This is a genomic window from Serratia sp. MMO-28, from assembly GCF_037199905.1.
In the GTDB taxonomy this organism is placed as follows: Bacteria; Pseudomonadota; Gammaproteobacteria; order Enterobacterales; family Enterobacteriaceae; genus Chania; species Chania oryzae.
In genome coordinates this window covers 1-57,671 of record NZ_JBBCVB010000015.1, presented here as the reverse complement: position 1 = coordinate 57,671, position 57,671 = coordinate 1, and the positions used below count along the sequence as shown (strand labels likewise).

Below are 57,671 nucleotides of genomic sequence, written 5' to 3'. Positions count from 1 at the left end.
TTACGTAAAACGAGCCGCACGCGGTTGTTGTCTTCTTTGGCGGGGACTTCCAGTACGTTGAGCCAAAACAGGGATTCCCTGTCCATCGGTAGGTTGTTACCGGTATAGATGAGGCGCAGCCGCTGGCCTTTACCGGGATCGACACGGCTGATTAGCGGGCTTAACAGAAACGGGACTTTGAGGGTTTCTGGTTTGGCGTCGGCATTGCCGTCATCAATCCAGTTTTGCAGCACCACCGATGTTGTCCCCACATTATCGACCTGAAGGCTGACATCTTGGGCATTCGACAGATAAATCACGCGGGTGCCGTTCAGCGCGACACTGGCCGGGGCAGCGCTGCTGAACAGGGCGAGCATGGCAAAAATACAAGCCTGACGTATAGTGGGCGAAAAAAGTTTCATAGAACACTCCTGACGCAGAGGCTGGGGTGGTTACTGAATAGAATAGACCACGTTGGGTTTTGTAAAGCGGAGGTGAAGGGGTATTTCCCCCCGTAAAGGAGGTGATTGGCTATACCCGTCATACTTTAGGTGGCGACGTATTTAGGGTACAGCCTGAATCTGTGGGAGGAGAATTACCGGTTTAACCTCTGCTGCGCCCAGGCCAAGCCACTTTGATACTCGGCTGGCAGCAAAGGAGCCAAGGCTTGCAATGCCTGCTGCAACGACGCGCTGTTGGGATCGTTAAGGTTCAGGTGCCCAACTTTACGGCCAGCGCGTACCTCTTTCTCATACCAGTGCAGATGCACCAAGGGCAGAGCCAGCCATTGCAGATTCACCGCCGTGCCAATCAGGTTGACCATCACCGACGGCGTATTGACCACCGGCGTCGGCAACGGCAAGCCGAGAATAGCACGCAAATGCAGCTCAAACTGGCTGATCGACGCGCCGTTCTGCGTCCAGTGCCCGCTGTTGTGCACCCGCGGTGCCAGTTCGTTAATCAACAGGCGATCGCCGACGATAAAACACTCCATCGCCATCACGCCAACGTAGTTCAGCTCATTGAGAATTGCCGACAGCATCTGCTCGGCCTGCTGCTGCAGCGCCGGGTTGGGCTGTGGCAGAACCACGCTGGTGCGCAGGATGCCGTCTTCATGCAGATTGTGGGTCAATGGATAGAAGACTGAGCGGCCATCATGGCCGCGCGCGCCTACCAGAGACACTTCGCCAGAGAAATTGATCCCTTGCTCAACAATACATTCGCCGTAGGCATCGGCCGGTAATTGGCTTTCCTGGCCCGGGCGCAAACGCCACTGCCCACGGCCGTCGTAGCCACCGACGCGGCGTTTGACGATCGCCAATTCCCCTAAATTCGCAAACGCCTGTGGCCATTGATCCTGGCTTGCCAGCAGTTGCCACGGGGCGGTAGCCAGATTAAGTTGATCGAGCAGCTGTTTTTGCGTCAGGCGATCGGCCAAGCGCGGGAAGATATCGCGGTTGACGAAGCTGCTGTGGGTGGCGAGTTCGCGCGTCAGCGCGGTTTCCGGCCAACGTTCGATCTCTGCGGTGATCACGCTGTTCTGATAGGGCACCGCTTCCGGCTCGGCATCAAGGCCCACCGGATACACCGCTATGCCCAGAGGTTCGCCAGCCTGGCGCAGCATGCGCCCCAGTTGGCCGTTACCCAGTACGCAAACCGGCTTCATGCTTCCTCCCGCGGGTCTGGGTGGTTCAACACCTCATTGGTCTGCGCCTGGCGCCAGGCGGCCAGACGCTGGGCCAGCGCGGCATCGTGCAGCGCCAGGATCTGTGCCGCCAGCAGCGCGGCATTGGCCGCACCGGCTTTGCCAATCGCCAGCGTGCCGACAGGGATCCCGCGTGGCATCTGTACGATCGAATACAGGCTATCGACACCGCTCAAGGCGGCGCTTTGTACCGGAACACCCAGCACCGGCACCAGCGTTTTTGCTGCCAACATGCCCGGCAGGTGCGCAGCCCCTCCGGCACCGGCGATGATCACGTCAAAACCGATAGCGCTGGCGTGCTCGGCAAAGCTGAACAGTTTGTCTGGCGTGCGATGGGCGGAGACGACTTCGACATGGTACGGGACATCAAGCATGGTCAGGACTTCGGCCGCGAACTGCATGGTGGCCCAGTCACTTTTTGATCCCATTACAATTGCGATTTTAACCTCAGCGTTACTGGCTGAAGCAGCGTTGGCTCCCATGGGGTATGGCTCCTGTCGTTGTACAGAGGTCGGCCCGGCAGGCCGGATGAGGGCGTAGAGCATATCATGGGGGCACAGCGAGGAAAACGGTTGCGTCGCGGGTTTTTGCTGCCAACGCACCGGCAAGATGTCAGAAAGGGAATTGAATCAGTTCAACGGCATCGGGCGTGACTTTGATCATTGAGCCCTCCTCGTGCCAGGCCCCTAGCACCGCACGTTGGGCGTTGCCGGTGCTTAGCGCCAGCGAGTGGATTGCCGGGCGATGGGTGTGCCCGTGGATCAGCCAGTGCACATTATTGCGCAGCAGCGCTTGCTCAACGGCCTGCGGGTTGACGTCCATGATCGCGGCAGACTTGTGCTGATTGCTCTGCTGGCTGCGCGCGCGCATTTGGGCGGCGATCTTCAAACGCCAGCGCAGTGGCAACGCCAGGAACAGTTTCTGGATCCAGGTGTTATGCACCTTACGGCGGAATTCCTGATAGGCGTGATCGTCGGTACACAGGGTATCGCCGTGCATGATCAGGACTCTGCGGCCATACAGCTCAACCACCTGTTGTTCCGGCAGCAGGATCATACCGCTGGCCTGGGCGAAACGATCGCCGAGCAGGAAATCGCGGTTGCCGTGGATAAAGTAGCAGGGAGTGCCCGCCGATTGCAGCGCGTTTAACGCGGCGGCGATCTCTGCGTGCAACGGCTCAGGATCGTCGTCACCAATCCAGGCTTCGAACAGATCGCCCAGAATGTATAACGCGTCGGCGTGAACGGCTTCACGCTGCAAAAAACGCAGAAAACCGGCAGTGATTGCCGGTTCCTGTGCGCATAAATGCAAGTCTGCGATAAACAGCGTGCTCATGCGGTGCGATTACTCGCTGAAGGTGACGCTGGTGATCACTACATCTTCCACCGGCACGTCCTGGTGCATGCCGCTGCGGCCGGTTTTCACGCCTTTGATTTTGTCAACGACGTCCATCCCTTCGGCCACTTCGGCGAATACGCAGTAACCCCAGCCCTGCGCGTTTTCGCCACGGAAGTTCAGGAAGTCGTTATCCACCACGTTGATGAAGAACTGTGCGGTCGCAGAGTGCGGATCGTTGGTACGCGCCATCGCCAGGGTGCCACGGGTGTTTTTCAGGCCGTTGTTGGCTTCGTTTTTGATGGTGGCTTTGGTGTCTTTCTGACGCATACCGGGTTCAAAACCACCGCCCTGCACCATAAAACCGTTAATCACACGGTGGAAGATGGTGTTGTCGTAAAAACCTTCACGGCAGTAGCTCAGGAAGTTTTCAACGGTAACCGGCGCTTGGTCTGCGAAGGTTTTGATAACGATGTCGCCGTGATTGGTGTGGAAAGTAACCATAGTTTTTAGTCCTAACAATGAAGTGATATGCCATATGACGTGAGCGATCAGACCGGCTTTATAACATATCTCAATGAGTGAGTCAGTAAGCGAACCCTTGGGCTGAACTCTGATTTTATGCCGCTTTCTGCCGCTGAAATCAGCAATCCTTGGCCATAACCTTGCATTGCCGCCGCCTTCGGGTTTCAATACGTAGGTTAACCCGATCAACATTGCACACCACGGAATGCCCTGATGCTAAAGATCTTCAATACCCTGAGTCGTCAAAAAGAGGAATTCAAACCTATTCATGCCGGTAAAGTGGGCATGTACGTGTGCGGGGTAACCATTTATGACCTGTGTCATATCGGCCATGGGCGTACTTTTGTGGCGTTTGACGTGGTGGCGCGTTATCTGCGTTATCTCGGCTATTCGCTCAACTACGTGCGCAACGTCACCGATGTAGACGACAAAATTATCCGCCGCGCGGCAGAGAACGGCGAAACCTGCGATCAACTGACCACGCGGATGCTGGCAGAGATGCATGCGGATTTTGACGCGTTGCTGATCGAGCGCCCGGATCTGGAACCGCGCGCTACGCACCATATCAATGAAATTATCGACATCACCGAGCGTTTGATCGCACGTGGGCATGCCTATGTCGCCAGCAACGGCGATGTGATGTTCTCTATCGACAGCGATCCGGACTATGGCCTGCTGTCACGCCAGGATCTGGAGCAGTTGCAGGCCGGGGCGCGCGTTGAAGTAGACGACGTGAAACGTAACCCGATGGACTTTGTGCTGTGGAAGATGTCCAAGCCCGGCGAACCGAGCTGGGAATCCCCGTGGGGCCCAGGCCGCCCAGGCTGGCACATTGAGTGTTCGGCGATGAACAGCAAACAGCTCGGCACCCATTTCGACATCCATGGCGGCGGTTCCGATCTGATGTTCCCGCACCATGAGAACGAAATCGCCCAGTCCAGCTGTGCGCATGACGGCCCGTACGTCAACTACTGGATGCACTCCGGTATGGTGATGATCGATAAAGAGAAGATGTCCAAGTCATTGAACAACTTCTTCACCATCCGCGACGTGCTGGCGTATTACGATGCAGAAACCGTGCGTTATTTCCTGATGTCTGGCCACTATCGCAGCCAACTGAACTACAGCGAAGAGAACCTGAAGCAGGCGCGTGCCTCGCTGGAGCGCTTGTACACCGCGCTGCGCGGCACCGATGTTAACGCGCAGCCTGCGGGTGGCGAAGCCTTTGAAGCCCGCTTCCGCGAAGCGATGGACGACGACTTCAATACGCCGGAAGCTTACTCCGCGCTGTTTGATCTGGCGCGTGAAGTAAACCGCCTGAAGAGCGAAGATCTGGCGGCGGCTAACGGGCTGGCGGCTGAGTTGCGCAAGCTGGCGAAGGTGTTGGGCCTGCTGCAGCAGGATCCCGAGCAGTTTCTGCAAAGCGGTGCGCAAACCGACGATGGCGAAGTAGCCGAAATTGAAGCACTCATCAAGCAGCGTAACGATGCGCGTAAAGCTAAAGATTGGGCCATGGCCGATGCGGCGCGCGACCGTTTGAATGAGATGAATATCGTGCTGGAAGATGGCCCGCAGGGGACGACCTGGCGCCGTAAGTAAGCCATAAAGCCTGTTAAAAACCGGGTTGCGTTAGCAGCCCGTTTTTTTTGATCGCTCGAATTATTTAGGGGCTGGCTGATCGCGTTACGCGTTCTGATTGGAAATAACCTGCACCACGTCTTCCACGCTGCCGATCTTCACCTCGCTGGTGCGATTCATTTTACTTTTGTCTATCAGCAACAGGGATTGCAAAGCACGCTTGAGCAGCAGGGATTTGAATTCGGCGTTATAGCTATTGGAATCCCATAGAACCCCCTGTTTATCAATGCCTTCACACGAGAAGATAAACAGGTCGATCTCCAGCTCTTTGAGCTGAGACAGAATTGCAGGGTTAACGTAGCAGGCATATTTGCGCAGCAGCAACCCCCCTGAACTGATGAGCTGAATATGTTCGCGTTTGGCAAGCTCCTGGCAGATGCGCACGCTGTTGGAGAATACGGTGATATCGATGTCGGGCAGTTGCTTGGCCAAATACCAACAGGTTGAGCTCGCATCAAGCGCAATCAGCATTCCGGGAGAGATCCAGGGCAGCGTTTGGCGGGCAATATCCGCTTTACTGGTGAAGTGGCTTTTCAGGCGGGCGCTGAAGGGATCGCCGCTGTCTTGCGTATCACGCTTAATGCTCTTGGCCCGGCCATGCTGGCGAATGATTTTACCCTGAGTTTGCAGCACGTTCAGATCGCGCCGAATCGTTTCCTTACTGACATGCAACAGCGCGGCGAGATCTTCGGTCGTCAGGGTTTCATGCTGCCGGATCAGTTGGACGATGGTCTGGTGACGCGCCGTTTTCATGCAATTTATCCTTTAACGAAAAACCCTGCGCGTCTGGCGCAGGGGGAATGCAAGGCCTAGCCTAAGGCGTCACCCCCTTTTTTAACAGGATATTGCCGTATTTTGCCGTTTCTCCTGTGATGACGATCGCAAATGCTTGTTGCGCTCTGGCATAGAAGGCAAAGCGGTCGATGCGCTCTATGCCGTGCGGCGCTGACGTTGCCCCGCCAAACAGCGCCTTTAGGTAACGTTGCTCTACGGCAGGATCCAGCGCATCGCCCGCCACCGGGGCCATCATCACCAACGGCGGAGCGTAACTGTCGAGCTCAAACAGCGGAATAATGGCCGCCAGCAGATCGCTGGCTGGCAAGCCATCAGCGCGGATCACCTGTGGCCCGCAACTGTGCGCAGGAAAATGTGCATCGGCAAAAATGATTTCGTCGCCGTGTCCCATTTCGGCCAGCGTTTTTAGTAACTGAGGGGAAATCAGCGGGGAGATATTTTTCAGCACGTTAAACTCCTTCTAAAGTTATCTGCTGCTCATCGGCAAGGGCGCGGTAGGCCGCGCTTTGTTCGCCGGGATAATAAGACTGATAGCGATAGCTGACCCGTTGGCGCGCCTGTTCCGGCGAGTCATAGAATTTCACGCCGCTCCAGGCAAACATGGCCGCACCGAGTACGGTGGTTTCGGCATCCTGTAGCACCTTGACCGGCATATTCAGCACGTCGGCTTTAATTTGGTTCCACAGTGGATTACGGCTGCCCCCGCCCACCAGCAGTAGCTCTTTGGCGTTAAAGCCACCAATGTTCTCCAGCACGGCCAGGTTCTGCCGCAATTGCCAGGCCAGCCCTTCCAATGCGGAGCGATAAAAATGCCCACGCCCGGTATGCAACCGGACACCGCACCAGCCCGCCTGCGCGTGGCTATCCAGCAACTGGCAGTTCATACGTAACCCTTCCGAACCGGGGCGAACCTGATGCGCCTCGGCTATCATCTGCGCATAAACCCCAGGCAAAGCCTCATCACGCCAGTAAAGCTGGCGCACCCATTCCAGCACACCAGAAGCCAGCCATTGCAGGCCGGGGTTAAACAATCCGCGGCAGCTGTCCAACTCGCAGGTTGAGCCTGAAAACTGCGGCAGGAGTGCGGTATTGACCTGCGGTGTGCGCACCATCAGGATTTCCCAGGTGCCGGATGACAGCACCGGTTGATCCAAACCGGCACCCGAACCGAACAGGGCAAATTGCGTGTCGTGCCCTGCCGAGATCACCGGGATACCGGCCGGCAGGCCTAAGCGCTCGGCGACGGACGGCAGGAGCTGGCCAATCTGTTCACCGGCGCTGACCAGGCGGGGAAACAGCGCCGCAGCCAGGCCTGTGCGCTGTAAAATGGTGCTGCTGAAGGCTTCTTTACGCACATCAAGCAGTTGGCTGGTGCCCGCCATGGTGCGATCCGTGGTGAATTCGCCCGTGAGGCGCTGGTTAAGCAGCGAAGAGATAAACAGCCAGGCGTGCGCCGATGTTAAGCATTCAGGGTGGTTTTCTTGCAGCCAGATAAGTTTGTATAGCGTATTGAAACTGAATTGGCCTATACCCGAAAGGGTTTGTAGCTCTGCCGCGGTGATATAGCGGCCGATGGTTTCCATGATCGCCAGCGTTCGCGGGCATTTCCAGCTAATGATCGGATAGAGCAGTGCACCAGCGGCATCCACCAGTGCGCCATCGACGCCGAAGGTGGTGACGGTCAGCGCATGGATATGATATCCGTTCAGCCGTGGGACGATTTGCTGACAACAGTCGGCGAAGCGACGCAAAATGTCATCCAGTGACCAGATCTGCCACTGGTCGTTTTCCGTAGCGGGTTGGCTGGTGTTCGGCGTGGCCGCTTTGGCGACCAGGTTGCCCTGGCTATCCACGGCAATGGCGCGAATATTGGTGGCACCGCAATCCAGAACGATCACCACATCACGATTCATGTTGGCTCCTTTTATGGTTACCCTCCCCAGGTAAGGGGAGGGAACGAAAACCGGCTTATCTTTTATACAGCGGGCCATAGTTATGGCAGGCCCGGTAGTCCTGGCCTTCGGTATCCATGCCGTGGGCGGCCCATGAGGAGGGGCGGTAGATTTCACTGTCTTCCACGTTGTGCATACACACCGGAATACGCAGCATGGATGCCAGCGTGATCAGATCGGCACCGACGTGCCCGATGGTCAGCACGCCGTGGTTAGCACCCCAGTTAGCCATTACGGAATAAACATCGGCGAACGGCCCTTTGCCGGTCAGGCGCGGGGCAAACCAGGTGGTGGGCCAGGTTTCGTTGGTGCGTTTGTCCAGAGCATCGTGCATCGCTTTTGGCAGCTCCACGCTCCAGCCCTCGGCGATTTGCAGTACCGGCCCGAGACCTTTGATGATATTGACGCGTGACAGAGTGAACGGCACGCCACCGCGCGTGAGGAAACGGGAGGAGAAACCACCACCACGAAAATACTCGTGGATCGCCGGGCACCATTCGGTGGCTTGCAGGCAGCGATCGGCCTCTTTCTGGCTGATTTGCCAGTGTGGCTTCATGGTAGGGTTGCCCTGATCGTCCAGTTGGCAGCAGGTGCCGTCGAGCGCCGCCGAACCTGAGTTGATCAGATGGATAATGCCGTGCTTGGCCTGGCCGGTGAGTTCAGCACCGGTGACGCGTTTGACCGCTTCCGGTGACCAATAGGTGCGCACATCGGCGAACACCTGCGCCGTTCCCGTCAGCAGGTGCCCGAACAGCATGGCAACGCCATTCAGGCTGTCGTTTTCGGTCGCGACCACCAAGGGTTTACGCACCCCGTTCCAATCGAATGAGCTGTTCAGCAAGGCTTCTGCGGTATCGCCGTTAGGGTATTGATCGGTCCAGTGGCGCTGGCCCTGGAAGCCCGCCGCAATGGCGTGGTATCCCAAGGATTCCTCAGTAAAACCTTTTGCTGCCAGCGCGGGGTTGCCCTGCATCATGTCGCGGATACACATCGCCATCAGCAAGCTTTCACGCAGCACGGCGCGGCTGCTGGCAGGTGAGCGGCGGTATTGCTCTGCGTTCAGATCCGGGCCGTAACGGAAGTTTTTATCCGCCCAGGACAGCGCTAGTTCGAGTTCCTGTTCGTCGTAAATGTGCTGATCGATGCGGCGGCGCAGTTCGGTCATATCAACGGCTTGCACTTTCATGCCCAGCCAGGACTCAAAGAAGCTATGGTCCACGATGGAACCGGCGATCCCCATGGAGACGCCGCCGAGCGACAGGTAGCTTTTCCCTTTCATCTGAGCCACCGCCAAACCCGCGCGGGCAAAGCGCAACAGCTTTTCTTGCACGTCGGCAGGGATGTGGTTGTCGCCACCGTCCTGGACGTCGTGGCCGTAAATGGAAAACGCCGGAATGCCTTTCTGGCTGTGGGCGGCCAGCGCGGCGGCCAGATATACCGCTCCTGGGCGTTCCGTGCCGTTAAAACCCCAGATGGCTTTAGGGCGGAGCGGATCCATATCGATGGTTTCGCTGCCGTAGCACCAGCACGGCGTGACGGTGATGGTCAGCCCAACGTTCAGGCCGCTGAACTTGTCTTCGCAGGCGGCGGACTCTGCCATTCCGGCGATGCAGCCGTCGGCAATCACGCATTCAACCGCCGTGCCGCAGGCGTGGCGCAGTTGCTCACTCAGCAACTGCGCCGTGGCTTTGGCCATATTCATGGTCTGCTCTTCGAGTGACTCACGTACGCCCATTCGGCGCCCATCAATGACCGGGCGGATACCGATTTTAGGCAGGTTTTTGGCGGGCTGGTGTTGGCTTTTCATGGCGGATCCTCATCATGTTCGGTTAAAAAAAATCTTCACATTCATTAAGTTATTGAGCTTTTGCTGCTGGAATAACCTGTGATCTGAACTTGGCAAAGATGAAAATAATGGCAAAGCACAGTGCGGGAATGAGCTCAGCGGTGGGGATGTTGCCTGCCGCATCGCTGACGTAGCCCATCAGTGGGGTGACGATGCCGCCGCCAACGATGGTCATGACGATAATCGACGAGCCATATTTGGTGTCCTGGTTCAGCCCTTTGATCCCCAAAGAGAAAATGGTGGGGTACTGAATCGACATAAACAGGCTGGACAGCGTCAGGGCCAGCAGGCCGATGTGGCCCCCTGCCGCCGCGGAGAGCAGGCACAGCAGCATGGAGATCAAGGCATAAACCGCCAGTACCTTATGTGGGGCATAGCGGCGGATAAGCCAGGTTCCGCTGAAACGGCCAATAAAGAAGCACACCATGGTGGCGGTCAGGTAGTTCGCCGCAAAGCCGGGCGTGGTGCCGGGCAGCTCTTCAATGGCGTAGCGGATGAGGTAGCTCCAGCAGGCCGTTTGCGCGCCGACGTAGCAGAACTGGGCCAGCACGGCCCAACGCCAGTGGCGGATATGCAACAGGCGCGAAACGGAGATCAGCAGGGAACCGCTTTGGTTGCTGTCGTGATGCGCATCGCTTTGAATCGCCGGGAACTTGGTCAAGGTAATCAACAGCGTGACGAGTAATACCACTGCGACGATCATCATATAGGGGGATTGCACCGCGAGTACCAGGCTGTGGTTATAAGCGGCAAGCTGTTCCGGTGCCATTTGGTTGAGCACTTCTGGCGGTTGATGGGGAACGTGCGACAAAATAAGCCCTTGGCCAAATACCACGGCAATAATGGCTCCGAACGAGTTAAAGGTTTGCGCCAGGTTAATTCTGAAGTGGCCCGACTCCTCAGGGCCTAATACGGTAACAAACGGGTTAGCGGCGGTTTCTAAACACCCCAGCCCGGCGGCGATAATAAATAAGCCGATCAGGAATAACGTGTAGTTCATTCCTTCCGCAGCAGGCCAGAATAGCGCGGCGCCGATGGCATAAAATAGTAAGCCGGTAATAATCCCTGCCTTGTAGCTCAGTTTCTTCATTAATATCCCGGCAGGGATAGGAATGAGGAAATAGCCAAAATAAAAAGAGGACTGGATCAAGCCAGCCTGAAAGTTGGTTAAGGTGAACGCCTGTTGAAACTGCGGCAGTAAAATATCGTTAAGGTTATTGGCCACTGCCCATAAGAAAAACAGCGAGCAGAGTAATGCAAAGGGAATAATGTGGTTCCCTTTACGCTCATGGCTGGCAACGCGGTAGTTTTCTGACTGGATTGAAACGTTTCCCATAGCGCCCTCGTTAGGTCATACGGTTTTTCCGCGACGTTGACTCATGCTTGCGATCTTGTTCTGGCAAGAGCTCATACGCCGTTGCTGCGTTAAGTGAAGCCATTCTTAAAACAAAAAATCGTGAAAAGTATGAGTTCGGTCACACTCAATGTTATTAGCCGGGGAAATGTGAGCACTATCACTTTAATAAAACGTGAAACATGCCCGTTTTAATCGGTATTGAATTAAAAAACACAACCTGAATGACCGATTTTTTATTTTTAATTTTAAACGGTCAGTTGTTAATAAACCTATAACAACTGACCGTTTGCCAGTAATTACGATTAAACGGACATTTTATTTCTTGCCGTTGACGGTGACTTTTACATGAATCACTGAATTATATTGACGATGGTCACATATTTTTATCTAAGGTTTTATTGCTGATTGATAGCGGATGAAGATAACAGCCACGTATTTAGCCCCACTTTTATTATGACTCCATTACTTGGGCAAAGAGGCAAAAAATGGCAAGAGATTCACTCGCTCATGAAATTATTCATACCTGTTTAGAGATGACCCGTCTGGGGCTTAATCAAGGCACCGCTGGTAATGTCAGCGTGCGCTATCAGGGCGGTATGTTAATCACTCCCACCGGCATTCCGTATGAAAACCTGACGGCGTCTCACATTGTTTATATTGACGGCCACGGGAAGCATGAAGAAGGGAAGGTGCCGTCCAGCGAATGGCGTTTTCATCAGGCGGCCTATCAAACGCGGCCAGACGCCAACGCGGTGGTACATAACCACGCGGTAAATTGCACCGCCGTATCCATTCTGAATCGCCCGATCCCTGCCATTCATTATATGATCGCGGCCGCAGGGGGCAGCACGATCCCGTGCGCGCCTTACGCCACCTTTGGTACGAAGAAACTCTCTGAATATGTGGCGCTGGCGCTGAAACATCGCAAAGCTACGTTATTACAGCATCACGGCATGATCGCTTGCGAAACCAATCTGCAAAAAGCACTGTGGCTGGCTCATGAAGTCGAGGTACTGGCTGAACTTTATCTATCAACCTTATCTATTGTTGATCCCGTACCGGTGCTGTCTGATGAGGAAATTGCCATTGTATTGGAGAAATTTAAAACCTACGGCCTGCGTGTTGAAGAGTAAGCTGCGCGTGCTCTAGCCAATGGCGGAGCGCGAAACTCTCAAATAACAAAATGCCGGGCAGCGTGGCTAACCCGGCATTTTTGTTGCTGCTTGAACGATCAGGCTTTGACCGTGACGTTCATGCCTTTATAGCTGACCTTCTGGCCGTCGACGATCTTGCAGCGCTTGCGCGTTTCTACCTGGCCGTTAACTTTAACGAGCCCTTCGGCGATCGCCTCTTTGGCGGCACCGCCGCTTTCACACCAGCCCTGAAACTTCAGCAGATCGCACAGCTCGACGTGAGGGTGATTTTCCAGATTAAAAATTTCCATACTGCCTTAACTTATTTAGGTTGAACGTCGTGATATTCCTCGCAGGCTTGCAAGGTATTTTGGATCAGCGTAGCCACGGTCATCGGGCCAACGCCACCGGGAACCGGGGTAATGTAGGACGCGCGCTGGCTCGCGGCTGCGAAATCCACGTCGCCGACCACTTTACCACTTTCCAGGCGGTTGATGCCGACATCGATCACGATCGCACCCGGTTTGATCCACTCACCCGGAATAAAGCCCGGCTTACCAACCGCGACGATCAGCAGATCGGCATGTTCGATATGGTGGCGCAGGTTTTTGGTGAAGCGATGAGTGACGGTGGTAGTGCAACCGGCCAGTAACAGTTCCATGCTCATCGGGCGGCCGACGATGTTGGAAGCCCCGACCACCACGGCGTTCAGGCCGTAAGCATCGATGTTGTAGCGCTCGAGCAGGGTGACAATGCCGCGCGGGGTGCAAGGACGCAGCTTCGGCGCGCGCTGGCACAGGCGGCCAACGTTGTAAGGGTGAAAGCCGTCCACGTCTTTATCCGGGTGGATACGCTCCAGCACTTTGACATTGTCGATCCCGGCGGGGAGGGGAAGTTGCACCAGGATGCCGTCAATTTCACGATCGGCATTCAGCTTATCGATCAACGCCAGCAGCTCAGGCTCGGTGGTGGTGGCGGGCAGATCGTAGGAGCGGGAGATAAAGCCCACTTCTTCACAGGCTTTGCGCTTACTGGCGACATAAATCTGCGAGGCCGGATTCTCACCAACCAGCACCACCGCCAGGCCCGGAGCACGCTTGCCTGCCGCCAGACGTTGTTTAACTTGCTCAGCCACTTCGTTTCTAACCTGCTGCGCAATCGTTTTACCATCAATAATCTTTGCTGCCATCAGTGAGGAAATCCATCATTTAAGAAAAGCGGGGGATGTGGCTATTTTGTCAGAAGAGAGGCGCGCTGTCAGGCGTTGAATCAGGGTTATGCCGAGAATGGGTAGATGATTGTGTGGCGATTTATACTTTTTTTATCTCGACAGAGCGATCCTCTACGCTTTTTTTATCTTCCCTGCCTTATCTTTTTCACTCACTACCCACCATCTCGCAGAGTTACGGGGCCTGAATCATGATGACGATTACGCGGCTTTATCCACTGCATCGGCCGATGGATCGCTTGCCGGAACCGCAGCGGCATATTGGTGAAACGGTATTTGATTCGTCGCTGCATCCGGCACAGGTGGCGCTGCTGCAAATGCTGCATCAGTTAGGCAAAGCGAAGCCGGAGCGCCCTTCCTGGCGCCAGCGTATGGCGCAATGGTACAGCAACAGGCACTGATGAGCGGCGTTGCCACCGGGGGATTAGTGCAGGGGGATCATTGTGTTAGGGCGGTTTTTCGGCTGTTTTATGCGCGAAAATTCACCATAAAACAGGCCAGCCGCCGCTACACTATGAAAAGACGTTGACTCGCTAACCTCTGACCGTATAATCCAACTCCGCAACCTTGGTTGCCGCATCTCAATGCGCCCTTAGCTCAGTTGGATAGAGCAACGGCCTTCTAAGCCGTAGGTCACAGGTTCGAGCCCTGTAGGGCGTACCATTTTTACTTCTCCCAACGTCTCTAAAATCTACTAAACCCCCTTATACTGCCTGTTACAGCTGATATCACCGTATCTCAAGGTCTACCTAGTTCTACTGAAATCTACATGCATGTGGGGGTATGTTTGGTGGTATGTCCAGGTTCAATAAAGTGGGGTACCCCCAATGAAGCTAAACGCCAGACAAGTAGACACTGCCAAACCCAAGGACAAGCCTTATAAACTTTCTGATGGTGGCGGCTTATATTTGCTCGTTAACCTGTCGGTAATACAAGATCTTTTGGTGTCGTTTACGATCTGCCTGCTTGCCCGGTATTTATCGAGAGAATAAGCACGCTCAATACACTGTCTCTGGCAGCGACTCAACCAGTCCTTATGCGACATCGCGGCCATCAGGTCGGTTAGCATGTTATTGATAGCGGTTATCACAGCACGGGCGACCTGACCCCCTGCTCATTCAGGCACTCACCGCTAAAATGCCTGTTAAAACTCTCAATAAACCCATTCTGTTTCGGTTTACCCGGCAGGGTTAGCCAACTATACAGAGAGTAGTTTGGTATTAGCCGAATTCCGTCCCCTTCGCAGTAGGTGGGTTGCCCTTGATGATTTTTAGCGGTGTTTCCGCCTGCGCCATGGGTATATTACGTTATTTATGTAATCATGACTCATCATGCTATTTTTAAAACCCCCAAAATTATTGATTAAATTTTGCACTTTTATTCGGTTTTACTATAATAAAAATCAACTCAACATAAAAATCTCCCGGCAGTAGGCTAAAATCAGTAATGAGTTTTTTATTTAGTAAACAACTTAACATTTATCAATTGAGTGCTAGGGTTGTAAAATATTAAATTCAATCACTATAGAGTGAACAGAAATAATGAACAAACTACAGTTTAAAATGAGAGATTTAAAAATTATTTCTGTCATCGCAGAAACTCGCAGCATTGGCGGTGCGGCAACATTACTGGGGATCGCGCAGGCAAATGTCAGCAAACACCTTTCAGATTTCGAAACCCGCATAGGTTTAAAAATTTTCGAGCGCACTACGCGATATCTGGCTCTTACTCAGTTTGGCGAAGCTCTTGTGCCTTACATTAATGCCACCTTGGAAAAGAATGAAGAGCTTGCTAATTTCATTTCTGATTATAAGCATGAAAAACGTGGGCGGGTGACTATCTACGGGCCAACGGGGGTGGTTTCCTACCTGGCCAGAAGCGTTATTCATAAAATAAAGGATATTGGTGATATTCACATTCACTTGAAAACATATAATTTAAATCGCCATGAGTTTTTTGAAGGAGCCGAGTTTCCAGATGATTGCGACATTTTGATCACCAATACGCTACCAAAAGACGAGGGGCTGGTCGCCAGTTATTTAACAAAATATGCCGTCACCGCATTCGCAACTCAAGAGTATTTAAACAAGAATCCAATTAATAGCCCAGACGAGTTGGTGAATCACTCCTGTATTCTTATCGACTCAATGATGATTGATGATGCCAATATCTGGAAGTTTTATCCTCATGACTCTGATGAGGTTCGGGAGTTCAGAGTTACGGGGAATTATATCTGTGATAACTCACAAAATGCGCTTGAACTTGCAAGAAATAATCTGGGAATTATTTTAGCCCCAAAAGGAAATATTCAAAAATATATTCAGCAAGGGGTTTTGATACCATGTTTTAACCACATGCATGAATGGAAGTTGGATCTGATAGCCATCTTTCGTAAACGTGAATACCAGCCACGGCGCGTTCAGTATGTGCTTGACGGTGTGCTCGAAAATCTCCGCATGCAAATCGAGCAGGATGTAAACCGTGAATAGTGAGTATGCTGCTGAAATTAATGCGAATTGTAGATTGCTGTCCTTAACCTCTCAACATGTGAAGGTGAGCAGTGAAAATCTCTTTTGGAATGCCGATACAGGCTCGATTTCGCGCAGTTTTCAAATAATAACCGATGATGCGCTACTGGGCATACTCGCTGTTGTTGCCAAACATGCCCGATTTCTTGTCGATACCTGTCGTATCTAGCTGTTGCAACCCCCAATTCTGATAAACCCGCGCATTAATACTCTTCCCCGGCTACTCTGTGGCAGCATGAGCAATATTGCATCACCGCATTGTGCCCCAGGCGTTAAACCTCAGGTATTAACAGGGCTTGAATATTACGAGCGCCCAGTTTGCTTAACCCGGCGCGTTTGTAATGACTGATAGTCTTGACGTTCAGTGACAAGGTCTTGGCTATATCTTCCGCCTTGAGCTCTTTTATCAACCCTTGCAGCACACTGCGTTCACGCAAACTCAGCAGTTTTCTAGAGATAATCTCTCTGGTTGAGAGCACTTTCTCGCTGCGTACTACCTGTCCAATAAAATGCTCTAGCGCCAATACGGACTGGGTAAAATGAATCAGCCCGACATGGGTATTCAAACAGTTAAGGTAAAAATGAAGCAGTGGGGTACTGGCCGATCCCGGATCCATCAGCACCTGGCAAGACGGGTGATAGCAGCGAATCAAGTTGGCCAGGTGCACCAGGGCATCAATCTTATCGTTGCTGAGTGACAAAATAATCAGGTCAACCTCACCGTCCCGGGAATGCGCAAGATGTAACCGGCAGCGCTCAATATCCGCTGTGCTGAAAACTCGGGCATCCGGTTTCAGCAGTGTTTCCAGCGCTGTGCGGGTAAAACTACATTCACACAGCAGAACAGCATTTTTCATTTTTCGCTCGCTTGTTAAGGGGGTTACATCACTCGCCGCCTTTATCAAAGGCGGATGATCCTGTCGGTGCGCGCCTTGAGGGCATGCAACGGATTCAGACTGCGTCACTTTCAACCAGGGGCCCAATACGGGCAGCATTCCGTACAGCATGTTGATTTATGCTGCCCATCAGTTGGCTGTCAGGGTTACCGTTAGATTTGTGCTCTGCACACCCGTCACGTCAGTCTTGGGATCCAGGCTCAACGAATGTTCGCCACGTGTTCCCTGGATGGTGATGGGTGACCCCAAAGGGATGATGTTTCCTGATTCATCCTGGATAGTGATCGTGACGTCTCCCAGTAACAGGGTATCGCCAGTTTTGGTTGGGCTATCGTAGGTTAAGGTCCAGATATCAGCCTGCCCGTTTCCCGATGCCCTCCAGGTGAGCGGGCGGACCACGGGATCTTGCCGAAGAAATACGGTGCCAAAGTCGATGACAGGGTTGCCGTCATTGAGTGTGATGGTGAGTGGCGTCGCCTCCCTGGTGCAGGTAATTCTGAAGGGGAATACCTGGGAGGGGGCAGGGTAATAGCTGCCCGCGCCAAGATTGATTCCGAAGGCGTTGGAGATACCGTATCCAATCGTCAGCAGCGTCTCTGTAAAAGTAATGGTATGCGGTAGGTATTCGTTTTTCGGGCCTGCAGGCAGATTAAGCGAGCGGGAAAACTGCGGCGTTGAAAATGTTGAATTGAAGGCCAGTTGATTATTTATCTGAAAACTCAGCGTGCCGTTCACCGGAGTCAGAAGGATGATGCATTGGGGGTTTCCGCTACAGTTCAGAATATAATTAATCAAATTAGGATTGGTTGATTCAGGTGGCTGAATCCCGTCCCCAGTGAAAGTATGTTTATCTTCATAAAGCGCAGCCCCATAGACAGTTGCTGTTGCGCTGGGGCTGCGAAATTGCACTTGAGTCAGGTCATAAAGGCTGCTCTTCAGTGCGTTAATATTGTTGAGCAGAGCTGTGTTATCAAGCCCCTGATCGTCCGTTGCGGTCATTTCCCGAGTGTTGCCCAATAGCTGGAACTCAAAGTGTGTTGGGTCCACCGTGTTATATATTGTGGAGGTATAGGTTGATGTATTGCTCTCAATTGAACATTGATACGTCCAGGGCGTTGACGCAATGCCTGCCGGGGTGGTGCCCAGTAATAAGAGAGCGGCGCTAGAGCGCCAGTATTTATGGGGAGCGGTTCTTTTTGGGTGCTCGGTGTTCTGCCTGTTATTCGGGAAGGCCCCTTGCAGGTTACGCGAAATACAGAACATAAAACTGTTTATGGCAGTGCCTGCCATTATTATAAATCTGAGCATATTATTTGCCTTTAACCTTCTTTTTCTATTTCTTGTCAATAAAATAGGAATAATTAAATCTCTTATCACTTTTGTTCGGGGACGGAGGTCTTCAGTCACCAGATATCTTTCCACCTGGTTGACCGTTGGCCCTGACGCTTATGGGTTGACCATGGTGAAGCGTATGGCGGCCGCAACGTTACCGGGCTTAGTGCCAATATTGACGGTGGTAGTCGGGGTCACCGTGCAGATACGCGAGTCCTCTCCTGAGCAAAACTGCCGCGCACTGTCGGTGGCACCGTCGATGCCGTAAAGTATCCCGGCAGGTTTGTCCACCGTGGATAGGGTCAGAAGCACCGGGCTTCCCGTATTACCTGGGTCGTTGTCGTTAACCATGTTCACTGCGGTGGGCGTGGCCGCGTTCACCACCCCGGTCACGACCTCCGCAAAGACAGATGATGTGCGGCTGTAGCTGCAGGTAATGTTCAGGTTAAATGGAGCAATGGCCTGAGTTCCCAGATGCAGTACGCCGAGCGAGACCGTTTTGCTGTCTGTGCCATCGATATCCACCGTGCACGGCGGCGCCGTGAAGGTTGCCGTCACGGCGACGGTAGCGGTGTCGCTTACCGCATCAGCCGTCGGTATCATGGCCGCATACAGCATCGGCGCCGCCAGCAGCACGGTAGGTAACCTTCTGCTTTTCATTGGGTTTTTCTCTGTGCGGCGTTACTGGATGTCATAGTCTTGTGCTCCACCCCAGTCGTTGATTGCCTGCACTGTCAGGTGTCCGTCGCCGCGTAGCCCTGTGTCTGCTTCACTGAACGGCGGTAACTGGGCCAGCGCCTGGCGCTTCGCTTTCGGTATCGTTACCTCTTTACCGTTCAGCTTCAGGCCCGTGACCGCAAACCAGTAGGGTGTCGGGTTCTTCAGCCACAGCCCACTATCCCGGCGCTGCTTGATCAGCTTCTTCTCGGCATCTTTACGCCCATCTGTCAGGGCCTTAGGCCGATAAATCAATTTCACTCGGGTGTTCATCGCTATCGCAATGACACTGCCATCCACCTGTTGCGGCTTGGGGGGCAGTTCCTGGACGTTCAGCCAGAACAGTGATTCCCGGTCTGCGGGAAGGGCAGGGTTGACATTCATTAAGCGGACTACCTGCTTTCTCCCTGAATCCACCTTAAACACCGGCGGAGAGGGCACCATGAAAACGTCTGCTTGGCTCTGATTGGCGTTATCGACCCACACCTGGCCACCCCAGGTGCCCTTGGCGTTGTTGGTCACCTCCAGCGAGATGTTTTTCTTGCCTTCTTCATAAATGAAACGGGTACCGTTAAGGACAAAGGCTGCCATTGCCGGGGGCACCGCAGCGGTGGCCAGTAGCGCTAGCAGGGTGGTACTCAGTAATACTTTTCTTCTATTCACAACGAATCTCCTGAACTGTAATTGCCCCGCCTTTCAGATGGGAGGCGTCAAAACTGCATGTTTTTCCATCAGTTCGATTTACGGCGATAGTTTTCGGCGCGGACAGGAGATTCATCAGCAACACACCATTGTTTGTGATGAAACCGGCATCCAGCCCCTGCTCGGTGGTGGCGCTACCACCGGTCATAATGTTTCCCTGTGCATCACGCACGCGCAGGATGTAGCGCTGTACTTTCTGGTAATCAAACTCGCGATAGATAATGGCGCGCTCGGTCGGCACCACGTCGTACGACGTGTTTAGCAACTCAGCGCTGTCCGGTACGTTCTCCGGGTTAATACTGATCGTGGTCGGGTTATAGGCTGGCAGATACATCACCGTGCTGCCGCTGCTATTGGTTGGCAGGGATGTGCCGCCGAAGGTTACCCCTGGAATATCCTTAATTTTCAGTATGGCTACGGTCTCCGTTGATTCTTTCGTCAGCAGCAAACCGCTCTTGGCGGTAGCGATAGCCGAGCCTGACAGGTTGCCGGACAGCGTCGTGATGCTACGGTTTTGCGACACGGCCAGGTTGGTCTGTATACGTTCAAAGGCGTAGCTCGCAGAGGCACTTGCCGTGTTGTAGTGCTTCCCAGCCGTCCCGGCGCTCACGCTGTAGTTAAGACGATTATTCACCGTCGCCGAGGCGCTGGTGTTGAACGCGGTACCGTTGTAGCGGTTGTAACTCACGGTATTACTGGCGTAATAGCGGGTTCCCCTGAAGGAGAAGGGAATGCTTACTCCCAGCGAAGCCGTATAATCGTCCTGTGTGGACCAGGCATTACGTGACCAGTTGGTGTTCAGGAAAAGCGAGATATCCCCCAGCACGCTGGTACTTGCCGACAGGCTTACACCAAATGCATGCCGATCGCGGTTCCAGTAGGTTTGCTGCCAAAAGCTGCCGCTTAACCAGACGCTGTCGAACCGTTGGTTCACACGTGCTTCGTAGCGCGCTTTCTCTCGCCCGTCGAAATAAACATAACGGTATGCGGCATCCTGATTGTCCGTCAGATAGATTTTGCGGCGGTACTGCGCCTTCGGCTCCCAGTTCGCAAACTCGGTGTATCCCGGGCTCTGATAGCGATAGGTGAGCAGTTGAATATCCGTATTGTTGCTGAAACTTTTCGCGTACTTCAGGGTGGTGCTCACCCCTTGCCGCTGGGAGCCGTCATCGTACTTCGCCCGCGCGGTGTTCAGGTTGGCAGACAGGGCACCCCACTGGCCCAGCGGTTTGGTGAAGCCAAGACCCGTTGCCTGGTAATGGCTGTGCAGAAGCGTCGCCATGTTGAGCGTGCCTGATGGCAGGCCCCAGTCGAGACTGGCCAGTGCAAAGGTGCCGTTACCGGAGGAAAACGCATCCTCGATCCGGTTGCTGTCATTACGCTGCCCCACCGCAACGCTGTAGTTGTAATCCCCTGATCGCAGCAGGGAAGGCAGTGTCGCTACCGGGTATTCGGTGATGGTTTTGCGCCCGCTATCATTCTCAACGGTGACCACCAGGTTGCCGTTACTGACGGAGGTGATGTCATCCAACTTCCATGGCCCCGGTGGTACAACGCGGGAATAAATGGTGTATCCACCTTGCTTCACCGTAATACGCTCGGTGCCCGCTGCCACACCGGTAATAAGCGGAGCATATCCGCGGGTTTGCCAGGCACGCATGTTACTGTTGGAACGAACGGCCGCGCCGTAAAAGCTAAAGTCAGAGAACAGCTCTGTGCGGGTCTGTGAACGCCCCAACAGCAGATCCCCCTTGATCTTACCGATGGCCGTTGACAGGGTCAGATCGCTGGAGTTGACCTGGGTGCCCCAGGCATTTCGCGTGGCGTTAATATCGCCGGATAAGATCCAGCGCCCCACGTTCAGGCTGGTTTTCAGGCTGCCGAAGGCATTAAGGCTTCGATTACCACCGTAATCCGCACCGTCGTTTTGGATGTTCTTGTTAAAGTTGCCGTTGTAGGTGAAGCGCAGGCCGTTGATACCATAGTCCCAGCGGGTGGCATCGTTCTTCTCCAGCAACCAAGCCTGGGGAATGCCAAACTCCAACGTTTGGGCACCCAGATCAAAATTAATGCGGGTGTTTTCCTTACGGCCCAGCGCGTAGCAGCCGCGCACCTTATCAAAAGTTTTTGCATAGGCCTCGGGCCGGAAAAAGATGCTGGCGCTCTGCAGCCACTCGGGAGTAAGGCACAGATGATCGGCATTTTCATCATCAGTGCTCACTGTCAGCGCCATGCGGGCCGTGCGGGAGCCATTCAACATCACGTCAACGTAATACTGCCCTGCAGGGTATCTGACGCCGTCCTTCAGGATGGAAGGGACTTCTGTCATGCCTTGCATGAATGCGGTGTTGATTTCGGAGGCATATCCCAAGGAAGAGAAGATGCTCAGCGCAAGCAATGACAGTGCAGGATGTTGTATTTTGATGTTCACACTGACCAGCCTTCAGAGAAAAGAGAATGCGGTTGTCATGCAGAAACCTGAATCACCGTAATGGCCAGCCATCAATACCGGCTGGCCAACAGGCTTTTTAGTTGTAAGCCACAACGAAAGCGGCAACAGATCTGTAGTCACCCGCGATGGCACCGCCGTGCAAGGTGGCCTTGAACATCGCGCCCGTCGTCGTCAGCACGTCACCAGTAAAATCAGCGGAAAGGTTGGTGCTGTTGATCCCTTGATCTGGTGTGACACTGGCGTTGACCGTATCAATGGCCGCCCAGGCATCCGCAGCAACACCGGACTGGGCCTTAAGCCCATTGATATCAAACGCGCCATTCCAGCCGATGGTCGCCGTGCTGGCGGCCGTCAGGTTCTGGCAGCCGGTCTGGGTCATATCTGCCTTCAGCGCAAACGGCACGGCGATACCCGTGGCGTTGGTGCCCACTGTCCCCAGTTGCACCAAATTGTTCACGGTGCCGCCACCCACAATCGGCAAAATGTCACAGGTGGTGTCGGTGACTACGCCCAGAAACTGAACTTCGCCATTAGCTGCTACAGCGGAATAAGACGTAACAGCCAGAGCAAGAGCAGAAACGAACAGTAATTTTTTCATCTTGTTTCCTTATTAGTTAATAAATGACGATTAAAAGTATTGCGGTATTACATTTACTGACAGGTTCCTGATGCATAACCCGCATACCTTTTTTAACGAGGTTAGCTTTAATGAGTTAATTTCCTCTGGAATATAAAAAGCAGATTAAACACTAAAGCAACCCATACCTGTCACACGATGGCATCAGGTATAACTTCACTGATTTGGATAAAATGCAGCATGTACGGTATTCAGGAAATATTACAAGGCACCAGTAACCTGACCACTACCATTCTTTATTCTCTGCTTTTCGTTACAGCTTCTTTTCACTTTCATTGACGCTGTGTTTTTCAGAACGCACGGCAATGAAAAACCACCTATTCATAATGAGATTCTCTTTTTTGATACCCCCTATGAGATTCAGCCATTTTTATTTTTCAGGCCGTTTCACTTTCTGTCTGCGATGCAGTGTCATTCAGCGGCTCAGATGAATACATCAGCGCTATGGTTTTACTCACTGTTTGCATATGATGGTATTTCACTGAGAAATAACTCTGCGATACACCGTGTTTCTCACAGGCTTCCTGACGCGACAGACCATTAACCAGCACATCCTCAAGGGCGTTCCGCATATTTTTACCCCGGAGGGTGCAAACGGTGGCCAGAAGCAGGAAGTATCTTTGTGCCACTTTCCCCGGAATCAGCTCCGGAGGTAATTGGCTGTTATTGCGTAATGCGCACATATATCTGCCCTTAATAATCACGAAACATGTCTATTTTGATTCACTACCGGCCGTGCAACTTCTGATGCAATCTCTTTCAGGGACTGTCGCAGTGACGTCACAGACGTCACTGAAAGTTAGCGAAGGTATCAGCTCCATTGCAAAGTTGTTCAGCCCCAGACATTTTTTTATCGCCTGGCGATGGTAATAGATGACCTTGTGGCTTCGCCCGATTAACCTTCCGGCCTCTGTTGGCGTGTAGCCTTGGGCCAACAGGTCTATTGCAACAGCTCTCGCCTTAGAGGAAGTTATCACGCCGGCAAGCCGCTGGCGCAGCCACTGATTAAGCTCTATCAGAACCACCTCTGGTGATATTTCTGCCAGCGAGGCTCGCTGGCACCCAGCCCATTCCGAACCGGCAAATGCAATACCAACGTGTTCTGCGGCCGATATATTAGGGAAGCCCGCCAGCAAGGCACCGTACTCCTTCAGAATCAGATGCCCGAAATACTCCTGCATCATTCTATCTGAAAATAAAAAATAGCTTTGCGTTGCCATTAGTGGTAATGCGGGCCATTTTGCACGCAGATTAAAAACAAGGCTGAAATGACACCTCGGCGCACCATCAATAATGATTAAGTCCACGCTTTTGACAGAGAGGGTTTCGAATAAAGTTGCGATGTCACATATTCGTGTGACATAAACATCACAGCCTGTTTGTGGTTGACACAAATACTCCAGCGCGGTGCCGATAACTGTGTTTTTCGAGTATATGATAATGTTTTTAAATTTATCCTCTCTATCCATAATGCAGATCTTCCATTTGTGCTGACACAGGATGGATTCCCCTGCTTTGATTGCGGGCAATAGTAGTACCCTGTAAATAATCGCAAAAACAATATTTTTTAATCTTATCGATTCACTTTTCTTATGTGCGGAAAAAATACAAGTGAAAAAGTTGGTTTGATTTCAGATAATTGGCCTGGATGCCCCTCATTTACAATATAATTGTAAAACTGTAGAAACTCATATATTTAAATGTGTCACTTACAATTAAATCGTATTACAGTTTAATTGTAAAACACAATAAATACATGTGGTTATTGCACAGAGGTAATAACACAAGAAAAAACAGACAGAAGATAAACAATATCAATCAAACTGGGCTCGCTGGTAACAGTAAAAAACTAAAATCGTGCAGAGCCTTTACAAAATTCAGACTTTTTCTTAATAATCCTGTGCCCGTAGAAGCCTTTGGCCAGAATGATTGGGCCATGGGCTGTTCCAAGGATTAACGCACGCATGCTTTTGCGTCTATACCCAAAATAATTCGAGTTGCTTGCAGCGGCCCCGAAGGGGCGAGGCCCAATATGGGCCGAGTAACACAGCCAACACCCAAGCGAATTGCAGGCATCAGCAGTTCCTGAATATGACGGGCACCTAATTTGCGCAACCCAGCACGCTTGTAGTGGCTGACGGTCTTCACATTCAGCGACAGGCTCTTGGCAATCTCATGTACCTTGAGTTCTTTTATTAACTTCTGCAGGACGGTGCGTTCACGCCCGCTCAATAATTCCCCGCAGAAACACTCTCTGGCTGATAACATCGTTTTACCCTGCATCACCTGCCCAATGACCCGCTGCAGCGTCAGTACGGGTTGGGTGAAATCAATCAGCCCGACATAATTGTTCAAGCCGTTGAGGTATAAACGCAGCAGCGGGAGGCTGGTTGACCCGGGATTGATCAGCACCGGGCAGGAAGGGTGAGCGTGCCCTATCAATGTGGCCAAGCGTATCAGGCTATCGACCTTGTAGCTGTCTGTGGATATAACCACCAGGTCAACTTTGGCGTCCAGTGAACGCGACAGATGCCGTTGGCACTGCTCAATGTCTGCGGTGCTGAAAACTTGGGTATCCGGCTTCAGCAGTGTTTCTAGCCCTGCGCGGGTAAAATTACACTCACACAGAAGAACAACATTTTTCATTTCTTGCTCGCTCGTCAAGGGATGACATCACCGGTTGCCAAAGGGTTCTGTCTATTGTTTATTTACAGAGTACAAAGCACCGCCAACAACCTAAAAAGCATTACGCCTGGTCTGTTGATAACAAAGCGGAAGCGATAATAACGGCTCTATTTTTTATTATTAATGATGCCCACTGTTATGGTAATTAAACGCTTAAGAAAAGAGCCGGCAATAAAAAATTTCTCCTTGCCAAGGAAAAGCGTGCACCAATAATCAGCCACTAGTAACCATTCTGGTGCACATCATTATCTGATGCCGCAGGGTAACTTGGCCCACACATTTTAGCGTGTTTTTGAATTTTTAATGTCCTAAAACAGACCGGCATTAGAGACCTCTTTTCAACTTCAATGAACAGAATGATATAAAAGTAGGCTGGCAGCTACGTTGTGCATTGAAAGTATTACATCCGAACAGGCATTTCAATATGCTTTATTGAAATAAATGGTGAGAAAATAAAAAATCAATTTAATACAGATGGTTAAAATAAATATTGTTTTTATATAAATAAATATAAAATTTATTTTCAATAAAGGCATTGAAAATAATCAGGCCGTGTCGCTGTAAACCTGGCAGAGTATTTGTTGTCTTCATTCGCCATTGAATCGTAGAGTTATGTCATTACGTAATCAATTAAGCAAGCTGGCATGCTATGGGGTAAAACAAGAGGTTTATACCCGTCATACTTCAAGTTGCTTGGGTGTTGGCTGCCTTCGTTCACCCTGGTCACATAGTTTATCTATGCTCTCAGGGCTTCACTCAGTTGCCGCCTACAAGCAACTCGAATTATTTTGGGTATAGTGATAAATGTCCCCTTCCTTATCTGATCAAGTTAACCATTCTGGCCGTCTGTCAGGCACCGATAAGGTATTTTTGAACCGTGATAAACGGCATCTGCTTAACCCGTCGGTTTTCCAAAGAGCAGGCTAGCGTACCAACGCTTCAGATAACTCGCACCCAAGGCCACTGTATCTGAGCAAAACAGTAGCAGGGTTATTGTTTTCTGAGGCAATATAAGGCAATTGCGTAAAATAAATCAGGGAATGATGATGACACTCTATAAGATCAAGCCCGCCTTTCAGGCGCTGTTACGGCCATTGATGCATTGGCTGAACAAACGCCATGTGACGGCCAACCATATTACCCTGGCGGCCATGCTGCTGTCGTTTCTGACGGGGGGCTTGCTGGTGCTGTTCCCGCTGCCGGGCCTGTTTTATCTGCTGCCGATCGTCCTGTTCATTCGCATGGCGCTGAATGCGCTGGATGGCATGCTGGCCCGTGAGTGCAACCAGCAAAGCCGCCTCGGTGCCGTGCTCAACGAAATCGGTGATGTGCTCTCCGACGTTGCTCTGTATCTCCCCTTTATCTTTCTGCCGGGCAGTTACGCACCGCTGGTGCTGGCCATGCTGTTTTGCGCGGTGCTGACCGAGTTTTGCGGCATTCTGGCACAAACCATCAACGGTGTGCGCAATTACGCCGGGCCGCTGGGCAAAAGCGACCGGGCGCTGCTGTTTGGCACCTGGGGGTTAGTGCTGGCCATCTGGCCGCAGGCGGTGCAGTGGAACAACCTGCTGTGGGGAATAGCAACGCTATTGCTGATCTGGACGGTAGTGAACCGCTGCCGCAGTGCCTTGGTTGAGGAGCGCCAATAATGCTGTTGGAAAAATCGTTGGCCGTTATTTTCGCTCTGTTGCTGTTTGCTACGGTGGTAAACGGCCTGCTGGTCTGGCTGCGCCCGCAGAAAGACTGGCATGAACTGACGCTGCGTATCCGCACCTGGTGGGTGATCATCGTGCTGTTTTCGCTGGCGCTGATCAGCCCGCACTGGTTGGCGCTGACCTTTTTCGCGCTGGTCAGTTTTATAGCGCTGAAGGAGTTCCTGACGCTGGTTCCCTCCCGGCATTCCGATCGGATGCCGATGCTGTGGATGTTTATCGCCATCCCCATTAACTACTGGCTGATCGGTATTGGCTGGTACGGCATGTTTATCGTGTTTATTCCGGTGTACGTCTTTTTGTTCTTACCCGCGCGCATGGTGATTGCCGGCGATACGCAGGGCTTTCTGAGCACGGCGGCGCAACTGCACTGGAGCCTGATGACCACCGTTTTTGCCTTCAGCCACGTGGCGTGCCTGCTGGTGCTGCCCGCCGACGGCCTGCAAACCGGGGCGCTGCTGGTGCTGTTTCTGGTTGGCCTGACCGAGTTTAACGATATTGCCCAGTATCTGTGGGGCAAATCGCTGGGGCGGGTTAAGGTGACGCCGAAGGTCAGCCCGAATAAAACCCTGGCGGGCCTGCTGGGCGGCATCGGCAGCACCGCGCTGGCGGCGCTGCTGTTTGGCCCGCTGCTCACGCCGTTAAGCGGGTATATGGCGCTGTTGGCCGGGCTGATCATTGGCGTGACTGGGTTCTGCGGCGATATTGTGATGTCGGCGATCAAGCGCGATATCGGCATAAAAGACAGCGGCACGCTGCTGCCGGGCCATGGCGGGATTCTCGATCGCCTGGACTCGTTGATCTTCACCGCCCCGGTTTTCTTCCACTTTATCCGCTACTTCTATTACTGACGCCATGATGAAAAAATTCCTCAGAACGCTGTTTTCGCTGTGTATCGTCTGGCCGGTGATCTGGCTGTGGCTTGGGCTGCGGGTAAAGCACCGGGAACGGCTGCCGCAACAGGGCCCGGCGATCGTGGTGGCGAATCATAACAGCCATATGGATGTATTCGTGCTGCTGTCGCTGTTCTCGGTTGGCCAGCAGCACAGGGTGCATCCGGTTGCGGCTGCCGACTATTTTCTGCGCAATAAATGGATGGCGTGGTTTTCGCTCAATATTCTCAACATTATTCCGGTTGCGCGTCAGGGGGGCGAGGCTAATCCGCTGGCGCTGTGCGAACAGGCGCTGCGTGATAACAAGATCCTGATCCTGTTCCCGGAAGGTACGCGCGGCGAGCCGGGGAAACTGGCACCGCTGAAGTCGGGGCTGTGGTATCTCAGCCAGAACCTGCCGGAGGTGCCGATTATCCCCGTTTGGCTGAAAGGCACCGAGCAGGTGATGGCGAAGGGTAACCGTATCCCACTGCCGCTGTTTATTGATGCCAACGTCGGGGAAGCGCTGTATTTCCACCCCGATAAAAATCAGTTTAAGGACGCGCTGTTGCAGCGTTTACTCGAGCTCCGCCCAGAGACAAAAGGAAATGAATCCCATGGCCAATAGCCGCACGCCAGACGAAAAAAGCTTTCTGACCAGCGACAACACGGAACTGTTTTACCGCCACTGGCCAGCGCTCGAGAGCGGCGCAAGCCGTAAGGTTATTGTCTTATTCCATCGTGGCCATGAGCACTCCGGGCGCTTGCAACATATCGTTGATGAGCTGGCGATGCCGGATACCGCGTTTTACGCCTGGGATGCGCGCGGCCACGGGCGCTCACCGGGCCAGCGTGGCCATAGCCCCTCGCTGGCGCGTTCAGTGCAGGATGTGGATGAGTTTGTCCGCTTTGCCGCCGCCGACAGTCAGGCGGCATTGGAAGAGGTGATCGTAGTCGCGCAGAGCGTGGGCGCGGTGCTGGCGGCCACCTGGGCGCATGACTATGCGCCGGCGATCCGCGGCCTGGTGCTGGCGTCGCCCGCCTTTAAGGTCAAACTGTATGTGCCGTTTGCTCGCTCTGGCTTGGCGCTGCTGCACCGTTTGCGCGGGCTGTTTTTCGTCAACTCTTACGTCAAGGGCAAATACCTGACGCACGATCCTGAGCGGGTAGCGAGTTTTAATCATGATCCGCTGATTACCCGGCCGATAGCCGTCAATATTCTGCTCGATCTTTACCGCACTGCGAAACGGATCGTCAGCGACGCGGCGGCGATCACGCTGCCGACGCAGTTGCTGGTTTCTGGTGAAGACTACGTGGTTCATCGCAAACCGCAGTTGGATTTCTATCAGCGCCTGCGCAGCCCGTTAAAAGAGCTGCATGTGCTGCCCGGCTTTTATCACGACACCCTTGGCGAGCGCGATCGTCAGCTCGCGTTTGACAAAATGCGTGCGTTTATCGACACGCTGTACGCGATGCCACCGCAGCGCTTCGATTACCAAAATGAAGATCGCTGGAGCCCCGGTGCAGACCACTGGCGCATGCTGAGCGGCGGCCCGGCCCCTTATTCCCTTGATGATGTGGCCTATCGCGCCCTGCGTTACGGCATGAAAATACTCGGCACCCAGTCAACCGGTGTGAAGCTGGGGGTTGAGACCGGTTTTGATTCTGGCAGCACGCTGGATTACGTTTATCGCAACCAGCCGCACGGCAGCAATTGGCTGGGGCGGCAGATTGATAAAAACTACCTCAATAGCGTGGGATGGCAGGGTATTCGCCAGCGCAAAGTTCACCTGCAGCAGTTGATCCAGCAGGCGGTGGCGCAACTGGCGGCGCAGGGCAGGCCGGTGCGGGTGGTGGACGTTGCCGCCGGGCATGGCCGCTATGTGCTGGACGCGCTAGCGGGTGAAACGGCGGTCAGCGAGATTTTACTGCGTGATTACAGCGAACTGAACGTGGCCAAAGGGCAGGCAATGATCGCTGAGCGCGGCATGGCGGAGCAAGCGCGCTTTGAGCGTGGCGATGCCTTTAACCGCGCTGAACTGGCGGCACTCGCACCGCGCCCGACGCTGGGCATCGTTTCCGGCCTGTATGAACTGTTCCCAGAAAATGCAGTGGTGCGTAACTCGTTGGCCGGGCTGGCCGATGCCATCGAACCGGGCGGGATCCTGATCTATACCGGGCAACCCTGGCATCCACAGTTGAAAACCATCGCCTGGTCGCTCACCAGCCATAAAGACGGCAAAGCCTGGGTGATGCGCGTGCGCACCCAGGGCGAAATGGATGCGCTGGTGCGGGAAGCCGGTTTCGATAAATGCACCCAGCTTATTGATGAGTGGGGGATTTTTACCGTTTCGCTGGCGGTACGTCGCCCTTCATGAGCATTTCAGTAACGCGCCGTAAGCTGCTGATACAAGGCGTTGGCTGGCTGCTTCTGCTGGCCCCGTTTTTCTTCCTCACCTATGGCCAGGTGAACCAGTTCACTGCGGGCAGAGAGGGCGTAGGCAGCGTGGTGTTTGCCTGGGAGCGACATATTCCTTTTATGCCGCTGACCATTATTCCCTACTGGAGCCTGGATTTGCTGTATGGCCTGTCGCTGTTCGTCTGTCTCTCGCTCAGCGAACAGCGCCGCCTGGTGTGCTGGCTGGCGTTGGCTTCCGTGGTGGCCTGCGTCGGTTTTTTGCTGTTTCCGTTGCGCTTCAGCTTTGTCCGGCCAGCCGTTTCCGGCTTTTCCGGCTGGCTGTTCGGGCAACTGGAGCAGTTTGATTTACCCTATAATCAGGCACCTTCGCTGCATATTATGCTTTGCTGGCTGCTGTGGCGGCATTTCAGCCGCCACTTGACCGGCCACTGGCGGCGATTATGTGCCGCGTGGTTTCTGCTGATCGCCGTTTCGGTGCTGACCACTTGGCAGCACCATTTCGTTGATATGATCGCCGGGCTGGTGGCCGGAATGCTGATTGACTGGTTGGTGCCGGAGCAGGGGGGCTGGCGCTGGCAGCGCCCGGACGCTGCCCGTAGAAGGCTGGCCGGGCGCTATCTATCTGGTGCGCTGATCTGCTCGGTAGTCGGCTGGTTTTTCCACTGGCTATGGTGGCCCGCGCTGGCGTTGTTGATTGTTACCTTAGCTTATGCCGGGCTGGGCGTTGCTGCGCTGCAGAAAGATCGGCAAGGGAAACTGTCGCCCGCCGCCTATTGGCTGCTGCTGCCCTGGCGGCTGGGAATGTTGATTTCCCGGTTACGCTACACGCGCCGTTTACCCGCGATCAGCCCACTGACCGAGGGCGTTTTCCTTGGTTTTTATCCCGGTAGCCTGCCCGCACAGCAGGCGGTGCTGGATGTGACCAGCGAGTTTCCCAGGGCGCGCCACTTAGCGGGCGTGGCTTACCACTGCGTGCCGATGCTGGATCTGGTGTGCCCAGATGACACGCAACTGCGGCAGGCGGTAACGGCGCTGGAGCAACTGCGGCAATCGCAGGGGACGGTGCTGGTTCATTGTGCGCTGGGGCTGTCGCGCAGCGCGATGGTTGCCGCAGCCTGGTTGTTAGAGCAACAGCCAGCGCTGACGGTGGCTCAGGCGGTGGCATCTATTCGCGAGAAACGGCCGCAGGTCGTTTTCACCTCTCAACATCTGGAGCGGCTGGAACAATGGCGAACCAACAGGATGGTATAAACAAACAGAGTACCTTGCAGGCGGCGTTGCTTGAGCGAAGCTTGGCCAGCTGGCATTTTTTACTGCTGATGACCGCGCCACCGCTGCTGTGGGTGATTTTTGCCGCATCGCCAGGCGCGCCGCGAGCGGTGATTGCGCTGCTGAGCGGCACGATTGCTTACGGTTGCTGGCGGCTGTGGCTGGATGCGGGTTATTTTGCGCGCTTCAGCGAGGCAGACAATCAGCGGGCGGGAGACGCATTGGCGTTGATCTGGCAGCGGGAAAAGCTGGCGCGCTTATCATTTACCGAACGGCAACAGGGCGCAGTACGTCAACTCAAGCGTACGATCCTGATAACCGCCTTGCTGTGGATGCTTTGGCCGTTGGCCTTAATGCTGTAGCAGGGCACACCGCTTAACTGGATAAATATTTTAAATAAATTTCCATATATATTAATATGTTAATTGCTCTGGCGCTGGCTTTTTCCCCAGGCCCGGTAGCAATATGGCGATTTACTCAAAGAAAGCTAGAGCAGCAGTGTTCAGCGATATTGTGCTTTGCCATCACGTAACATTTATTTTTTCACCTTATTGTCAACAGAATTTATTTCATCTTTTGATTTTTCGCTGCACACATCGATATTCTTAATCAAATTTAATTTTTTATTGATAATGTCATCAAGAATTGCCATCTTGTTTTTCGAAACAATTTGACATATATCGCTAAAAATAAATAAAAAACGATCTATATGGGCTTTTATTTTACTTAAATCGACTTATGTGTTGGTTTTTTTGTTTCTTTATAGATTTTAGATCTGAAATTTTGATGTTTGACAGATTATAAAATTGAAATATATCCTTGAAACGGTTCTGGCCTGATGATTTTCGATAGCCTGATGTTGTTGCACAGAGAGTTTATCCTCTACAGGTTTAATAAAGGAGTCTAATATGCGCTTTTTAAAAGCTTTATTTCTCATAGCCGGATTGCTGCCAGTGTTATCATCGGGAGCTGCGATAGGAGAAAATTTTGAAATTTTTAATGACTGTAGCCCCTCTTGTATAATTTCACCCAAGCCCGGTGTGAAAGTGAATACGTCATTACCCTTGCGGATATCTCCGTCACCACAAGATGAAGGGCTACTCTATTATTCAATGTTTATTCAGGATCGTTTTAATACCAGCAGTGTGAACGATATAGCAACCATAGAGGTGGGGAACTTTGCCAAGATAAAGGCAAATGCAGCTTACAGCGAAAAGACCCCTCTGGGTACAATAGATATTGAGCTGGTCACCGCCAGTGGAGTAAAAAAGTTCACCCACAAACGGCGTAGTGAGTGGTTCACTTTAAATTGGACAGTTCCTGTCGGCGAAGAGTCGCCGACGAGTATTAAATTATTTATTAACCAAATTGACGATCTGAGAAGGATTATTGAGCCTCCGATTATATACAGTATTGAACTCGATAATGAGAGCTTAGCAAACTGGCCACGGACCGGGAAAATGGCGTTCAGTGTTGCTAATCCGTCTCAGGATATTGTTATATCTTGGCCTAGTGTGAGATATGGCGATGCTCCTATGCAGCATCATCGACAGAAACGTTGGAGCGAATGGCATACGGGGTTATTGCTATGCTGGGCTCAACCATTTAATGCCATTTATAATTACGTTACCCAGAATAGATGTGAACTCAGCAATACTTGGGAAGGTGCACTGTATAAACTTGTCGCAGGTACTCCTCAGACGACAACCATGGGAACGATGAACAGTACTCCTATCGAGCATCGTATACATTTCAGTAAGGATAATGCGCTGGGAGCCCTTGCTGCACATAGAGTATGCGGGATCTCTCTGGAGTCTCTTGCTCGCAGCCGTCAACCCAGAGGCTGGGAAGAGCTTTCGGCATGTGGCTTTCGGGTTGAAAACATAGTCAGTCTATATATAGCGACCAGGCTGTCTTTTGCTAACTTCAGGTCGGTTGTGGATGATCTGTTAAATGGTCGCGTAGTCGAGTCCCAGGAGCCAGAGGCGGTAGAACTTCTGAGAAGTGAGGTGCGTGAATCTCCAGGATTAGTTTTAGAGGGGCTGGCAGATGCGGAGGCGCGTTTAAATAATTATCGTGCTAATAACCCAGGCAGTAGTGCCGAGGATGCTCAGACTGCCGATGTATTATCGCTCACGTGCCCTGCGGATAGGGAACCCTGTGATGCGCCTAGTACCAGCGGCGTGCTTGTTAACCAAGAGTATCCACCAGGTGAAATGTTCTTGGCCGAGGGTGAGCCTGTTGAGTTCACTCCAAACGGCACTCTTCACTGGAATGAGAACCGTCTGCTAGCCACTCATCAACGGCTACTGGATCAGGGCTTTGTTTTTGCGGGTTTCCATGGCACATCGCCTGAAGCCGCCAATGGTATCGTACGCGGTGGTATTCAGCATCGCGAGCAAGAAAGCCTGCTTCCTTTTTGGCCTGGATTTTATGTTTCCGGCGATCCTAGCGTTGCGCATGGCTATGCTCTCACTGCGAACGGCAGAGGCCGAGGCACCATGTTGCGCGTATATGTCCCTAGAGCCTCACTCTCCAGACTATTCCGTATAGCCCTACCATTGGATGATCCGCAAGCCGTCAGTCGAATTGGCAATTTAATAGGCCGCCCGTTGCCATTGGATTATGACTCGATTACGGGGCCGCAAACTGAAGGTGAACCTGATGAAACCATCTTGGGGTGGCGCCTTGCACTGCATGCGATAGCTATTCCTTCGATGATCTTGGGAAATGATGGCATGGGCGGGGATCCTAGCATGCCTGATTATGAAGCTAATATCAGTGAGTTACCAAACTATGTAACCGAATCCAAACAGGAGTTGTGATACCGAATGTGGTGCTAAAGATATGAGTGCCATATTCCCTGTCTTCCCTTTCTCTGAGCCGGATGCGCACCTTTCAGCGCACCCGGCCTTCTGTTTAAACGCTGAGGAATGCTTAGCTACTTCGCGCCTGCCATCCAGAACCTTCACTGACAATAGTGCGCCAGGCTGAAGCAAGCCGTTTATTCTGTGAGCTAAATTATACTTTTGCTAAAAGCCTCTTTATTTAGTGAGATAGAGAGAAAAACTTGAACTCTGTCGCGAAAAAAACATACCAATATGATTTAATGAAATGATGTTTTATTATTTTTGGTATATTGTTTTTTCTTTTGATTTTCTAAGGGTGGGTGCATAAGGAAATGGGGTGTCAATGAGGTTTCTCTGATGAGCTCATCCTCTGTAACTTGAGGTTGAGCATGTAAGCCGCTTTATTTTCATGATGCGATAATATTTCGTAGGGTGTTTTATTGTATTTAAAAATGCCCTGATGTTGCTGTGCCGTTAATTCGATTTTTAACCTTTTCCTGAATCAGCCTGGATTACGGCCAGAGCCCAAATAACGTGAATTGCCAGGGGTGTTACGGGTTCGTGGTTTGAAAGCTCGCTGAAAAGGAACTGGGTGCATTGCATTAATCATACAGGAGGTTGCATGTTTTATTCTTTACCCAAAATTCGTCTGACGCTGGGTGCCATTGTGGTGCTGAGCGGCCTGATGGTGGGATGCGATAACGCATCGAACAGTAATAACAGCTTGGGCAGCGATAACACTTCGGGCAGCAACAATGCGTCGGGCGGTGATAACACCTCGGGTGGCAATAATACCTCCGGAGGGGATAATAACTCGGGCGGTAATGCGGGCGAAAATACCCTGGTGGATCGTTCCGCCGCACCACAAAAGGTTCAGGTTCCGACACTGGCCTATGATGAAAGCAGCGTGGTGTTGGTCTGGGAAGAGCCTGAGCAGTACAGCGAGATCAAAGATTATAACGTTTACATGAACGGTCAACTGATTGGCAACGCTAATGCCAATCACGATCTGCACTCGCCGGCAAAGCCTTACATCGATAATTTTTATCAGAACATCGACAGCGATAATTGGCACACGAAAATTGGCCTGCATAACTTTACGGTGACCGGGCTAGCGCCAGCCACGGAGTACAGCTTCACCGTCCGTGCCGTTTATGCTGACGGTAAAGAGTCGGTAGACAGCGAAACCGTGAAACAGAAAACCACAGCCAAACCCTATCTGATTGATGTGAAAACCTTTGGTGCTAAAGGCGATGGCGTGACGCTGGATACTGCCGCGATCCAGAGTGCTATCGATAGCTGTACGCTGGAACGCTATTCTCAGGGCTGCAAAGTGCAGCTCAGCGAAGGAACGTATAAATCTGGTGCGTTGTTCCTGCATAGCAATATGACCTTTGAGGTGGCGGAGAATGCCGTGCTGCTGGGTTCCGCCGATGCGGCTGACTACCCGCTGGACAAGGGGTATACCCTGTATCCTTATACCGTTCCGGCACCGATGCCCAAGCGCCCGCCTTCATTGCTGAACGTACTGGAAGCGAACGATCAGGGCAGCACTCATGCGGGGACTTTTGAAAATATCCGTATCGTGGGTAAAGGCACCATTGATGGCAATGGCTGGACGCGCGGCATCAGCGCGGGTGGTGTGGATGAGATCACCGATGAAGCGGGCAATACATTACCGCAGTACCGCGCCAGTAAAGAAGACAAGGTTAACAATGACGGTATTCTAGCAAAGGCTCAGGTTGCCGTTGCTGTGGGTGAAGGCATGTCGCTGACGGAAGCGTACAAGAACCGTCGTTCCAGCCTGATGACCCTGCGTGGGGTGCGTAATCTGTACGTTGATGGCTTGACTATCCTCAACCCGGCGTTCCACGGTGTGATGGTGTTGGAATCAGAAAACGTGGTGATGAATGCCCTGTCGCACACCACGTTTGATGCCAACAACGCCGACGGCATCGAGTTTGGTAACAGCCAGAACGTGATGGTATTTAATAACTTCTTTGATACCGGCGATGACTGCGTCAACTTTGCTGCCGGCTTTGGCGCGGGCGTTCAGGAGTTTGGCCAGAAAGCGCAAAGCGGTGCCTGGATCTTCAATAACTACTTCCGCAACGGCCACGGCGCGGTGGTGGCAGGGAGCCATACTGGAGCCTGGATCGAGAAGATCCGCGCAGAAGATAACGTGATGTACCTCACCTTTGTCGGCCTGCGCATGAAGAGCCGCCCATACTATGGCGGCGGCGCGCGTGATGTGCTGTTCCGCGATAACGCAATGGTGGCGATTAACGAACAACCGTTTGTTTTCACCATTAAATACGCTTCTGATGTCAATGATACGGTGCCTGCCAGCGAGCCTGCGCAGTTCCGCGATGTGACGGTGAAGAACGTGACGATTGACGGCACCAGCAAGAAGAACAGTATCCTGGTCGATGGCATGACGGTGGCCGAGATGGAGAGCGCCTACGGCTTTGCCTTTGAGCGTGATGCATTCCACCGTGGGCTGCATTTCGACAACGTGAAGTTTAAGAATACCAAAGCCACGGATATTTCATTCCTGAGAGACAGCCAGTTCAATCAGGTGATATTCGAAAACGTGCCAGCGGCATGGAAATTTATGCAGGTACAGGATATCACCCTGAAGGATAGCGTTAACGATGATGTGGTTAGCGTTTCAGGGGCTGGTGTTATGACATTGGAAGCGGCGACCGAATAGTGAGCTATATTCCCTGCCTATTCATATAGGCAGGGAATAGGTCTTGCTCAGGTTTAGAAGTTGTATTTAACCGCCAGCATCACAGCCGTATCACTGTAGCCTTTGTTGCCCACCTGCTGGCCAACGTTACCCCACAGACTCAGTTGCTTGCTGAGTTGGCCTTCAACCCCCATTTTCAGTTCGGCAATGTTCGCTGCACCCTCCTGTTTCACGCTGATGCCATCCATCGTCGTACCGAAGTCCTGAGTATTATGTACCCAGTTGGCTTCGATAAACGGCTGGAATACCCGGTCTTTGCCTTTATCCTGATCGGCGTAGCCATTGATAAAGGCTTTCACGCCCAGACGGGTCTGGATGTTATTATTTCCTTCCCCCGCGATACGGGTCCCGTTGGTTTCTTTATGGTCATCGGCTTTCACCCCCATCCAGGTCAGCTGCGCTTTTGGCTGGATAAAGTAACTGGCATTCTGCGCGGCATTTTCACCGAGCTTAAAGGTATAACCGCTCTCAACTGACGCGGTGACCCCTTTGGATTTGTACTCTTCGCTCGCCAAACCCTGCCCATCCACGCTGTTATTGAACCAGCTATACTGCATCCAGCCGTCCACATACAGGCCTGACTTGTCGGCAGCATTGGCATACCAGGTGCCGTATGCACCCACGCTGTAGCCATCCACCGCGCCTTTGGCATCGTGACCGGACACCTGCGAAACGGTATTACTCTTGCTGTTACCATAACCGGCCATCAACCCCAGGTGGAAACGGTCCAGCCCATCATGGCTCCATTGGGCGATATCCCCACCCAGTTGCACCACATAACGGTTGGCTTGCGTCTTCAGTTGGCCACGCTCGTCACGAGAACGGTTATGGCCTCCTTCGTTACGCAGCCACAGGCTGGTAACCTTCTGTTCGCCGGTCAGCACATCAGTGTACTGGGTTTCCCCCAGGCGATCGTGCAGGCGGGTGACGAACATGTTATTGGCCGCCGCCAGGTTGGCACTGTAAGCACCGGCTTCCGGGCGTTCCGTCGGTTCCTCAGTAGCGTCATTGCTCCGGTTATTCGTGTCACTGGTCAGATACCAGTTCCCGGTCTGCCCAGCCTCGGTGCCACGGCCCAGGGTATAATCATACGCCCCGGCGGCAATACGCCCGCTCTGGACAAATTGCCCGTCCGACTGCCCGCCTACAGAAATGACTTCAATGCCATTTAAGGTCTGGGCACCGCTGCCACCGGCATTATTGATCTGCACATGGGTGGTGCCGGAGGTATTGCCTGCGACCACCAGTTTATCGGTCAGTGAATTGTCATCGCCCAACTGCGTGTTCATCACCAGCAGGCCATTGTTGCCCACATAGTTACCGTTTACCGTCAGGGTTTTGACATCGCTGGCCGTGGGGGCCACAAAGGCTACCGTGCCGCCGTTAGACAGATTATCCACCTGCGAGTTAGCGGTCATGTTCCAGCGGCTGGTGGTATCAACAGCAACACTGGTCGGGTCAATCCAGCCTGTGAGGCTGGCCCTGTTGAGCAAGCTCAGTTGCGTGCCGCTCTGGCCCACCACATTGCTGATCAACTGTGCTCCTCCCTGGCTGCCATCCAGGACCAGAGTACCTTCATCAAGCTGGGTGTGTCCGGTATAGGCGGTTTGGCCAGATAAGGTCAAACTGGCATTGCCGTTCTTGATCAGACCGCCGTTGCTGGCATCGAAATCACCCGCAAACGTGGTGTCAGTGCTATTGGTAACGGTAATCGTCTTGCCAGCCAGCAACAATTGGCTGCCACTGACGCCGGACAGATTTTGCACGCCTGCCCCGGCGCCACTGACTTCGGCTATGCTCAGCGTGGCCCCGCTTTGGCTGAGGCTGGTCGATGAACTTGTCGCAATATCGGCATCACCGCTCAAGGCCAGCGTACCGCTCTCGATCGTGGTGCTGCCGGTGTAGGTATTGGCTGCTGACAACACCAGCAAGCCGTCACCCTTCTTGATGAGGCTCTTGCCATCCCAGCCACTGGTGAAGGGGCCGGTCTGGTCACCGAGGGCAACATCGATGTCAAACGCGGTATTCGTCGCCATGGTGAAGGTGCCGGTACCATCAGCCACACCCCCTTCGAGCCAGGCCAGTTGGAAGCCCAGGTTGTAGTCCAGAGTGTTGGAAATATGGCCGTTGTACAGCAGGTAGTCCAACCCGCTGGGGGTCAGTGGGTTATTGTCAAAGCCACCGTCGATGCCGCCTGTGGTACGCAACATCGTATATTCAGTGTCGTTGAGAATGTCACTGGCCTTAACCGGTGCCTCACTGTCGCTGAACCCCCTAATCACCAGCGTCCCGCCGAGCATCGCGCTTTGCGCGACAATGTCAGGCGAGGAACCCAGGGTGACGCTGAGTATGGCGTTAGCCGCCTGCGTAAAGATACCACCCACGTTCAGCGTGGAGTTGATCTGGCCGATGTCGGTGGTGGCACCGGCCTCGGTGTTGTAGTTGCCGCTGACGGTGAGGGGCTGGTTTTGCAGGAGTTGCAACGTCCCCTGCGCCACGGTGACGCTCCCTTGGCTGGAAGCGCTGCCGCCGGTGAGGCTCAGTATCCCACTGCCTTGCTTGGTCAGGTTACCGGTGCCTGAGAGAGAACCGCTATAGGCGAAGTCGTTATTGTGGTTGAACACCAGGGCTGCGTTGTTGGCGATGTCACTGACGATGCCCCCGGTGGTAACGCCATTGCCGATCTGCAGCGTGCCGCCGTTGACCGTGGTTGGGCCGCTGTAGGTGTTGTTGCCGGTGAGGGTTAAGGTGCTTGCGCCACTCTTGACCAAGCTGCCGGTGCCACTGATAACGCCGTCGAAGGTGGTATCGGCGGTGCTATTGGCCGCTAGTGCTGCTCCGCCGGTGGCCACGCTGCCAGCCCCAGAGAGGTTGTCAACGGTCTGGCTGAAGCCGTTGAGATCCAGCGTGGCTCCGTTGGAAACCGTCACTGCACCGCTGCTGGCTAAGGTGTTAACGGCACCGGTGCGCAGCGTGCCCGCGTTGATCAGCGTATCGCCGGTATAGGTGTTGGCTGCCGACAGTTCGAGTGTGCCAAGGCCGTTCTTGGTGAGGGTAGTTCCGTCCCAGTTACTGGTGAATGGGCCCACCTGATTGGCTAATGCCACGTCGACGTTGAACCGATCGGCGGCCCCGGCGAGCGTAAAGACGCCATTGCCCAGCGCGCTGCCAGCCTGCCAGGTGAGACCAAAGTTTAAGTTGTAATCCTGCGTATTGGCCGTGAGTTGGCTGACCTGGAGGTAGTCCAGCGTGTTGCCACCTAAGGTCACGGCGGCAAAGTTGCCCGTGATACCGCCCGGGGCTGAGGTGTGAATGATGTTGAAAGGCGTACCGCTCAGAGCGCTGGCCGTGTTGGGGACGCTGAGGCCGGTGATATTGAGCGTGCCATTCAGGCTGGCGCTGTTGGCGTTGATAATGGGCTGTGCGCTACCGATCGCAACATTGAGCGTGCTGTTGGCCGCTTGTGTGAAGATACCGTTCACGTTCAATGTGGAGTTAACGGCGATCTGGGTGGTAGCGCCAGACTGGGTAGCGTAGTCGAGCGTGTTGGTAAAGGCACCGGTCTGGGCCAGGTTCAGCGTGCCTGCCACGACGTTGGTGTTGCCGACGGATGAGCCGGCACCGCTGAGGGTGGTGGTGGCGGTGCCCGACTTGAGCAGTGACAGAGTGCCACCCAGGGTGCCCGCGTAGAGCGAATCGGCGGTGCTGTTGAGGGCGAGAATCTCGCCAGCGCCTGTCCCTGTGATGGACGAACCGGCCACACCACTGAGATTGCCAATGTTCATGAAGGTATTTGCACCGTTTACGGTGACTTGGGAGGTCGCGCTGGTCAGTGCCACAAATGACGTTGGCGCATTCCAGTTGGCATTCACCTGGACCAGCGAATTAGCGCCCACATTCACGCCGCTGATCGAGTCCAGTCCGTTAGCAACCTGATTGTTCAGCATTGATGAAGAGAGCGTGACGGAGCCTGTACCTAACGCATTTACGGCATTAGCGTACAGAGTGCCCCTGGCATCACCGGTGGCTGCAGCCCCCGTCGACGTGATATTCCAATTGCCGGTGTAAGTATTATTGGCACTGCTGATGCGGAGATATTTTCTATTGAAAGTTCCGGTAACGGCCATCGTCGCGTTGATGTTGGCACTGCCACTCAGCGCTGCGGTGGGGGCTAAGGTCAAACCGTTGCTATAGGTGCCTCCAGTCGGGGTGATTGATACGCTGCCAGGACCTGCAAGCGTCAACCCTGTTGTCAGCGTGCGATCTGTATTCCCGACATTGAGCATCGACAACGCCAGCGTGCCACCGCTGTTGATGGTGAGCCCGGGAATGCTGTAGCTTACATTACCTGTCGTGCTGTTGTTGTTGCCGACCAGAGCTAAAGTTCCTCCAGCCTGCACGGTGAGCGAGCCGCCGTCGAAAGCGTAGCTGAAAGTACCAAAGGGGGCGGGTGGGCTGTTAACCACGCGGCCACTACCGATCAGGTAATCAAAAGACGAATTGGGCGCGGCTCCATCGCTCCATACGGTGGTTGCATCCCACTGACCATTGGACACTGCAGTGACCGTCTGCGCATGTATGGGCAACGCTAAAAGCGCCAGGGAAACGGCGGAGTAAATGGGGGAAAAGCGAAAGCGCGGAGGGTTATCCTCCGCGGGTTGCTTGCGATGAGTATTTGCAGGATTATTCTTAGATGTATCCACGTGCGTTGTCCTTTAAGGGCTGTTGACGTTTTGGTTTTATAGGGTAAAAGACAAGAACAGATTCGTATTGCGGCATAACCACCGCGCCAAATGACTCTGCAATGCTCCAACCAATGCTCAATGGCAAACATTGGTCGGAGTGGGGCAGGGCCATTTCGCAAGAAAAATTTAGCGCTAGAAGAATGGCTGTCTTATGGTGGGAATGGGGTTGTGATAAGACCGCTCTAACTCAATCTGTTGCGTCTTATCCAAGCCAGTCAAGCCACTCATCTTATCTGCCTCGCTTTTGCCGTGCCTTTAACCAACCCTTGGTTTTTTCCAGCGCCAGCCTTGAACGCCCCGGCAACAACGGCATCAGTTTGGGAGTGCATACATTTCCTGATCAACTCATGGCCCAATCTGCTTTTACCCTATTTTGAGTGTAGTAGGTCAACCTTAACTGACAAGCACCAGGCCTTTAGCCAATAACGCCAAGCTCGATCAAACCTCTTTTCTGCCCAGATACCGCTCTTTCATCAGCGACAAGGCAATCGCCACGTCAAGCACCGGTGAAGGCGGCAGATAATTGGCTTTGCCGAGTTCCAACATCGCGCCGATCAGCGGGTTATCATGGCCCAAGGCGTAATCTGCCAGCAGCGTTCCGGCGATGGTTTGCTTAGAGACCCCCGCGCCGTTACAGCCACCTGCGGTATAAATTCCAGGCTTTAGCTCCCCCCAAACCGGGGCACCGTTGCGGGTGACGCTGATGGTGCCGGACCAGGTGCGGGTGATCGGCACATCCTTCAGCTGCGGGTAGATCTTATTGAATATGCGCTGGTGTAACCGGGTGGCGTGATAAGTCTGTGCGGCAGTGATTCTGCCATTTAAGGCCGGAGTCACATGCTGGCGGATTAAGAAGCGGTGATCCTGGGTATAGCGCAACGTTGCCCCGGCAATGGCATTAACCGGGGTCAACCCCCAACTGCTCATCTCTGGGAGTTTTTGCCGCTGTTCTGCGCTTAACGGGGCGGTGATGCTGGCAAAGGTTGCCATCGCCGCTTGCTGGCTGGTGACGGGGGCGAGCTCTCTGGAAAGGGCGTTGGTCGCCAGCATGACCTTGGCGGTTTTAATCGTGCCATAAGGGGTAATGACCTGAGCCACCTTGCCAGGGCGGATCTGCATAACCGGCGTGTGGTTATAGACGCTCACATTGTTCGGTAAATGCTCGGCTAAGCCAGTAATCAGGCTGGCGGGATTGACCAGAATCGCGCTCGGGGTATAGATGCCTTTATGGTAAAAGCGGCTGCCTAATTTCTGATAGAGCGCGTCTTGATCGAGAACGTGGTACGGTTCGTTCATCACATCCAGGTTGTCCGTATATTCCTTCAGCACGCGCTCATTGCGGGTATCGACCTGGCAATGATATTTCCCGACGTTTTCCCATTCACAGTCAATGCCCTGTTGCTCAATCACGGTAGCTAATTGAGCGATGCCGGCCTGCAGCAAATCACGGTAAGACTGCGCCTTTTTGAGTTCCGCCGTTGAACTGCCGATGTTATGCGGCAACCCGATAATAAACCCGGAGTTTCTGGCAGACGAGCTTTCTGCCGCACAGGCTGCGTCGACGACGATGATCTTCAGGTGCGGCGCATGGGTTGCCAACCGTCTGGCGAAGGAAATACCGGCAAATCCTGAGCCTACTACCACCCAATCCGCCTCGGTATCGCCGATCAGCACCGGGTAGGCGGTGGGTAACCGATCGTCTTTTAACCAGCCGTTCTGGTTCTGATTTAACGGCACTGATGCGTATTTCAAACTCGTTATCCTTTTTAAGATTCTGGTCCGCTCCTGACACCAACGCATCAAGATCGTATTGATACCACGTCAGCCATGATACATGGAGCGATGCTCCCACTCACCTGCCTTGGCTGTCATTGACTGGGGTCAATCAGAATAAAGGAGAAAACCAGGCTTATTGGCTGCTTTCGGTCCCTCCAGCCTGAATTTTTCTTGCTCAAAAAAATCGCGTATTTTAATTGACTGACCGTCAGTCATTATGTATTGTGTGGATATTATCTACTACAACATAGGAAGGGTTATGGCTCGTACAGTGAAAAAACCAGAGGTGCGTCGTGCAGAAATTCTGCAGGCAGCAGGTAACTTGTTTCAGAGTCAGGGGTATGAAACCACCTCTGTCGATGAGATTGTCCGCGCGGCTGGCATCGCCAAGGGCACGTTCTATTACTATTTTAAATCGAAGGAGGAGATACTTGAGGCGCTGGCGCAGCAGATGTGTGCCGATATTACCGCCCAATCACAGCTTATCGCTGACAATCCACATCTAGGGGCGATTGAAAAATTCTGCGCCATCATTGCAGCGCAGAATCAAACGGTAGACCAGGGGCAGTCGCTGGTCGAGGACTTGCATCGGCCAGAGAATCGCGCGCTGCATGAACGCAGTAATATTGAAACGGTATTGGTCTTTGGGCCGGTGTTGGCTGCGGTGGTAGAGCAAGGCAATCGAGAGGGGGTTTTTCAGGTCGCCGATCCGTTATCCACCGTTCAGTTTATTTTGGCTGGTTCACTGTCTTTGTTTGGCCATCAAACTTTTAATTGGACGCCGGAAGAGGAAGCCGCGCGTATGCAAGCCATGTTACTGCTGATCGAACGGGCGTTTGGCGCAGCTCCTGGCTCTTTTGCCCAAGTATTGGGTGCCAGCATTCAGGGGCAGGGGTGAGGTATGGCTAATCTTTCCCATACCCTTAGTTATTCCCCACTGCGATTTTTTGGCTTGGTGTTTGGCATATCGTGGCTACCATGGATGGTAGCCGCTTATATCAGCCATTTACCTGATGAGCAGCCACTGACCATCACGCTGGCTTTGGCTGGGCTGTTCGGCCCGGCCGTCGCTGCGGGGATTATGCTCCGCCCCGGAACTGGCAGCAGGCTATGGCAGGATTTCCGTAAGCGGTTGTTTTCTTTGGCTGGAGTAACGCCAGGGCGCTTGTTAATAATGTTCGGCTTGATCTTGATCCCGTTGGTGATCGCCACCTGGCTGTCGGTGCGCATGGGGCAGAGCGCCGCCCAGTTCGCTGTTTCCAGCGGGTTTTTGCCGATGTTGCCACTGGCGCTGATTGCGGCGCTGTTAGAGGAGTTGGGTTGGCGCGGCTATGGTGTGGATAGTTTGAGAAGCGTCTGGAGAATGTTATTACCGGTGACGCTGGTATTCAGCGGTTTATGGGCACTCTGGCATTTGCCCTTATTCTTTATTCAAGGCACCTATCAGCATCAATTATGGCAGGCAGGTGGCATATACGTTGCCAACTTCTTTATCAGCATCTTTCCTGCCAGCGTAATGGCTAACTGGTTTTATTACCGCTGTCAGCGCAGTATTCCAGCCGCTGTCCTATTTCACTTTACATTGGTGATGGCGGCGGAGTTATTACAGATAGCGCCTTTAACCAAATGTATCTGGAGCGCAATATTATTTCTGATCGCAGCCTTGTTAATTGCCATTGAGCAGGATTTTTTCTGTAAAGAATAATACGTGCCATTTTATTTCAGCAGTAGTTATACCTGTCATACTTCAAGTTGCATGTGCGTCGCCGCCTTCCTGTAACTCGAATTATTTTTGGGTATACAACAATATTACTCTCTTTTTAGAAAGGCGCTTTTCAGCGCTGACGGCAAACTTTTAACTAAAATACGCTGGGAGCTTTATTATGACTCATTCTACTTATTACTCTACTCGTACATCAATACTGTCAATAGGGGCGTTTTCACTGATAACTTTGTTATTTTCTGGCGGTGCTCAAGCTGGAAAATGGTCCGTAGGTGCAGGCGTTGCGGCAGAACAATTAGCCTATCTGGATTATGATAGGCAATTTATGCCAATACCCATCGTTACTTATCAAGGAGAGCAGTTTTTTATTAGCGGCCAAGGGGCAGGGATTAATATCATTAATACCGACACCCACGGCTTGAGCTTTAATGTTGATTACTCACCGTTAAGCTTTAAACCTTCCGACAGCCGTGTTCCAGCGATGAAAAAGCTGGATAAGCGGCGCGCTACCGCCATGGCTGGCATGGGATATCAATATAATGCCGCTTGGGGCACCGTCAGCGGTAAAGCAGTGACAGATGTTCTTGGCTATAGCAACGGGGTGCTGGTTGACGTTGGCTATCAATATGCCTTCCAATTTGGCCAACTTCAGCTGGTGCCTGGCGTGGGTATGCAGTGGCAAAGTCGTTCTTTCAATGATTATTACTTTGGTGTCAGCAAGCAGGAATCACAGCGCAGCGGGATCGCGGCATACCGTGCTCAAAGTGGCGTATCTTCTTATCTTTCTCTCGCCAGTTATTATGCGCTTAACGACAGTTGGCAGCTGTTCCTGATGGGTAATTATGAGCAAGTGAGTGACACAGTGAAAGATAGCCCAATGGTTTGGCGGGATTATAGCGTCACTGTCGCTACCGGGTTTTTATATAAATTTTAATAGGCAGTGAATCGGATTTAAACGGGAATATACCCGTTATGCAACTTGAAGTTATTTACAATGTTTGCTTAATAAAAAGCGTCCAACGGCTTATTATTTAATTGGCTGAATATGACGTCTATACTTTGCATAACACAGGCCGTAGCATGCCTTTTATTGTGTGATAATAAATTGATAATATTGAATTAAAATGAATGTCTATTTTATTCTGCTGTTTTATGCGGATTCGCGAAATTTTTAGAGCCGTGCTAACGCGCGGCTTTTTTATTTTTAGCGCTAAGCGTTCGCAGAATGAACAAAGAAACCCTCATCGGTGCATCACGCTTCTGCCACCGCTCAGGGTTTGAGAAAAGCATGAAGCGAGGCTACGCTAACTGATATCCAGAAGGAGTTTTCCTCGGTGACATGCAAACCTATTGTGGTGTGGGTCAATATAGTCTTACAACTGCTATTGCCGTTGAGCCTATCTTTTTACCCTGCAATAGCCAACATGCTGACTCCTGCGCCAGATACGGCCCCGGCAGAGCCGCTTGAAACCGTGCCCTATACTCTGGCACCGGGTGAAACCGTCTCCCAGGTGGCGAAAAAATACCATCTTATGGTCGGTGAGTTAAAAAAAGTCAATCAGTTCCGTGCGTTCTCGAAACCCTTCGAACAATTAGCCAGCGGCGATGAAATTGATATTCCGCACACGGCCTCGCTGCCGTTGACAAGCCATCATGAAGACACACAAGCGGCACCGGCTCCGCACTATCAAGAACGGTTAGCCCATAACCTGCTAAAAGGTGCCACGTTACTGGCAGACGACAACACGCCGCTGGCCGCCGCCGGTATGGCGCGTTCTATGGTGGTGGGGGAAGCCAACGACGCGGTGCAGCATTGGCTGAGCCAGTTTGGTACCGCACGTGTCCAGCTTAGCGTGAATGATCGCCTTGGTCTTGAAGGCAGCTCATTCGATATGCTGGTGTCGCTTTATGATGATCAGCAATCGTTGTTATTCAGCCAATTTGGCCTGCGTAATAAAGACAGCCGCAATACCGTCAATCTCGGCGCGGGCATCCGTACCCTGCAGGATAACTGGATGTACGGCGCTAACGCTTTTTTTGATCGTGATATGACGGGCAAGAATAGCCGTATTGGGTTGGGTGCCGAAGCCTGGACAGATTACCTCAAACTATCGGCTAACAGTTATTTACGCCTGACGGGCTGGCATCAGTCCCGTGACTTTGCTGATTACAATGAACGCCCGGCCAACGGTTACGATCTGCGGGTCGATGCCTATTTACCTGCTTACCCCCAGTTCGGCGGCAACTTGATGTATGAACAGTATTGGGGCAATGAGGTGGCGTTATTTGGCAAAGACGACAGGCAGAAAAACCCTTATGCGTTCACCATGGGGATCAATTACACGCCGATCCCACTGATCACTCTCGCAGTAGAGCAACGCGCCGGTAAAGGGGGCAGAAACGACACCAATCTCAGCGTCCAACTGAATTACCATCTCGGAGAACCCTGGCAGACACAAATTGATCCCTCGGCGGTGGCAGCCAGCCGCACCTTGGCCGGTAGCCGTTATGATCTGGTGGAGCGTAACAACGATATTGTGCTGGAGTATCAGAAGCAGGAGCTTATCCAACTGGCATTGCCGGATCAGATGACCGGCAGCGCATTCGAAGTGATCAAAGTAGATGCGCAGGTGGCGGCGAAATATGGGCTGAAGCGCATCGACTGGGATACCGCCGCATTAGTGGCGGCCGGTGGCGTCGTGACGCAAACCTCTTCACACAGTATCTCGATAAAGCTGCCGCCTTATACGGCTGGCAGTAACGTTTATACGCTGGGGGCAGTGGCTTACGATAATCAAGGAAATGCCTCCAACCCGAGCAGCACGCAGATTACCGTCACGCCACAAGTGGTCAGCAAATACAATTCTACCCTAGAGGTCTCCCCGGCTGACATATCTGCGGATGGCGTTTCCACCAGCCTGATTACCCTGAATTTAAACGACGTGAATAACCTGCCGGTGCAGGGAATGGCCGATCGGCTGACGCTGGATGTGCACTTTACGCCAAACATCGCGGCCGGCCTGCCCTTGAGCCACCCGCTGTTGAGTGCGGTGACAGAAACCGCGCCAGGGGTTTATAGCGCGTAGCTAACCGCAGGGCTGACTCAAGGCGAGGCCATTATTGCGCCAACTATTAACAATATCTCTCTGGCATCGGCTAAAGTTACTTTAACTGAGAGCAATCATGCACCGATCGTGGATAACTTTTCTTTCCGCGTTGAGCCTGCGGAGATTGTTGCTGATGGGGTACAGACCAGCACGCTGAGCTTTAGCGTGCTGGACAATCGCCATCAGCCGATTACTGGATTAAAGGTGGCCTTTGCGGTGAGCGACGGGCCAGAAGTGACCCTGAGCCCGGTCACGGAAGATAACGGCGTATATAGCGCGACGCTGAGCGGGGTTGTCGCCGGTAACGTAACGGTGGCCCCGACGATCAATGGCGATGCTGTAGCGGTGGATGGATACCCAATCACGCTCATTGCCGATCACAGCACCGCCACTATTGATCTGACGGTGGTGAGCGATGATGCGCTCGCCGACGGCATTGACGTCAATAAAATCGAAGCGCATGTGACGGATCAACACGGCAACCCTCTCGAAGCCGTGCCCGTCGAGTTCCATGCCGATAACGGTGCCACGGTGATACCGCCGGAAGGCATTACGGATGCTGAAGGCTTGATAACGGTGAAACTGGCTAATATCAATCCAGGCGTGACCACGGTGACCGCCATCAGCGGCGGACATGAGCAACGTGTGGAAATCGCTTTTGTGCCGGAAACACCGGAGAAATTGTTGATATATCGCAATGGCGTTGAATTGACTGAGCATCCCGTCGTCGGGGATACCCTGGTGGCGGTGGCGATGTGTTCCATTGCCTTATGTAACGGGGCATCAGTTAATTATCAGTGGGAAGTTGAGTCCGCGGTCGGCTCAGGGGTGTTTATCGCAATCCCCGGTGCCACTTCAGAAGCACTGACGGTGACAGCGGATTTACAGAAACGGGCTATCAGAGTGGTGTCGCATTAACGCTGAATGCTCATCAGTTAAGGCTAACCAGTTCCCTCTCCCTTGGGGAGAGGGTTAGGGTGAGGGGACAATCACCGCACGACTTGCCCCTCACCCCGGCCCTCTCCCACAGGGAGAGGGGGCGATGCCTTTTATCACCCTTCCGTGCCGTTGTGGAAGGCTGTTTAAGCATTGATTTTGAGTGCGGTTAGAGGAAAGAAAACGATGAAGCATAAACTAGGTTCTCTGCTATCGGGGATGTTGCTCAGTATGCTGATTGTTGGATCGGCATGGTCGGCTATCACCTCCACGCCAACCTCTACCGTCAGAGGGCGCGCCCCGGTGGTGACGCAAAGCACTATCGTTTCAGACAATGCCAGCGGTAATGGGCTGATCGATATCGGGGATACCTTAAGTATCGGTACGCCAGGCACCTTCAGTGATGAGGACGGTGACATTGCGATCCCGCAAACTTATCAATGGCAGGCCGATGGGGCAGATATTCCGGGGGCTACCGGCAATACCTATACCATTGTGGCCGGTGACTTAGGCAAAACCATTACGGTGTTAGTGACACCGCATACCGATCCGGCGATTACCGATCCGGCCGAAGGTATTGCCGTTGCCTCTAATGCCCTGACGGTCATCGCCGGTGGCACCGTGACGGGCGTGACGGTGAGCGGTGAAGTGGGTGGCTATCCACAAGTTGATACGCCGCTGACGGCGACCGCAACCTGTGCGGGCGGCACCTGTACCGGTGTGACCTACCAGTGGCAGATCGAAACTGGCGTCGGCACCAATACCTTCACCGACATCAGTGGCGCAACCAGCAGCACCTATACGCCAGCACGGACCGATCAGCGCTTGAGAGTCCAGGTCGTGGTGGGCAACGCAGCGGCTCAGTAAGCAAGAGTCAGCTCAGGCAGGCTTGATGTGATGTCACGCCTGCCGATTTCACTTATCAGTATGATGGATACGCTGGATGCTGCGCCGTAACGATATCTTCACGGGGTTGTTATGCGGGATATTACTGGCTCTGACTGCCGTCATGAGCCATGCGGCGCAGGCTGTCCAGCAATCCACCACGCCCGTTCATGGGCGAGCGCCGACGACGACGCTCTCGGTAAACAACACCCAACCGCAGGTTGGGGACGTTATTACGGTGACCTCTGCTTTCAACGACGCAGATGGTGATGCCGAACAGGGAACAACCTATCAGTGGACGCTGGACGGTACCGCGATCGGCGGGGCGACCAGCCCAAGTTATACCCTGGAACTCAGCGATATTCTGGCGGGCAGTGAACTGAATGTGATCGTCACCCCGCAGACCGATCCCAATATCACCGTGCCCAGCGAAGGGGTACCGGCTCAGTTGGCGAATCCGATCAATCTCCGATGGCAGCGCACCATTGCCAGCCTGACGTGGGTTGAATCCCCCCTGGGCGTGGTGGCCGATGGGCAGGCGGTGAATACCGTGCGTGCCAGCGTGCAGTATCTGGACGGCACACCCGCCGTGGGGGCCACCGTGCTGTTCGATGCCGATAATAGAGGCGCGATCTCCGCCACGGCACAAACGGGAGTCGATGGTGTGGCAACGGCTTACGTCACTAATGCGATCGCGGGTACCACACAGGTGACGGCCAGTATTGATAGTGACAGCAAGTCTATTGATACGCTGTTTGTGGCTGGCCCTGTCCATGTTGTTGATGCGGAAGTGACCCAGAACAACGCGCTGGCCAACGGCGTTGATGATAACAATGTGCTGGTCAGCGTAGAGGATAGCCAGGGCAATAGCGTGGTGGGGGAAACCATGACGTTCACCGCCACCAACGGCGTGACGCTGAGCACCACCAGCGCTCAAACCGACAGCGACGGCGAAGTGACGCTCGCATTGACCAGTGAATCGGCGGTGAGCAGTGAGATAACGGCCACCGCCAGCAACGGTGTTTCCTCGACGGTGACCGTTGAATTTTCCGAAGAACTGAAGATGACGCAGATCCTGGTCAATGGCGCGTCTTTCTCGGTTGATGATGGGTTCCCAAGGACAGGGTTTGTTGGCGCGACATTCCAACTGGTGATCGGCGAAACCCCGGCGGGTAACAGCGCTTATAACTGGAGCTCCAACCAGAGCTGGGTTAGCGTCGATGGCAGCGGCAACGTCAGATTCAATCAGGAACCGACATCGGGTAATAACAGCGTTACCGTGACGGCGGCGAACCCAGACAATGGCACCACATTAACCTACCCGTTCACCGTGAATCGCTGGTTTAGAAATAATAATTTCAACATTATGACATACGGTGATGCGGCCTCTTGGTGCAGTTCTCAAGGCGGCGGCTACGCCGTTCCGGGGTATGGCCAGATGACCGATAGAACCCCGGCGAGCCAGACCGGTGCCAACCGGGATGCCGACGGTAGACTGTGGAATGAATGGGGCACGATGAACAGTTATTCTAACGGCTGGTTCGCCGGTAACTATTGGGTGACTGAACTGGTCAGCGGTGGTAACGCCCGGCATTACGTTTATCTTGGGAATGGCAGTTTGTTCGATTTCCCGCTGGATGGCGCAACCTATGTCACCTGTTCAACAGCGCTTTAAGCCCGTGCCTGCAAAGCTACGCTGGCTCTTCTAATACAGCGCTCTGGTCTGCCACCAGTTCGAGCATTTGCGCCAAACCGGGGCTGTGATTTTCTTTGTGCCAGGACATTAAGAGTTCGATCTGCGGTGCATCCGCCGGTAATGGCCGGAATACCACGCTTGAGGACTGAAAATGGCAGACATAGCGCGGCACAATAGACATGCCCAGCCCCATGCCTACCAGATTCATGGTCACCAGAATATTGGTGGCGGCCTGCACGGTATTCGGCTTGCTGTGGTGTTGCGCCAGATAATTTTCCACCATCAGATACAGCGCGCCAGAGTGCGCCGGATCGGTGCTGATAAAGTTTTCGCCATCAAGATGCTGCGGGGTGAGCAGCGGCTCTTGGCTTAATGGATGATTGACGTGCATCACCACCATCAGCGGTTCATGATACACCACCCGATAATTCAACTGGTTACTGACAATCGGCCGCCGCATAAAGCCGACATCAATTTCCCCTTTCAATAACTTCTCTTCCTGCTGGGTGGTGATGAGACTGACCAACTCGATACAGGAAGCGGGGAGCCGCTGGCGCAACTGCGGCAGAACCTCGGGCAGGATATTCACTTCGGCACAGGGAACAAAGCCGATGGTCAACCGTGCCTGTTCCTCCATCGCCTTGCGTGCCAACTGCTTGGCCTGTTCAGAGAGGTCAAGAATGGTGATCGCCTGCGGGAGAAAAACCTCGCCCGCGCGGGTCAGCGAAACCTGGCGATTATTGCGGGCCAATAACGGTACACCGATGCACTGTTCAAGATCTTTGATCTGGCTGCTCAGTGAAGGCTGCGACGTGTGCAGTTTTTCTGCTGCCCGTGTGAAATTAAGTTCTTCCGCTACCGCGACAAAATAACGTAAGTGTCTTAGCTCCATACTTTTTCCTCCCATCATAGAAAAAATGTCTAGTACGGTAGATTTTTACTATTTCACAAAATAGCAACTGGAAAGCAACATCCTTTGCGCAACCCCTACGAAGGTCAATACATCTCTTGGATGAGGATTAAATAATATGACCACGAGCGCAAAATTAGACATCTACAGCTTGATCGACGCTAAAAACGGGCAAGTTACGCCACGTATCTATACCGATCCGGACATTTACCAACTGGAACTGGAGCGGATTTTTGGCCGTTGCTGGCTGTTTCTGGCCCATGAAAGCCAGATCCCAAAACCAGGAGACTTTTTCAACACCTACATGGGTGAAGACGCGGTGGTGGTTATTCGTCAGAAAGACGGCTCCATCAAAGCGTTTCTCAACCAGTGTCGGCACCGCGCAATGCGCGTCAGCTATGCCGATAGCGGCAACACCCGCGCTTTTACCTGCCCTTATCACGGTTGGTCGTATGGCATTGATGGCGAACTGGTTGAAGTGCCATTGGAGCCGCGCGCCTATCCACAAGGGCTGTGCAAATCACACTGGGGGCTGAAAGAGGTGCCCGGTGTGGAATCGTACAAAGGCCTGATTTTCGGCAACTGGGACACCAGCGCTCCTGCGCTGACCGAGTACCTGGGCGATATGGCCTGGTATCTTGATGGCCTGCTGGATCGCCGCGAAGGCGGCACCGAAATTGTCGGCGGTGTACAGAAGTGGGTGATTAACTGTAACTGGAAATTCCCTGCGGAACAATTCGCCAGCGATCAGTACCACGCTCTGTTCAGCCACGTCTCTGCGGTGCAGGTGTTAGGCGGCATGGCGGATGGCAGTGACAAAAAGCTCGGTGACGATCAGACCCCGCGCCCGGTTTGGGAAACCGCCAAAGACGCGGTGCAGTTTGGCCAGGATGGCCACGGCTGCGGTTTCTTCTTCACCGAACAACCGGATGCCAACGTGTGGGTCGATGGTGAAGTCTCGCGTTACTACCGCGAAAGCTATGCCGAAGCGGAGCAGCGTTTGGGCAAGATCCGTGCGCTGCGTTTAGCCGGGCATAACAATATTTTTCCGACCCTTTCCTGGCTTAACGGCACCGCGACGTTGCGCGTCTGGCACCCACGCGGGCCGGATCAGGTAGAGGTCTGGGCATTCTGTATCGCCGATAAGGCCGCATCTGCCGAGACCAAAGCCGCGTTTGAAAACAGCGCCACGCGAGCCTTCGGCCCTGCCGGTTTCCTGGAGCAGGATGATTCAGAAAACTGGTGCGAGATCCAGAAACTGCTCAAAGGCCACCAGGCCCGTAATAACCCACTGTGCCTGGAGATGGGGCTCAATCAGGAAAAACGCCGTAAAGACGGCATTCCCGGTATCACCAACTACATCTTTTCAGAAACCGCCGCGCGCGGTATGTACCAGCGCTGGGCGGATCTACTGAGCAGCGACACCTGGAAAGAAGTGCAAGAGAAAACCGCTGCATATCAACAGGAGGTGATGAAATGAGTATGTCCGTCTCTTTTGAGCTCCATCATCAAATCAGCCAATTTCTCTATTACGAAGCTGCGCTGCTGGACGATTGGGAATTCCGTTCTTGGTTGGATCTGCTGGATGACGATCTGCGTTACACCATGCGCACCACCGTCAATACCCAGACTCGCGATCGGCGCAAAGGGGCGCAGCCGCCGACCACCTGGATTTTCAACGACACCAAATCGCAGCTGGAACGCCGGGTTGCGCGCCTGGAAACCGGCATGGCCTGGGCCGAAGAGCCGCCGTCGCGCACGCGCCACTTGGTCAGTAACTGCGTGGTGACTGAAACAGAACAACCCGATGTGTTCTCCGTGCGGGTGAACTATCTGCTGTACCGGGCGCAAAAAGAGCGTGACGAGACCATTTACGTCGGTACCCGTACCGATCTGTTACGGCGCCGTTCAACTTCGGCGGGCTGGGGGCTGTGTGGGCGTGAAATCATTCTCGATCAGGCCGTGATTACCTCCCACAACCTGAGTGTACTGTTCTGATGAAGCGAATTCGTGCCTGTTTTGCTGAAGAGTTACCGGAGGGAGAAGCCCTCCGGTTGGATACCGAACCGGCGATCGCGCTGTTCCACGTCGGTGGTGAATATTATGCGCTCAACGATCGCTGCAGCCATGGCAATGCCTCGATGTCCGAGGGCTATATCGACGAAGACGCAACCGTGGAGTGCCCGCTGCATGCCACCAGCTTTTGCCTGAAAACCGGTAAAGCGCTGTGCCTGCCCGCCACGATCCCGTTGCAAACCTACTCGGTTAGCGTGGTTGAAGGGGCGGTATTTATCGATATCCCGGAGGAAGCCTGATGTCCGATCTCAACGATGACGTAGTGCTAATTACCGGTGGCGGCTCGGGCTTGGGCCTGGCGCTGGTGACGCGTTTTATTGAAGAGGGCGCCCGCGTGGCGACCCTCGAACGTTCTGCGGAGAAGGTGAGCCGGTTGCAGCAGCAGTTTGGTGAGCAGATCGTTGCTGTAGCGGGGGATGTGACCAGCTTTGCCGATAATCAGCGTGCGGTGGAGATGACGCTGTCGCGCTTTGGCCGCCTGGACTGTTTTATCGGCAATGCCGGGATCTGGGATCACAACGCCTCGCTGTTGGCGACCCCGGCGGAGCAACTGCAATCCGGTTTTAACGAACTGTTTGGCGTCAACGTGAAAGGCTATCTGCTGGGGGCCAAGGCCAGCGCACCGGCGTTGATCGCCTCTGGCGGCAGCATGATCTTTACGCTCTCCAATGCCGCCTGGTATCCGGGCGGTGGTGGCCCGCTGTACACCGCCAGTAAGCATGCCGCCGTGGGGCTGATTCGTCAGTTGGCCTATGAACTGGCACCCAAGGTGCGGGTCAACGGCGTTGGGCCGTGCGGCATGGCCAGCGATCTGCGCGGCCCGCAGGCGCTGGGGCAGCAGGATACCTCGATTATGCAATCGCTGACGCCGGAAAAGATCGCGGCCATTTTGCCGTTGCAGTTCTCCCCTGCGCCGGAAGATTTTACCGGCCCTTACGTGATGCTGGCGTCGCGCCGTAACAATCGCACGCTGAGCGGCGTGATGATCAATGCCGATGCGGGCCTGGCAATCCGCGGTATCCGCCACGTTGCGGGTGGGTTGTCGTTATAGGAGCCAAAATGAAACAGATAGTGATTATCGGCGGCGGCCAGGCAGGCGCCATGGCTGCCGCCGCGCTACGCGCACAACAGTTTAGCGGCAGCATCACCTTAATCAGCGAAGAGCCAGAGCTCCCTTATGAGCGCCCGCCGTTGTCGAAAGACATGCTGCTGTCGGCAACCCCGCAACTGCAAGACATTCTGCCGGCCACTTTCTATGCGAAAAATAACATCACCCTGCGTAGCAATACGCGGGTGGTTGCTATCGATCCTGCCCAGAACAGCGTGGTGCTGGCCAATGGCGAAGAGTTGGTGTGGGACAAATTGCTGTTAGCCACCGGTGCCAAAGCGCGCCGTTTGGCCGCACTGGATGCGCTGGGCGAAAAATCGCATACGCTGCGCACGGCGGCAGATGCCCGGCGTTTGCGCGCTGTGCTGAACGCGGGCCAGCAGATCCTGATCGTGGGGGCGGGCACCATCGGCATGGAGCTGGCGGCCAGCGCCACACAGCGTGGCTGCCGGGTGACGGTGATTGAGCAAGCACCGATGGTGATGGGGCGTAACGCGCCACCACCGGTGCGCGATTACCTGACGCATCTGCACCAGCAGCATCAGGTGCGTTTTTGCCTGAATGCGCTCATTGAGCATGCCGCACTCGAGCAGGATCGGGGGGTGCTGACCTTGCAAAGCGGCGAACGGTTGAGCGGTGACGCGGTGATTTATGGCATTGGCATTGAGGCTAACGATCAACTGGCTACTCAGGCCGGGCTGGCGACCGCTAATGGCATCATCGTTGATGACCATTGCTGCACTTCAGTGGCCAATATCTATGCGGCCGGTGACGTCACGCTGCGCCGCCAGGGTGAGCAACTGGTGCGCCTGGAAACCTGGGACAACGCCAATCAGCAAGCGCTGGTCGCGGCCTGTGCCATGTTGGATAAACCCTCTCCGGCAGCGGTGCCGGTGTGGTTCTGGACCGATCAGTTCGACAGCAATATCCAGTTTGTTGGCGCGATGCACAGCGAGCATTGGCTGATGCGCGGGAATACCGCGGGGCACAGTGCGATCTGGTTTGCGCTGCAAGACGGCAAACTGACCGGTGCTATCACCCTGAATCAGGGGCGGGAAATCCGCCATCTGCGCAAGTTGATTCAGCAGGGGGCCGTGGTGGATGAAAAACAACTGGCTGATCCGCAGGTGGCGCTGAAAAACCTGATTTAGCAGCGGGGTGCTTCCCCTCACCCCAGCCCTCTCCCCAAGGGAGAGGGAGCTGAGCGGCGTCGGTTTTAGGCTTGGGGAAACAGTGGCACTGATTCTAGGGAGAGCGGCGGGGGGCTTCCCCTCACCCCAGCCCTCCCCAAGGGAGAGCAGCTGTGTTTAAAGTCAATGGGTGATGATTAATTTGTCACCCATTGCCTATTATCTCGCAGCATCGCGTTTAATATCGTTAACAGCTTTCTGATG

The 57,671-nt window shown here is 53.5% G+C and carries 48 protein-coding genes, 1 tRNA gene and 3 pseudogenes (1 of these 52 running past the window's edge); 26 read left to right on the top strand and 26 right to left on the bottom strand.

The genetic code is table 11. From position 1 onward, the window contains the following. From WG891_RS14620 to ppiB, 5 genes are all read right to left on the bottom strand, one after another. Nucleotides 1–401, bottom strand: the 5' portion of a protein-coding gene (locus tag WG891_RS14620; RefSeq protein ID WP_337263380.1) for a fimbrial biogenesis chaperone. 289 nt of this gene lie to the left of the window's left edge; the window shows 401 of its 690 coding nt (coding positions 1–401); it begins with the start codon at nucleotides 399–401; its stop codon lies off the left edge, out of view. Between the two features lie 173 nt (nucleotides 402–574). Beyond that, nucleotides 575–1,645, bottom strand: a complete 1,071-nt coding sequence (gene purK / locus WG891_RS14615; RefSeq protein ID WP_337263381.1) for a 5-(carboxyamino)imidazole ribonucleotide synthase — start codon at nucleotides 1,643–1,645, stop codon at nucleotides 575–577. Then, entirely contained in the window at nucleotides 1,642–2,166 is a 525-nt protein-coding gene (gene purE / locus WG891_RS14610; RefSeq protein ID WP_337263382.1) for a 5-(carboxyamino)imidazole ribonucleotide mutase, read from the bottom strand. The genes purK and purE overlap by 4 nt, the downstream gene beginning before the upstream one ends. Nucleotides 2,167–2,296: 130 nt before the next feature. Next, on the bottom strand, nucleotides 2,297–3,019 hold the full coding sequence (locus WG891_RS14605; protein ID WP_337263383.1) for a UDP-2,3-diacylglucosamine diphosphatase: 723 nt from the start codon (nucleotides 3,017–3,019) through the stop codon (nucleotides 2,297–2,299). A 9-nt stretch (nucleotides 3,020–3,028) separates the two neighbouring features. Next, the gene (gene ppiB, locus WG891_RS14600) at nucleotides 3,029–3,523 is read right to left on the bottom strand and encodes a peptidylprolyl isomerase B (RefSeq protein WP_337263384.1); all 495 of its coding nucleotides are present in this window, start codon (nucleotides 3,521–3,523) and stop codon (nucleotides 3,029–3,031) included. Nucleotides 3,524–3,757: 234 nt separating this feature from the next. Here ppiB and cysS point away from each other — a divergent pair, with 234 nt between their 5' ends. After that, a complete protein-coding gene (cysS, locus tag WG891_RS14595; protein WP_337263385.1) occupies nucleotides 3,758–5,143 on the top strand; it encodes a cysteine--tRNA ligase in 1,386 nt (461 codons plus the stop codon). Between the two features lie 84 nt (nucleotides 5,144–5,227). Here cysS and fucR read toward each other — a convergent pair whose 3' ends face one another. The 5 genes from fucR to fucP all read right to left on the bottom strand — a co-directional run bounded on the left by fucR (nucleotide 5,228) and on the right by fucP (nucleotide 11,111). Then, on the bottom strand, nucleotides 5,228–5,935 hold the full coding sequence (gene fucR, locus WG891_RS14590; RefSeq protein WP_337263386.1) for an L-fucose operon activator: 708 nt from the start codon (nucleotides 5,933–5,935) through the stop codon (nucleotides 5,228–5,230). Between the two features lie 61 nt (nucleotides 5,936–5,996). Beyond that, a complete protein-coding gene (gene fucU, locus WG891_RS14585; RefSeq protein ID WP_337263387.1) occupies nucleotides 5,997–6,425 on the bottom strand; it encodes an L-fucose mutarotase in 429 nt (142 codons plus the stop codon). A 1-nt stretch (nucleotide 6,426) separates the two neighbouring features. Continuing rightward, the gene (gene fucK / locus WG891_RS14580) at nucleotides 6,427–7,890 is read right to left on the bottom strand and encodes an L-fuculokinase (RefSeq protein WP_337263388.1); all 1,464 of its coding nucleotides are present in this window, start codon (nucleotides 7,888–7,890) and stop codon (nucleotides 6,427–6,429) included. A 55-nt stretch (nucleotides 7,891–7,945) separates the two neighbouring features. Next, nucleotides 7,946–9,736, bottom strand: coding sequence for an L-fucose isomerase (gene fucI, locus WG891_RS14575; RefSeq protein WP_337263389.1), 1,791 nt, complete (start codon nucleotides 9,734–9,736; stop codon nucleotides 7,946–7,948). A gap of 49 nt (nucleotides 9,737–9,785) precedes the next feature. After that, entirely contained in the window at nucleotides 9,786–11,111 is a 1,326-nt protein-coding gene (gene fucP, locus WG891_RS14570; protein WP_337263390.1) for an L-fucose:H+ symporter permease, read from the bottom strand. Between the two features lie 506 nt (nucleotides 11,112–11,617). On the opposite strand from fucP, the gene fucA reads away from it, so the two are divergent. After that, on the top strand, nucleotides 11,618–12,265 hold the full coding sequence (gene fucA, locus WG891_RS14565) for an L-fuculose-phosphate aldolase (RefSeq protein ID WP_337263391.1): 648 nt from the start codon (nucleotides 11,618–11,620) through the stop codon (nucleotides 12,263–12,265). Nucleotides 12,266–12,363: 98 nt separating this feature from the next. Here fucA and ybcJ read toward each other — a convergent pair whose 3' ends face one another. Both ybcJ and folD read right to left on the bottom strand, forming a co-directional pair. Next, nucleotides 12,364–12,576 carry a ribosome-associated protein YbcJ gene (ybcJ, locus tag WG891_RS14560; RefSeq protein ID WP_337263392.1) on the bottom strand — a complete coding sequence of 71 codons (213 nt, stop codon included), beginning with the start codon at nucleotides 12,574–12,576 and terminating at the stop codon, nucleotides 12,364–12,366. 11 nt (nucleotides 12,577–12,587) lie between these two features. Then, on the bottom strand, nucleotides 12,588–13,454 hold the full coding sequence (gene folD, locus WG891_RS14555; RefSeq protein WP_076940677.1) for a bifunctional methylenetetrahydrofolate dehydrogenase/methenyltetrahydrofolate cyclohydrolase FolD: 867 nt from the start codon (nucleotides 13,452–13,454) through the stop codon (nucleotides 12,588–12,590). A gap of 230 nt (nucleotides 13,455–13,684) precedes the next feature. Between folD and WG891_RS14550 the strand changes: the two genes are divergently transcribed. From WG891_RS14550 to WG891_RS14540, 3 genes and pseudogenes are all read left to right on the top strand, one after another. Next, the gene (locus WG891_RS14550) at nucleotides 13,685–13,894 is read left to right on the top strand and encodes a hypothetical protein (RefSeq protein WP_337263393.1); all 210 of its coding nucleotides are present in this window, start codon (nucleotides 13,685–13,687) and stop codon (nucleotides 13,892–13,894) included. Between the two features lie 185 nt (nucleotides 13,895–14,079). Beyond that, nucleotides 14,080–14,156: transfer RNA gene (locus WG891_RS14545), tRNA-Arg, on the top strand. A gap of 164 nt (nucleotides 14,157–14,320) precedes the next feature. Next, nucleotides 14,321–14,413: pseudogene (locus WG891_RS14540) on the top strand (DUF4102 domain-containing protein); the annotation flags it as partial. Here WG891_RS14540 and WG891_RS14535 read toward each other — a convergent pair. After that, nucleotides 14,405–14,595, bottom strand: a pseudogene (locus WG891_RS14535) (recombinase family protein); the annotation flags it as partial. The pseudogenes WG891_RS14540 and WG891_RS14535 sit on opposite strands and share 9 nt — an antisense overlap. 11 nt (nucleotides 14,596–14,606) lie before the next feature. Beyond that, nucleotides 14,607–14,687 (bottom strand): annotated as a pseudogene (locus WG891_RS27055) (integrase core domain-containing protein); the annotation flags it as partial. 347 nt (nucleotides 14,688–15,034) lie between these two features. On the opposite strand from WG891_RS27055, the gene WG891_RS14530 reads away from it, so the two are divergent. Continuing rightward, a complete protein-coding gene (locus tag WG891_RS14530; protein WP_337263394.1) occupies nucleotides 15,035–15,982 on the top strand; it encodes a LysR family transcriptional regulator in 948 nt (315 codons plus the stop codon). Nucleotides 15,983–16,293: 311 nt separating this feature from the next. Here the strand turns inward: WG891_RS14530 and WG891_RS14525 are convergent, their stop codons facing one another. From WG891_RS14525 to WG891_RS14485, 9 genes are all read right to left on the bottom strand, one after another. Continuing rightward, complete coding sequence (locus WG891_RS14525; protein ID WP_337263395.1) at nucleotides 16,294–17,028, bottom strand: helix-turn-helix transcriptional regulator; 735 nt, start codon at nucleotides 17,026–17,028, stop codon at nucleotides 16,294–16,296. A gap of 18 nt (nucleotides 17,029–17,046) precedes the next feature. Further along, nucleotides 17,047–18,324 carry a hypothetical protein gene (locus tag WG891_RS14520; RefSeq protein ID WP_337263396.1) on the bottom strand — a complete coding sequence of 426 codons (1,278 nt, stop codon included), beginning with the start codon at nucleotides 18,322–18,324 and terminating at the stop codon, nucleotides 17,047–17,049. A 39-nt stretch (nucleotides 18,325–18,363) separates the two neighbouring features. Next, nucleotides 18,364–18,909, bottom strand: coding sequence for a hypothetical protein (locus WG891_RS14515; protein ID WP_337263397.1), 546 nt, complete (start codon nucleotides 18,907–18,909; stop codon nucleotides 18,364–18,366). 21 nt (nucleotides 18,910–18,930) lie between these two features. Beyond that, nucleotides 18,931–19,629: a fimbrial chaperone gene (locus WG891_RS14510; RefSeq protein WP_337263398.1), complete on the bottom strand. Its 699-nt coding sequence runs from the start codon at nucleotides 19,627–19,629 to the stop codon at nucleotides 18,931–18,933. Continuing rightward, the gene (gene pefC / locus WG891_RS14505) at nucleotides 19,622–22,099 is read right to left on the bottom strand and encodes a PefC/AfrB family outer membrane usher protein (protein ID WP_337263399.1); all 2,478 of its coding nucleotides are present in this window, start codon (nucleotides 22,097–22,099) and stop codon (nucleotides 19,622–19,624) included. Before pefC ends, WG891_RS14510 begins: the two co-directional genes overlap by 8 nt. 97 nt (nucleotides 22,100–22,196) lie before the next feature. Continuing rightward, on the bottom strand, nucleotides 22,197–22,718 hold the full coding sequence (locus tag WG891_RS14500) for a fimbrial protein (protein WP_156292504.1): 522 nt from the start codon (nucleotides 22,716–22,718) through the stop codon (nucleotides 22,197–22,199). Between the two features lie 416 nt (nucleotides 22,719–23,134). Further along, entirely contained in the window at nucleotides 23,135–23,440 is a 306-nt protein-coding gene (locus WG891_RS14495) for a PapB/FocB family fimbrial expression transcriptional regulator (RefSeq protein WP_337263400.1), read from the bottom strand. A gap of 30 nt (nucleotides 23,441–23,470) precedes the next feature. Further along, complete coding sequence (locus WG891_RS14490; protein WP_337263401.1) at nucleotides 23,471–24,226, bottom strand: hypothetical protein; 756 nt, start codon at nucleotides 24,224–24,226, stop codon at nucleotides 23,471–23,473. Nucleotides 24,227–24,710: 484 nt separating this feature from the next. Then, a complete protein-coding gene (locus WG891_RS14485) occupies nucleotides 24,711–25,403 on the bottom strand; it encodes a response regulator transcription factor (RefSeq protein WP_337263402.1) in 693 nt (230 codons plus the stop codon). Between the two features lie 1,085 nt (nucleotides 25,404–26,488). Between WG891_RS14485 and WG891_RS14480 the strand changes: the two genes are divergently transcribed. From WG891_RS14480 to WG891_RS14445, 8 genes are all read left to right on the top strand, one after another. Continuing rightward, nucleotides 26,489–27,091: a CDP-alcohol phosphatidyltransferase family protein gene (locus WG891_RS14480; RefSeq protein ID WP_076940704.1), complete on the top strand. Its 603-nt coding sequence runs from the start codon at nucleotides 26,489–26,491 to the stop codon at nucleotides 27,089–27,091. Next, complete coding sequence (locus tag WG891_RS14475) at nucleotides 27,091–28,005, top strand: phosphatidate cytidylyltransferase (RefSeq protein WP_197091725.1); 915 nt, start codon at nucleotides 27,091–27,093, stop codon at nucleotides 28,003–28,005. The genes WG891_RS14480 and WG891_RS14475 overlap by 1 nt, the downstream gene beginning before the upstream one ends. A gap of 4 nt (nucleotides 28,006–28,009) precedes the next feature. Further along, nucleotides 28,010–28,654, top strand: coding sequence for a lysophospholipid acyltransferase family protein (locus WG891_RS14470; protein WP_156292508.1), 645 nt, complete (start codon nucleotides 28,010–28,012; stop codon nucleotides 28,652–28,654). Next, nucleotides 28,644–30,404 carry a bifunctional alpha/beta hydrolase/class I SAM-dependent methyltransferase gene (locus WG891_RS14465; protein ID WP_337263403.1) on the top strand — a complete coding sequence of 587 codons (1,761 nt, stop codon included), beginning with the start codon at nucleotides 28,644–28,646 and terminating at the stop codon, nucleotides 30,402–30,404. The genes WG891_RS14470 and WG891_RS14465 overlap by 11 nt, the downstream gene beginning before the upstream one ends. Beyond that, nucleotides 30,401–31,696 carry a phosphatase PAP2/dual specificity phosphatase family protein gene (locus WG891_RS14460; protein ID WP_337263404.1) on the top strand — a complete coding sequence of 432 codons (1,296 nt, stop codon included), beginning with the start codon at nucleotides 30,401–30,403 and terminating at the stop codon, nucleotides 31,694–31,696. Before WG891_RS14465 ends, WG891_RS14460 begins: the two co-directional genes overlap by 4 nt. After that, nucleotides 31,672–32,076, top strand: coding sequence for a hypothetical protein (locus WG891_RS14455; protein ID WP_337263405.1), 405 nt, complete (start codon nucleotides 31,672–31,674; stop codon nucleotides 32,074–32,076). Before WG891_RS14460 ends, WG891_RS14455 begins: the two co-directional genes overlap by 25 nt. 546 nt (nucleotides 32,077–32,622) lie before the next feature. Then, nucleotides 32,623–34,539: an exotoxin A binding domain-containing protein gene (locus WG891_RS14450; RefSeq protein ID WP_337263406.1), complete on the top strand. Its 1,917-nt coding sequence runs from the start codon at nucleotides 32,623–32,625 to the stop codon at nucleotides 34,537–34,539. Between the two features lie 646 nt (nucleotides 34,540–35,185). Next, nucleotides 35,186–37,276 (top strand): glycosyl hydrolase family 28 protein, encoded by a 2,091-nt coding sequence (locus tag WG891_RS14445; protein ID WP_337263407.1) that lies wholly within the window; start codon nucleotides 35,186–35,188, stop codon nucleotides 37,274–37,276. A 53-nt stretch (nucleotides 37,277–37,329) separates the two neighbouring features. On the opposite strand, the gene WG891_RS14440 is transcribed toward WG891_RS14445, so the two are convergent. Together WG891_RS14440 and WG891_RS14435 are read right to left on the bottom strand one after the other, a co-directional pair. Next, nucleotides 37,330–42,018 (bottom strand): autotransporter outer membrane beta-barrel domain-containing protein, encoded by a 4,689-nt coding sequence (locus tag WG891_RS14440; RefSeq protein WP_337263408.1) that lies wholly within the window; start codon nucleotides 42,016–42,018, stop codon nucleotides 37,330–37,332. Nucleotides 42,019–42,498: 480 nt separating this feature from the next. Continuing rightward, nucleotides 42,499–43,812, bottom strand: coding sequence for an NAD(P)/FAD-dependent oxidoreductase (locus WG891_RS14435; RefSeq protein WP_337263409.1), 1,314 nt, complete (start codon nucleotides 43,810–43,812; stop codon nucleotides 42,499–42,501). A 283-nt stretch (nucleotides 43,813–44,095) separates the two neighbouring features. Between WG891_RS14435 and WG891_RS14430 the strand changes: the two genes are divergently transcribed. The 7 genes from WG891_RS14430 to WG891_RS14400 all read left to right on the top strand — a co-directional run bounded on the left by WG891_RS14430 (nucleotide 44,096) and on the right by WG891_RS14400 (nucleotide 52,162). Continuing rightward, entirely contained in the window at nucleotides 44,096–44,734 is a 639-nt protein-coding gene (locus WG891_RS14430; protein ID WP_337263410.1) for a TetR/AcrR family transcriptional regulator, read from the top strand. Nucleotides 44,735–44,737: 3 nt separating this feature from the next. Then, nucleotides 44,738–45,541: a CPBP family glutamic-type intramembrane protease gene (locus WG891_RS14425; protein WP_337263411.1), complete on the top strand. Its 804-nt coding sequence runs from the start codon at nucleotides 44,738–44,740 to the stop codon at nucleotides 45,539–45,541. Between the two features lie 178 nt (nucleotides 45,542–45,719). Further along, on the top strand, nucleotides 45,720–46,493 hold the full coding sequence (locus WG891_RS14420) for a MipA/OmpV family protein (RefSeq protein WP_337263412.1): 774 nt from the start codon (nucleotides 45,720–45,722) through the stop codon (nucleotides 46,491–46,493). A 400-nt stretch (nucleotides 46,494–46,893) separates the two neighbouring features. Then, on the top strand, nucleotides 46,894–48,645 hold the full coding sequence (locus tag WG891_RS14415; RefSeq protein ID WP_337263413.1) for an inverse autotransporter beta domain-containing protein: 1,752 nt from the start codon (nucleotides 46,894–46,896) through the stop codon (nucleotides 48,643–48,645). 108 nt (nucleotides 48,646–48,753) lie between these two features. Then, a complete protein-coding gene (locus WG891_RS14410) occupies nucleotides 48,754–49,584 on the top strand; it encodes a ZirU family protein (protein WP_337263414.1) in 831 nt (276 codons plus the stop codon). Nucleotides 49,585–49,788: 204 nt separating this feature from the next. After that, entirely contained in the window at nucleotides 49,789–50,469 is a 681-nt protein-coding gene (locus WG891_RS14405) for a ZirU family protein (protein WP_337263415.1), read from the top strand. Nucleotides 50,470–50,545: 76 nt separating this feature from the next. Then, entirely contained in the window at nucleotides 50,546–52,162 is a 1,617-nt protein-coding gene (locus WG891_RS14400; RefSeq protein WP_337263416.1) for an Ig-like domain-containing protein, read from the top strand. A 16-nt stretch (nucleotides 52,163–52,178) separates the two neighbouring features. Here the strand turns inward: WG891_RS14400 and hcaR are convergent, their stop codons facing one another. After that, nucleotides 52,179–53,075 (bottom strand): DNA-binding transcriptional regulator HcaR, encoded by an 897-nt coding sequence (gene hcaR, locus WG891_RS14395; RefSeq protein WP_337263417.1) that lies wholly within the window; start codon nucleotides 53,073–53,075, stop codon nucleotides 52,179–52,181. 136 nt (nucleotides 53,076–53,211) lie between these two features. On the opposite strand from hcaR, the gene hcaE reads away from it, so the two are divergent. From hcaE to hcaD, 5 genes are read left to right on the top strand one after another with little or no spacing between them, the layout of a single operon-like run. Next, nucleotides 53,212–54,573 (top strand): 3-phenylpropionate/cinnamic acid dioxygenase subunit alpha, encoded by a 1,362-nt coding sequence (gene hcaE / locus WG891_RS14390; RefSeq protein WP_337263418.1) that lies wholly within the window; start codon nucleotides 53,212–53,214, stop codon nucleotides 54,571–54,573. Continuing rightward, nucleotides 54,570–55,091: a 3-phenylpropionate/cinnamic acid dioxygenase subunit beta gene (gene hcaF, locus WG891_RS14385; protein ID WP_337263419.1), complete on the top strand. Its 522-nt coding sequence runs from the start codon at nucleotides 54,570–54,572 to the stop codon at nucleotides 55,089–55,091. Before hcaE ends, hcaF begins: the two co-directional genes overlap by 4 nt. Further along, nucleotides 55,091–55,408: a 3-phenylpropionate/cinnamic acid dioxygenase ferredoxin subunit gene (gene hcaC, locus WG891_RS14380; RefSeq protein WP_337263420.1), complete on the top strand. Its 318-nt coding sequence runs from the start codon at nucleotides 55,091–55,093 to the stop codon at nucleotides 55,406–55,408. The genes hcaF and hcaC overlap by 1 nt, the downstream gene beginning before the upstream one ends. Next, entirely contained in the window at nucleotides 55,408–56,220 is an 813-nt protein-coding gene (gene hcaB / locus WG891_RS14375) for a 3-phenylpropionate-dihydrodiol/cinnamic acid-dihydrodiol dehydrogenase (protein ID WP_337263421.1), read from the top strand. Before hcaC ends, hcaB begins: the two co-directional genes overlap by 1 nt. An 8-nt stretch (nucleotides 56,221–56,228) precedes the next feature. Continuing rightward, nucleotides 56,229–57,428: a 3-phenylpropionate/cinnamic acid dioxygenase ferredoxin--NAD(+) reductase subunit gene (gene hcaD / locus WG891_RS14370; RefSeq protein WP_337263422.1), complete on the top strand. Its 1,200-nt coding sequence runs from the start codon at nucleotides 56,229–56,231 to the stop codon at nucleotides 57,426–57,428. Nucleotides 57,429–57,671 lie beyond the last annotated feature (243 nt).

Excerpts from the sequence above, each read along its gene's own strand:
- WG891_RS14400 (WP_337263416.1), top strand. The coding sequence starts at position 50,546 with ATGCTGCGCCGTAACGATATCTTCACGGGGTTGTTATGCGGGATATTA.
- WG891_RS14460 (WP_337263404.1), top strand. The coding sequence starts at position 30,401 with ATGAGCATTTCAGTAACGCGCCGTAAGCTGCTGATACAAGGCGTTGGC.
- WG891_RS14500 (WP_156292504.1), bottom strand. The coding sequence starts at position 22,718 with ATGAAAAAATTACTGTTCGTTTCTGCTCTTGCTCTGGCTGTTACGTCT.
- hcaR (WP_337263417.1), bottom strand. The coding sequence starts at position 53,075 with ATGGAGCTAAGACACTTACGTTATTTTGTCGCGGTAGCGGAAGAACTT.
- hcaD (WP_337263422.1), top strand. The coding sequence starts at position 56,229 with ATGAAACAGATAGTGATTATCGGCGGCGGCCAGGCAGGCGCCATGGCT.
- WG891_RS14425 (WP_337263411.1), top strand. The coding sequence starts at position 44,738 with ATGGCTAATCTTTCCCATACCCTTAGTTATTCCCCACTGCGATTTTTT.
- fucK (WP_337263388.1), bottom strand. The coding sequence starts at position 7,890 with ATGAATCGTGATGTGGTGATCGTTCTGGATTGCGGTGCCACCAATATT.
- WG891_RS14430 (WP_337263410.1), top strand. The coding sequence starts at position 44,096 with ATGGCTCGTACAGTGAAAAAACCAGAGGTGCGTCGTGCAGAAATTCTG.
- WG891_RS14455 (WP_337263405.1), top strand. The coding sequence starts at position 31,672 with ATGGCGAACCAACAGGATGGTATAAACAAACAGAGTACCTTGCAGGCG.
- hcaC (WP_337263420.1), top strand. The coding sequence starts at position 55,091 with ATGAAGCGAATTCGTGCCTGTTTTGCTGAAGAGTTACCGGAGGGAGAA.
- WG891_RS14480 (WP_076940704.1), top strand. The coding sequence starts at position 26,489 with ATGACACTCTATAAGATCAAGCCCGCCTTTCAGGCGCTGTTACGGCCA.
- WG891_RS14465 (WP_337263403.1), top strand. The coding sequence starts at position 28,644 with ATGGCCAATAGCCGCACGCCAGACGAAAAAAGCTTTCTGACCAGCGAC.
- ybcJ (WP_337263392.1), bottom strand. The coding sequence starts at position 12,576 with ATGGAAATTTTTAATCTGGAAAATCACCCTCACGTCGAGCTGTGCGAT.
- ppiB (WP_337263384.1), bottom strand. The coding sequence starts at position 3,523 with ATGGTTACTTTCCACACCAATCACGGCGACATCGTTATCAAAACCTTC.
- WG891_RS14485 (WP_337263402.1), bottom strand. The coding sequence starts at position 25,403 with ATGAAAAATGTTGTTCTTCTGTGTGAGTGTAATTTTACCCGCGCAGGG.
- folD (WP_076940677.1), bottom strand. The coding sequence starts at position 13,454 with ATGGCAGCAAAGATTATTGATGGTAAAACGATTGCGCAGCAGGTTAGA.
- WG891_RS14475 (WP_197091725.1), top strand. The coding sequence starts at position 27,091 with ATGCTGTTGGAAAAATCGTTGGCCGTTATTTTCGCTCTGTTGCTGTTT.
- purK (WP_337263381.1), bottom strand. The coding sequence starts at position 1,645 with ATGAAGCCGGTTTGCGTACTGGGTAACGGCCAACTGGGGCGCATGCTG.
- fucR (WP_337263386.1), bottom strand. The coding sequence starts at position 5,935 with ATGAAAACGGCGCGTCACCAGACCATCGTCCAACTGATCCGGCAGCAT.
- WG891_RS14605 (WP_337263383.1), bottom strand. The coding sequence starts at position 3,019 with ATGAGCACGCTGTTTATCGCAGACTTGCATTTATGCGCACAGGAACCG.
- WG891_RS14525 (WP_337263395.1), bottom strand. The coding sequence starts at position 17,028 with ATGCTGTACGGAATGCTGCCCGTATTGGGCCCCTGGTTGAAAGTGACG.
- hcaF (WP_337263419.1), top strand. The coding sequence starts at position 54,570 with ATGAGTATGTCCGTCTCTTTTGAGCTCCATCATCAAATCAGCCAATTT.
- WG891_RS14420 (WP_337263412.1), top strand. The coding sequence starts at position 45,720 with ATGACTCATTCTACTTATTACTCTACTCGTACATCAATACTGTCAATA.
- cysS (WP_337263385.1), top strand. The coding sequence starts at position 3,758 with ATGCTAAAGATCTTCAATACCCTGAGTCGTCAAAAAGAGGAATTCAAA.
- hcaE (WP_337263418.1), top strand. The coding sequence starts at position 53,212 with ATGACCACGAGCGCAAAATTAGACATCTACAGCTTGATCGACGCTAAA.
- WG891_RS14515 (WP_337263397.1), bottom strand. The coding sequence starts at position 18,909 with ATGAAAAGCAGAAGGTTACCTACCGTGCTGCTGGCGGCGCCGATGCTG.
- WG891_RS14530 (WP_337263394.1), top strand. The coding sequence starts at position 15,035 with ATGAACAAACTACAGTTTAAAATGAGAGATTTAAAAATTATTTCTGTC.
- WG891_RS14550 (WP_337263393.1), top strand. The coding sequence starts at position 13,685 with ATGATGACGATTACGCGGCTTTATCCACTGCATCGGCCGATGGATCGC.
- WG891_RS14445 (WP_337263407.1), top strand. The coding sequence starts at position 35,186 with ATGTTTTATTCTTTACCCAAAATTCGTCTGACGCTGGGTGCCATTGTG.
- fucI (WP_337263389.1), bottom strand. The coding sequence starts at position 9,736 with ATGAAAAGCCAACACCAGCCCGCCAAAAACCTGCCTAAAATCGGTATC.
- hcaB (WP_337263421.1), top strand. The coding sequence starts at position 55,408 with ATGTCCGATCTCAACGATGACGTAGTGCTAATTACCGGTGGCGGCTCG.
- WG891_RS14470 (WP_156292508.1), top strand. The coding sequence starts at position 28,010 with ATGATGAAAAAATTCCTCAGAACGCTGTTTTCGCTGTGTATCGTCTGG.
- WG891_RS14495 (WP_337263400.1), bottom strand. The coding sequence starts at position 23,440 with ATGTGCGCATTACGCAATAACAGCCAATTACCTCCGGAGCTGATTCCG.
- WG891_RS14490 (WP_337263401.1), bottom strand. The coding sequence starts at position 24,226 with ATGGATAGAGAGGATAAATTTAAAAACATTATCATATACTCGAAAAAC.
- fucA (WP_337263391.1), top strand. The coding sequence starts at position 11,618 with ATGGCAAGAGATTCACTCGCTCATGAAATTATTCATACCTGTTTAGAG.
- purE (WP_337263382.1), bottom strand. The coding sequence starts at position 2,166 with ATGGGAGCCAACGCTGCTTCAGCCAGTAACGCTGAGGTTAAAATCGCA.
- fucP (WP_337263390.1), bottom strand. The coding sequence starts at position 11,111 with ATGGGAAACGTTTCAATCCAGTCAGAAAACTACCGCGTTGCCAGCCAT.
- WG891_RS14405 (WP_337263415.1), top strand. The coding sequence starts at position 49,789 with ATGAAGCATAAACTAGGTTCTCTGCTATCGGGGATGTTGCTCAGTATG.
- WG891_RS14450 (WP_337263406.1), top strand. The coding sequence starts at position 32,623 with ATGCGCTTTTTAAAAGCTTTATTTCTCATAGCCGGATTGCTGCCAGTG.